Below are 56038 nucleotides of genomic sequence, written 5' to 3'. Positions count from 1 at the left end.
CGGCGTCGTCGTCCACCAGCAGCAGATGGGCGCCCTGGCCGGCGGCGGCGCTGCGCGGGGCGCCGTTGTCGCCGGCCCGGGTCAGCGCGCCCGATTCGCGCAGCGGTTTCAGGGCGTCGGCCGGCGCGCTCATTTGATCACCGCCTGCGGACCCGGCGCCGGACGGACCGGCAGGGTGCGCTCGATGGTCTTCAAGCCTTCCAGCATCTCGTTGAGCTGGTCGATGCGGCGCAGGCTGTCCTTTTGCTGCACGGCCAGCTTGTCGGCATGCTCGGCCAGCCGGCGCGTCTCCGCGCAATTGCTGGACAACAGCTGTGCCAGCGCCTTGAACGGCTGCGCCTCGGTCTCGGCCGAGGTGGCCACGCTGTCGAGCAGCGCCTGCGCGCGCGCCAGGTCGCCGGCGCCGCGCGTGAGCATCAGCACCATGCCCATCTGGATCGCCACGCGCGGGCTGCGCTGTTGCAGGCCCAGTCCGCTCAACTCCTTGAGCATGTCGCCCTGGCTCATCTTGCGCAGCTGCTGGTGGTAGCCGAGCAGCGGCCCGACTTCATCCGGCGGCGGTGGCGGCGGCAGTTCGACGATGGCCGGCGGCGGCGGCAGCGTCACTTCGGCCGGCGTCGGCAAGGTCGGCCGGGGCGAGCTCAGCGTGCAGGCGGCCAGCGACAGGCTGAGCACCAGCAACAGCAGGGGGGAAGCTACGTCATGTTTCATAAGCCAGTTCGATCCGGAAGTGCGCGCCCTGGTCGGAGGGCAGCAGTTGCAAGGCGCCGCCATGGGCGGCGATGTATTCGTGGACGATGGACAGGCCGATGCCATTGCCCCGGCGCGCGCCGGCCGGCTGGCGCGATCCCTGGTAAAACGGTTCGAAGATGCGCGCCGCGTCGGCCGGCGCCACGCCCGGCCCCTGGTCGATGCAGTCGAGCAGCAGCTTGCCGTCCGACTCGGCCAGGCGGAACACGATCTGTCCGCCGGGCGGGCTGAAACGCAGCGCGTTCGACAGCAGGTTGCTGGCGACCACCGCCAGCTTGTCGGCGTCGACGGCGATGGGCGCGGCCCGGCCTTCGATCGCCACGCTCAGCCCGGCCGCCTGCCATTGCAGGCGCTGGCCGTCGACCGACTGCGCCAGCAGCGCCGCCATGTCGGTCGGCTCGCGCTGCAAGTGATGGGCGTCGAAGGTGGCGGCGTTGTAGCGCAGCAGCGCCTCGATCTGCGATTGCAGCGCCGCCGTGTTCTGGTTGAGGATGCCGGCGATCTCGCGCTGGTTGGGCGACAGCGCGCCGGCCACGCCATCCTCCAGCAGCGCCACCCCTTCACGCAGCGCCGCCAGCGGGGTCTTCAGTTCATGCGAGATGTGGCGCAGGAAGCGCGCCTTGTCCGCCTCCAGGTCCGATAGCCGCTGGCGCAGCCAGTTCAGCTGCTGGCCCACGTGCTGCAGGTCGCTGGGGCCGCGCACCACGATCGGCTGGTCGTAGCGGTTCTCGCCCAGCCGGTCGATGGCCGATTCGATCTGCGCCAGCGGGCGCGACAGCCATAGGCCGAAGCCGCCCGCCAGCAGCGCCGCCAGTACGATGGACGCCATCACTTGCCCTTTCAGGACGCCGCGCCGCTGGTCCAGCTCGCTGAGCAGCGCGCTGTTGCGGCGTTCCACTTCCTGTTTGACTTCGTCAGCCAGTTCGGCGTTCACCGACGGCAGCGGCGCCAGCACTTTTTCCAGCGCCTGCTGGCGCGCGCTCGAACGCGGCCGCGCCGGCGCCTGCAGGATCTCCCACGCCTGCTCGCCGGCGTGGCGCCAGCGCTCGAAGGTGGCGGGCGGCGTGTAGGGCAGGGCGGTGGCCACCGCGTCCAGCGCGGTGCGCGCCTCGCGCCAGGCGTCGGCATAGCGCTTGCGGAAGGCGGGATCGTCCAGCACCAGGAACTGGCGCGCGCTGCGCGCCATCGCCACGCTGCGCTCGGCCAGTTGCTGGGTGTTTTCGGTCAGTGCCAGGGCGTGGCGTCCGCTGTCGCGGCTGTGGGCGGCGAGCCGGTCGAGGGTCCACAACGCGTGCAGCGAAGCGGCGCTCAGCAGCACGGCGATCAACAGGAAGACGCCCAGCAGCAGCTGGCGAAACGAAAGTTTCGTAAGCATCGTCGTTAAATAGTCTCTATATTGGCTGAATGATATGACCAAAGCGGCCCTACAGCCTGTTCGATTGGCTGCGTTGTTGTTCGGCACGGACTCGGAATTTTAGGTTGCGCATGGCAACACTATTCGATTACGCTGATTTGTAAATATGCTTGTGCCGATTTAACCTTTGGGGAGTGTCATGGCTAGTCTTCTGCGCCGTTTGTCTATTCAGCAAAAACTGATGCTCAGCATGGCGGCCTGCCTGTTGCTCTTTCTGGTGGTCTCGGCCACGCTCAGCGTGGTCATGACGGGCAACAGCATCCGCGAGCGCGTGGTGAACCAGGAGCTGCCGGCCGAGGTGGGCGAAATCCGCAACGACATCCTGCGCCAGATCGGCGAGCCGCTGGCGGCCACGCTGTCGGTCAGCGCCAACACCTTCCTGCTGGACTGGGAAAAAGCCGGCCTGCCCGACAGCGGCCTGCCGGCCTGGATCGCCTACGCGGCCAGCATCCGCAAGACGGCGAAGGCGGCGGCGGTGTCGTGGGTGTCCGGCAGCACCGGCAAGTATTTCGACGAAAAAGGCTACAGCCGCACGCTGGACAAGGGCGCCGCGGCCGACCAGTGGTTCTTCGGGTTCCTGGCCAGCGGCAAGCCGTATTCGCTGAACCTGGACAAGGAACCCGGCGCCACCACCTACAACGTGTTCATCAACACCCGCTTCGACACCGGCGACGGCAAGATCGGCGTGGCCAGCCTGGGGCTGTCGGTCAACAAGCTGGCGGAAAACATCCGCAGCTACAAGGTCGGCGCGTCCGGCTTCGTGTATCTGGTGCGGCCGAACGGCATGCTGATCGTGCACCGTGATACCGCGCTGGCGGACGGCCAGCATTTCATGAAGGACCTGCCGGGCTTTAACGCCGAGTTGACGACCAAGCTGCTCGGCGGCCAGAACTACGCCAGTGCCAGTTACTCGCCGCCGGGCGGCAAGCGCCTGGTGGCGTCGTCGTTTGTGCCGGAGCTGAATATGTACGTGATCGCCGAAGTGCCGGAGTCCGAAGTGCTGGGCGCGGTCACGCGTTCGGTGACGGTGTCGGCGCTCGTCGGCGGCCTGGTGGGCGGCGGCATCGGCATGTTCGTGGTGTTCCTGGTCAGCCGGGCGATCGCCGCGCCGGTGGCGCGCGCCGCGCACATGCTGGGCGAGATCGCCGACGGCAATGGCGACCTGAGCCGCCGCATGACGGTCGAGAGCGAGGATGAGGTCGGCGCGCTGGCCGATGGCTTCAACCGCTTCGTGTCGTCGCTCAATAGCACCATCCGCAAGGTGCGCGACAGTACCGCGACCATCGCCACCGCGTCCAGCGAGATCGCCAGCGGCAATCACGACCTGTCGGCGCGCACCGAGGCGCAGGCGTCCAGCCTGGAGGAGACGGCGTCGGCGATGGAGCAGTTGACCGCGACCGTGACCCAGAACGCCGACAGCGCCAAGCAGGCCAACCAGCTGGTGCAGTCGGCCTCCGGCTACGCGACCGAGGGCGGCGAGGTGGTGGGCCGCGTGGTGCAGACCATGGTGTCGATCAAGGACAGCTCGCGCAAGATCGTCGACATCATCGGCGTCATTGATGGGATCGCGTTCCAGACCAACATCCTGGCCTTGAACGCGGCGGTGGAGGCGGCGCGCGCCGGCGAGCAGGGGCGCGGCTTCGCGGTGGTGGCGTCCGAGGTGCGCAACCTGGCGCAGCGCTCGGCCAGCGCGGCCAAGGAGATCAAGGAACTGATCGGCGATTCGGTGACGAAGGTCGACGCCGGCAGCGTGCTGGTCGATGAGGCCGGCGTCACGATGAGCAAGATCGTGTCGTCGGTGGAGCAGGTGACCAGCATCATGGGCGAGATCGTCGCCGCCAGCCACGAGCAGAGCGAAGGCATCGCCCAGGTCAACCTGGCGGTGACGGAAATCGACAGCACCACGCAGCAGAATGCGGCGCTGGTGGAACAGGCCGCGGCCGCGGCCACCTCCTTGCAGGAGCAGGCCGCCCATCTGGCGGAAGTGGTCAGCGTGTTCAAGCTGGAGGAAGAGCCGCGCGCCGGCGCCAGGCACCTGGCGCTGCGCTAGGATGGGCTGTTGGCGCCACTAAATGTTTCGATTATGCACCAATGTACGGTAGACTTGTAATTTAACCAAGTTTGCAAACCACGTACAAGGAGTGGCGATTGAAACAGCTGTTTTCCGGAAAATTTGCCGCCGTGACGTTGATGTCCGCTTGCTTGCTGGCGCCTGGTGTGGCGGCCAGCCAGCAGGGCGTCAAGGTCGGCGCCTATCACGTTGACGCGGCCAGCGCGGGCAGCGGCCCCTACACCGTCATCTTCGAATCGGGCTTCGCCAGCGACCTGTCGGTGTGGCGCAAAGTGGCGCCGGAAATCGCCAAGACGGCCAAGGTGTTCGTCTATTCGCGCGCCGGGATCGGCAAATCCGATGCGCGCCCCGAAGCGCGCACGCCGCAACGCAGCAGCGCGGAGCTGGACCCGCTGATCGAGGCCGCCCACCTGTCGCCGCCGTACATCCTGGTCGGCCATTCCTACGGCGGCTATCTGATCCGCCTGTTCGCCCAGCGCCACCCGGAGCAGGTCGCCGGCATGGTGTTTGTCGATCCCAGCATGGAGCGCTTCGACACCGAGCTCAAAAAGCTCGACGCCGCCAAGGTCGCGCAAGACCAGAAGTACCTCGATACGCTGACGCCCGCGCCGCTGAAGGCGGAAAGCAAACTGGTGGACGAGGCTTTCGCCGCCGCCAGTCTGTTGCCGGCGCCGCGCCTGCCGGACGTGCCGGCCGTGGTCCTGACCTCGACCATGGTGCGCGAGCAGCCTGAGTTCTTCATGCATACGGTGCCGGCGGTGGGGGTATGGCGCTCGCTGCACGAGCAGCTGTTCCTTCAGTTTTCGTCCGGCAGCCATGTGGTCACGGCCAATAGCGGGCATAACATCCATCTGGAGGAACCGGCGCTGGTGGCAGGCGCCATTCAGCAGGTGATCGCCGGCGCCACCGCGCAGGAACAGCGCCGCGTTCGCAAGCTGGCGCAGGATAAACTGTTGCAAGCCCTGGACCGCGCGGACGCCTTGCTGAAGGCGCAGCGCGCCAGCGAGGCCGGGCAATTGGTCGACAGCGCGCTGAAGGAAAGCCGCTTCGGCGAGAACGACATCAACGGCGTGGGTTACATGGTGCTGGGCAAGCGCAAGCAGCCGCAGCTCGCGGCGCTGGTGATGAAGTTCAACGCCGACACCTTCCCGGCATCGGCCAATGCGCATGACAGCTACGGCGAGCTCCTGTTGGAAGTGAAGCAGCCCTTGCAGGCCAAGGCGCAGTTCCAGCAGGCGATCGCGCTGGGCACGGCCGGAGACAAGAGTCCGCAGGCGATGGAAGGCTACCGCAAAAACCTGGCGAGAGCCGAGCAGGCATTGGCGCGGTGATATATGATGCCCAGGTTTCCCTATGAGGTTGCCTGAGCATGTACATCGTGAATCTGACTTATCTGAAACCGCTGGCGGAAATTGAGGCGCACCTCGCCGCACATCGGGTCTTCCTCGACGAACAGTATGCGCGCGAGGTGTTTCTGGCCTCGGGCCCGAAGAGCCCGCGCGACGGCGGTGTGATTATCGTGAGTGGACGCCTGTCGCGCGCGGAGCTCGACGGCTTGCTGGCACAGGACCCGTTCGCGCAGAACGGGATCGCCAGCTATCAGGTGACGCAGTTCGAGGCCACCAAGCACCATCCGGCGCTGGCGGCCGTGCTGTAATCAGGCGACAGGACCGACGTCCATGCCGTCGTAGGATTCGAGCTGGTGCTCCTCGGCGAACTTGTAAAACTCCTGGTTGCGGACGTGCAGCGTGTCGGCGGTGTGGTGCTCGGCTTTTTCAACATGCAGCCACCACAGCGCAGGCACGCTGGCTTCCGGCTTGGAGTCGTAGATGCCGACAATTTGATAGCCCTTGGCCTTCAGCTGCTCGCCGGCGACTTCCAGTTTGCTCTTGACCGGGTCGGCGAAAAAATAGCCCCACAACAGCGGCTTGGAAATGTCCCACGGCGCGTTCTGCTTCATGTCGGCAAACAGCTCGACCATGTCTTCTTTGGTGATCATGTACTTGTTCCTTGGCGTGACCTTGATGCGATAGGCCGTATTTTACCGCAGCGGCGGCGGGCCGGGTCGGAGCGGGTCAGGTGCGGGGGAAGGCTACCGTGACTTTCAAGCCATGGCCCGCGTCGGCGTCGTCCAGCGTGATGCTGGCGCCGTGCAGGGTGGCGATGTCGCGCACGATGGCCAGGCCCAGGCCGGCGCCGCCGGGATTGCGCTCCAGCGTCGCGGCGGCGCGGTAGAAGGGCGCGAACACCCGTTCGCGCTCGGCGGCGGCGATGCCGTGGCCGCTGTCTTCCACCTCCAGCACCACGCCGCCCGTGCCGCTGCCCGTGCCTGGCCGCACCCGCAGCGTCACCGTGCCGCCCTGCGGCGTGTAGCGCAAGGCGTTGTCCACCAGGTTGGCGATCATCTCGTGCAGCAGCAAGGCCTGGCCCTGGACCACGCACTCGCTGTCCGCCTCCAGCGCCAGGTCGATCTGCTTGGCCACCGCCGCCATCGCCATCTCCAGCCCGACCTGGCGCGCGATGTCGCGCAGCGAGGCAGGCTCCGACTGGACCACCGCGCCATCGGCATCGCCGCCATGCTCGATGCGCGCCAACGTCAGCAGGCGGTTGGCCAGGTTGACGGTCGAATCGGTGGTGGCGGCGATGCTGTGGACGATCTCGCGCAACGCCGCCCGCGTGGCCTGCGGATCGACGCCTGGACGGTCGCATTCGCGCAGCGCCAGTTCGGCCTGGGTCTTCAATACCGTCAACGGCGTGCGCAACTGGTGCGAAGCGTCGGCGATGAAGCGGCGCTGGCTGCTGATCAGGATCTGCAGGCGCGAGCGCGAACTGTTCATCGCCGCCACCAGCGGCCGCACCTCCTTGTGCACCAGCGTCGGATCGACATCGGACGAATCATTGAGGCTGCGCGTCTCCACGGCGATCTTCAGCCGCATCAGCGGTTGCAGCACCAGCCGCACGGCGAACCACACCAGCAGCGCCACCGCCAGCAGCAGCAAGGCTTGCCACACCAGCGTGTCGAACAGGATCTGGTTGGACAGGCCGCGCCGCGCCTCCAGCGTTTCGCCAACCTGGATCAGGGCGATGCCGCGCATCGAATCGTCGTACACCGGTTGCAGCAGCGCGGCGATGCGCACCGGTTGGCCGTTGTAGTTGGCGTGGTAGAAGCGCACCAGCGCCGGATAGGCCTCCGAGCGCGGCACGTTGGCCGGCACCGGCGGCAGGTCGGCGTAGCCGGACACGGTCTCGCCGGTGATGCCGGTGACCTTGTAGTAGATGCGGCCCAGCGTATCGGTCTCGAAGCTGTCCAGCGCCACGTAGGGCACGTCGGCCACCACCTTGCCGTCGACGATGGAGACGCGTTCCGCCAGCGCGCGCGTGGAGGCCAGCAGCGAGCGGTCGTAGGCCACGTCGGCCGCGTCCAGCGCGTTGTGGTAGACCGACAGGGTGTTGAGCGCCACCAGCACCAGCAAGGGGCCCAGCAGCCAGCGCAACAACTGGCCGCGCAGGCTGCCCAGCGCCGGGGCGCCCGGACCGAAGCGGCGCGCCAGCTTGTCCAGCAGCGGCATGCGGCGGCCCGTTCCGGTCAAGGTCAGCCGCCCTTGGCGCCGCCGGCCGGAGCGGGGACGGGCGCGGTGGGGGGGCGGGGCTGCAGCAGGTAGCCGATGCCGCGCAGCGTGGTGATGACGGCGGCGTCCGGCGCGGCGATGTCGAGTTTCTTGCGCACGCGGTGGATATACAGCTCGATCGCATCGAGGTTGGCGTCGTCGGCCAGCGCGAACACTTCGTCGAACAGCTTCTCCTTGGAGACGGCGCGGCCGGAGCGGGTGATCAGCGTCTCCAGCACCGCGTGTTCGCGCGGCGTCAGCGCCAGCGGGGCGCCGGCGTAGCTGAACATGCGGGTGACAGTGTCGAAACTGAGCGCGCCGCAGCTGTGCACCAGCGCCTCGTTGCCGACGCTGCGGCGCAGCAGCGCCTTCACGCGCGCTTCCAGTTCGGCCAGTTCGAAGGGCTTGGCCAGGTAGTCGTCGGCGCCCAGGTTCAGGCCCTGCACGCGGTCTTCCAGGCCGCCGCGCGCGGTCAGTATCAACACCGGAGTCTGGCCGCGCGGTCCGCCGCGCGCGCGCAGGCGCTTAAGCACTTCCAGGCCGTCCATGCGCGGCAAGGTCAGGTCGAGGATCAGCAGCGCGTAGTCCTGGGTGTGCAGCAGGGCGTCGGCGTCGGCGCCGTTGTCGGCACATTCCACCGTCAGGTTGGCGTCACGCAGAGCCTTGGATAGCCAATGTGATAGCTCGGTGTGGTCTTCAACTAACAGAATACGCATAATTTCTTGCCAACCATATGAAATAAGTTCAGTGTAAGGCCAGAATCATGGTCTCCGCCGCCTCAAAAGGGAAGCCCTTACCTGATTTGTGGTGCATGGACGACAGGTATCTGTGCCAAAGCAGCAATGAAAGGCAATTGAAAGGAAGTGACTCCTATAGTGACAGCCTGATTGCAAGAATCAGGCGCCACAAATAACTATATCCTCTGGAGACCTACATGAAAAAAACCTCGTTGACCCTCGCTATCATGGCACTCGCGGCAGCCGCTGGCGGCGCCGCTCACGCCCAATCGAACGTGCAGGTCTACGGTTTGCTGGACGTTGGCGTTGAAACCGCCAATAACAAGTCGGCCACTGGCGGCAGCCAGACCAGCGTCATCTCGGGCGGCATGAACACTTCGCGTTGGGGCCTGCGTGGTACCGAAGACCTGGGCGGCGGACTGAAAGCCATCTTCAGCCTCGAAGGCGGCATCCTGATGGACACCGGCGCGCAGGACGGTGTTCTGTTCAAGCGCCAGGCCAACGTCGGCCTGGAAGGGGCTTTCGGCCGCGTGATTATCGGCCGCTCGTTCAGCACCGTGTACGACACCGTGATCGCCTACGATCCGATGGGCTTCGCTCCTTACTACTCGTGGGCGACCTCGGGTCCGGCCACCGGTCCTAGCAAATACGGCTTCACCACCGCCTACGATAACCTGATCAAGTACTCCGGCTCCACCGGCGACTTCAAGTTCGGCGCCAACTATGCCGCCGGCGAGCAGACCACCGGCGCGCAGGACAGCGCCAAATACGGCTTCACCGGCGCCTACAAGCTTGGCGGCGCGAACCTGATGGCCACCTGGGAGCGCAACAACGGCAACACCGTTCCAGCCACCGGCGCCCGCGACAAGAACACCGTCTGGCACCTGGGCGTGAACTACGAAACCGGTCCGGTCAAGTTGTGGGGCGTGATCCGTGACTACAAGCTGGTCGCCGGCAAGGCGCTCACCGCCGACGTCGACGCCACCACCACCTGGGCCGGCATCGCCTACAAGGCCGATGCCGTGACCACGCTGACCGGCGCGATCTATCACGTCAACGTCAAGAACGTCGCCGCCGGCAAGGACGCCGATCCAACCATGTACGTGGCGCGCTATCGCTACGCACTGTCCAAGCGCACCGACGTGCACGTGTCGGCCGCCTACGTCAAGTCCAAGAACGGCCAGCTGACCGGCCTGTCGCGCGACGACGCCGGCTTCGGCACCAGCCAGCACGGCCTGGTCGTCGGCATGCAGCACCGCTTCTAAGCCGATGAATGGACCGCGGTATTTTGTGAATAATGCCGCGGTCTGAAAGCGCTTTGAAAGCTTCACCGTTCTAAGATACCTACCAAGATGACTAAAGTTTTGCTGGCTTTGATTGCCGCGCTCTCACTGTGCGCGGCAGCGCAAGCTGCAAGCCTGGAGTGCATCGTGCCGTCCAAGCCGGGCGGCGCGATGGACCTCACTTGCAAGTTGGCGCAAAAGGGTTTGCAGGGCTTGAGCGGCGCACCGAAGCCGCCGCCGTCGGATATGCACATCAGCTATCTGCCGGGTGGGATCGGCGCTGTGGCCTGGCATTCGCTGGTGTCGCAGCGGCGCTCGGAACCGAACACGCTGGTGGCTTTTTCGGGCGGCTCGCTGCTCAATCTGGCGCAGGGCAAGTTCGGCAAGGCCAAGTCTTCCGATGTGCGCTGGGTGGCGGCGCTGGGCGCCGACTACGGCATGATCGCGGTGCGCGCCGATTCGCCCTACAAGACGCTGGGCCAGCTGGTGGCGGCGCTGAAGGATCATCCGCAGAAGGTGCTGATCGGCGTCTCCGGCACCATCGGCAGCCAGGACTGGCTGAAGATGGCGATGGTGGTCAAGAGCGCCGGCGTCGATCCGAAGGTGCTGCGTTTCGTGGCGCTGGAGGGCGGCGGCGAAGCCTTCGCCGCCATGCACGCCAACCTGGTGCAGGCGGTATCGGGCGACGCCAGTGAAGCGACGCTGTATGCGGCCGGCGGCAATACACGGGTGCTGGCGATTTTGGCCGAGCACCGGCTGCCGGGCGTGTTGGCCAATGTGCCGACGGCGCGCGAGCAGGGCATCGACGTGGTGTGGCCGATCATCCGGGGCGTCTGGATGGGGCCACAGGTGTCGGATGCGGACTATCAGCAATGGGTCGCCAATTTCGACCGCGTGCTGGCCAGTCCGCAGTTCGCGCAAATGCGCGCGGCGTCGGGTCTGTTCCCGTTTGGGTTGACCGGCGATGCGCTGGCAGCATACGTAAAAAAGGCCGTAGACGATTACGGCAGGCGCGCCGCCGAACTCGGTCTGGTGCGCTGATGACCACTACATATAAAACGACGGAGACAATCATGATGTTGAAAACTACCTTGGCCGCTGCCTGCGCCACCCTGTTCGCCACGCTGTGCGCCACCCCTGCTTCGGCGCAGGTGCCGGCCGGCTATCCGGCCGACTACCAGAAGATCATCGACGGCGCCAAGAAAGAGGGCAAGCTGGTGATCTACGGCGCCACCGACAGCAAGGCCACCCAGCCGCTGATCAAGGATTTCAACGCGCTGTACCCGGGCATCACCGTCGAATACAACGACATGAATTCCACCGAGGTGTATAACCGCTTCATCTCCGAAGTGGCGGCCGGCGGCAACACCGCCGACGCCATGTGGTCCTCCGCGATGGACCTGCAGATGCGCCTGGCCTCCGACGGCTACGCGCTCAAATACAAATCGGTCGAAGCGGCCAAGATCCCCGGCTGGGCGGTCTGGGACGACCAGGCCTACGGCACCACCTTCGAGCCGGCCGCCATCGTCTACAACAAGCGCCTGGTGGATGCCAAGGAAGTGCCGCAGACGCACGCCGAATTCGCCAAGCTGATCACGCAGCCCAAGTTCAAGGACAAGGTCACCACCTACGACATCGAGAAATCCGGCGTCGGCTTCATGTTCATGACCCAGGACGCGCGCGAGAATCCGAAGTTCCTGGAACTGGAGAACGCCTTCGGCGAAGCCAAGGTGCGGGTGCAGTCGTCCACCGGCACCATGATGGAGCGTATCTCGTCGGGCGAGAACCTGATCGGCTACAACGTGCTCGGTTCCTACGCGCTGGTGCGCGCCAAGGCCGATCCGTCGATCGGCGTGGTGCTGCCGAAGGATTACACGCTGATCCTGTCGCGCGTCCTGTTCATCAACAAGGCCGCCAAGAACGTCAACGCCGCCAAGCTGTGGCTGGACTACATGCTGTCGCACCGCGGCCAGGTCATCATCGCCAACGACTCCAAGCTGTTCGCGATCCGCGCCGACGTCACCGGCGAGACCACCTCGGCGGACCTGATCAAGATGATCGGCAAGGACAACGTCAAGCCGGTGCCGGTCCATCCCATCGTGCTGCAGTTCCTGGGGCCGGCCAAGCGCATGGCTTTCCTCAAGCAGTGGAAAGAAACCGCAGGCAAGAAGTAATCGTCTCACCCGCCCGCGCACCCCGAGCCGACGCGGGGTCTGACCCCGCGGGGTCAGACCCCTGCCGCGGATCTGCGGGTTGGGCGCCCGCACGCGTACGTAAAGAACGGAATTCCTATGCAAACTCTCACTCTCCCTGGCTCCGGCCGGCGCAGCATCAACTGGGCGCGCGGCGTCGTGGTGACGCTGGCGGCCATCGCCATCTTCCTGCCGCTGCTGCTGATCTTTTACCAGAGCTTTTTGAACGCGCCATTCTTCATGCCCGTCAAGGAGCTGGGGCTGGACGCCTACCGCTTCATCTTCGACGATCCCGATTTCACGGTGGCGTTCCGCAACGCCTTCCTGCTGGCCGCCGGCCTGACCGCCATCGCCGTGCCGCTGGGCGGCATGCTGGCCTTCCTGATGATACGCACCGACCTGCCGGGCCGCGGCTTCATCGCGCCGATGCTGCTGGTGCCGATCTTCGTGTCGCCGATGGTGATGGGCTTCGGCTATGTGGTGTCGATGGGACCGGTGGGCTTTTACTCGCTGTGGGCCAAGGACCTGCTGGGCTTCATCCCGTGGAATATCTACTCCTTCACCAGCATCGTGGTGATCGCCGGCCTGACCCACGTGCCGCACGTCTACCTGTACGCTTCGTCCGCGCTGAAAAGCCTGGGTTCCGACGTCGAGGAAGCGGCCCGCGTGGCCGGCGCCTCGCCGCTGCAGGTGATGTTCAACGTCTCGCTGCCGATGATCACGCCGGCGCTGGCCTATGCCGCCGTGCTGGTGTTCTTCCTCGGCTTCGAGGTGTTCGGCCTGGTGCTGGTGCTGGGCGATCCGGAGGGCCACCTGGTGCTGGCGACCTATCTGTACAAGCTGACCAACAAACTGGGCACGCCGTCCTACCACCTGATGGCCGCCGTCGCCGTCTGCCTGGTGATGGTGACGATGCCGCTGGTGATGATACAGCGCTGGCTGCTCAAGTCGGCCAACAAGTTCGTCTCGATCAAGGGCAAGGGCGCGCGCTCGAAGTCCATGCCGCTCGGTAAATGGAAATGGCTGGCCTTCGCGCTGATCTTCGCCTGGCTGATGTTCACCATCATCATGCCGATGTCGGGCATCGTGCTGCGCTCCTTCGTGCAGTACTGGGGCGAGGGAGTCAACCTGCGCGACGTGCTGACCCTGCAGCACTTCCGCGAGATCATGGAGCAGCCGGCGCTGATGCGCGGCATCCTCAACACCATCCTGATCGGCGTGATCGGCGGCGCCCTGGCGGTGATCTGCTACTGCGCCATCGCGCTGGCCATGCACCGCAAGCCGGACGGCATCACCCGCTTCCTCGACTACAGCGTGCTGGTGCCGCGCGCCGTGCCTGGCCTGCTGGCCGGCCTGTCCTTCCTGTGGGTGTTCCTGTTCGTGCCTAGCTGGCTCGATGGCATGTTGAAGGGCATGGACAATGGCGCGGCGTTGTGGCTGAGCGAGAACGCGATACCGCTGCTGCGATCGGTGCGCTCGACCATCTTCGCCCTGTGGCTGGCATATTCGGTGGTATGGCTGGCCTACGGCATGCGGCTGATTTCCACCGCGCTGCTGCAAGTGGGCCCGGAACTGGAAGAGGCGGCGCGCGCGGTCGGCGCATCGCGCGGCCAGGTGACGCGCGACGTCACCATCCCGCTGGTCAAATACGGCCTGCTGGGCGCGTGGCTGATGGTGTTCCTGATCTTCGAGCGCGAGTACTCGACCGGCGTCTACCTGCTGTCGCCGGGCACCGAGGTGATAGGCGCGATGCTGGTGTCGCTGTGGGCCACCGGCTCCACCGACCTGGTGGCGGCGCTATCGTTCATCAATATTTCGCTGGTGGCCATCGGCCTGGGCGTGGCCCTGCGCTTTGGCGTGAAGTTACATAATTAAGTCAAAATAAAATGAAACGAGACCTCATCATGAATGAACTGACCGTCAACGACCTGCACCTGGACTACGGCACCGGCGCCCACGCCAACCAGATTCTGAAGGGCGTGTCCATGCATCTGCAAAAGGGTGAAGTGGTGGCGCTGCTGGGCCCTTCTGGCAGCGGCAAGACCACCTTGCTGCGCGCGGTGGCCGGACTGGAAAGCCCGAAGCAGGGCACCATCGCCATCGGCGAGCGCAATGTGTTCGACGGCGCGAAGAACTTTGAAATGGCGGCCGAGCACCGCAACCTGGGCCTGGTGTTCCAGTCCTACGCGCTGTGGCCGCACAAGACGGTGTTCGACAACGTCGCCTACGGCCTCAAACTGCGCAAGATGGGCAGCAGCGAGATCAAGGACAAAGTCAGCGACGTGTTGAAGAACCTGGGCCTGGGCCACCTGGCCGAGCGCTTCCCGCACCAGCTGTCGGGCGGCCAGCAGCAGCGCGTGGCGATCGCGCGCGCGCTGGTGTACAACCCGCCGGTGATCCTGCTGGACGAACCGCTGTCCAACCTGGACGCCAAGCTGCGTGAAGAAGCGCGCGCCTTTCTGCGGGAGCTGATCGTGCGACTGGGCCTGTCGGCGCTGATGGTCACGCACGACCAGGCCGAGGCGATGGCGATCTCGGACCGCATCCTCTTGCTCAACAACGGCAAGATCGAGCAGCAAGGTTCGCCGCAAAGCATGTACGAAACGCCGGACACCCTGTTCACCGCCGAATTCATGGGCAGTAACAACCGCCTGCCGGCCAAGGTGGTACAGCGCGACGGCACCCGGGTGATGCTCGATATCGGCGGCACGCCATTGCAGGGCACCGCGCGCGGCGCCGGCGGCGGCGAGCCGTCGACCATCATCCGCGTGGAGGAAGTGAAGGTCAGCGCGACGCCGGTGGAAAACGCCATCGAGCTGCCGCTGCTGACCTGCATGTACCTGGGCGACCGCTTCGAGTGCCTGTTCAAGAGCGAGGGCGGACCGGAAATGAGCTTGCGCGCCTATTCCAAGTACAAGCTGGAAGCGGGCAAGTACTGGCTGCAGCTGCCGGCCGATAAACTCTGGGTGTTCTGATCCTGTTCATGTCCCGGACCGCCGTTCTGGCGCGTCCGGGGTATACTTCGCTTTCGCGTCCTCGCGCGAAACATGTCCGCTGCACTCCTGAAACAATCCGCCGTCTTGCCGCACCCGCTTTCTCTGTCCAAAAACGTGAACTTTGGCGAGGTGAGCCCCGTGAACTGCACAGTAGCCGGGATTAAATGATAAATTAGTTGCTATAAGGCCATTTTTTTGAATTGAGCGCAAGAACTGTCGCTTATAATTTGAAAAGTACGTCGGCTGGCATTTCTGCGGCATGTGGGCATGAGGTCGTACCTTTTTTTCCTCTCTAAGCTCGGGATAAGCAAATAACATGCGTACGAACGGTGTCAGTTTTTCTATTTCGCGCCACGCCGAATGGGCGCCGGGACTGGCCGCGCCCGAGGCTTGGGAGCAGTGGGCGCAGGCGCCGTTTGCGATCCAGGCCGGTGCGGAGCCGGGCGTCAAGGCGATGCCTGCGATGCTGCGCCGCCGCGCCGGGTTTCTCGGCAAGATGGCGCTGGAAGTCGCTTACCAATGCCTCGACGGCCGCAGCGATATTCCCACGGTCTTTTGCTCGCGTCACGGCGAGGTCGCGCGTGCCTTGGACTTGTTGAGCGACCTGGCGCGCGGCGAGCCGCTGTCGCCGACCGCGTTCAGCATGTCGGTGCATAACGCCATCGTCGGGCTGCTGAGCATAGCCCGCGGCGACCGCGCCAATCAACTGGCGCTGGCCGCCGGCGCGGCCACCATCGAACACGCCGTCATCGAGGCCTGCGGCCTGATGGCGGACGGCGCGCCGCAAGTGCTGCTGGTGGCCTGCGAAAGTCCTCTGCCGGAGTTGTTTGCGTCGTTCCAGGATTGCGACGAACAGCCGCATGCCTGGGCGTGGCTGCTGACGCCTGCGGCGGATGACGCGATTTCATTGAGCTGGAGCGCGAGCGCCGAGCCGGCGACGACCGGCATGCCGCCCGGCTTGGAGGTGGCGCGCTTCCAGCTGTGCGGGGCGCGGCGGCTGGATCGTTTCGATGGGCGCCTGCGCTGGCGCTGGAGCCGCGATGCGTGACCGCTTGCCGGCCATGCTGTCGCGGTACTGGCGCGTGTTCGCCACAGGCTTGAGTTTTCTGGTGTTCGGTATCAGCGGACTGCTGTTGCGGGTACTGGTATTCCCGGCGCTGAACCTGGTTGTGCGGCAGCCGGATAAACGCGTGAGCGCGGCCCGCACGCTGATACGCTGGGCGTTGCGCGGCTATGTGGATTTGATGCGCGGGCTGGGCGTGCTGCGCTACGAGATACGCGGCGTCGAGAAGCTGGACCGGGGCGGCCTGCTGATACTGGCCAACCATCCGACGCTGATCGATACGGTGTTCCTGATGGCTTTCGTGAAGAACGCCGATTGCATCGTCAAGGGCGCGTTGTGGAATAACCCGTTCATGCGCGGGCCGTTGCGCGCGGCTGCTTTCATCAGCAACGAGGGCGGGCCGGAGCTGGTGGGCGATTGCATCGCCTCTCTGCGCCGCGGCAATAACCTGATCGTGTTCCCGGAAGGGACGCGCACGCCGGGCAGTGGCGTGATCAGCATGAAGCGCGGCGCGGCCAACATCGCGGTGCGTGGCGCGCGCGACATCACGCCGGTGTTGATCCGCTGCGAGCCGGCCACGCTGGCCAAGGGCGACAAGTGGTGGCGCGTGCCGCCGCGCCGTGTGTTGATCAGCATCGACGTCCAGGATGACCTGGAGGTCGCAGCGTTTACAGAGGACGGCGCCAGCGACGTGATGGCGGCGCGCCATTTGACTGAATTTTTACAGAATTATTTTACCGGGAAGTGCCAAAGCCATGCTTGAACTGGAAGTCAAAGAATTGATCATCGATGTGCTGCAGTTGGAGGACATCACCCCCGCCGATATCGATAGTGCGGCGCCGCTGTTCGTCGAAGGCCTGGGCCTGGACTCGATCGACGCGCTGGAGCTGGGCGTGGCCCTGCAGAAGAAGTACGGCATTTCGCTGTCTGCCGATTCGGAGGACACCCGCCGCCATTTCGCCTCGGTGCAGGCGCTGGCTGCGATGATCGATAGCCATAGAAAGAAATAAGGGAGCGGGCCATGATAGCTTTGAACGACATGAGCAAAGACCAGTTGCAGATCCTGGTGGTCGATCTGCTGGCCGAGATGTTTGAACTCGACAAGGCCGACCTGAGCGCCGGCTCGAACCTCTACGCCGACCTGGATATCGACAGCATCGACGCGGTCGACCTGGCGGTCAAGCTCAAGCAGCTGACCGGCAAGCGCCTGCAGCCGGACGTGTTCAAGACCATCCGCACCATCGGTGACGTGGTCGACGCGCTGGCCGGCATGACGGAGCAGGCGGCGTAAGTACGATGCCGATGACAGTCTTGACGGTGGCGCTGACGCTGCTGTATCCCTTGGCGATCTGGTTCGGGCATGGACGGGTGGAGCCGCGCTGGCTGGCTGGCCTGCTGTTGCTGGCCGTGGCCACGCGCCTGCCCGCGTTGAAGCTGAGCGGCGTGGCGCGCTGGTCGGCGGCGGCGGCGCTGGTGCTGGTGGCCTGCGCGGTCTGGAGCAATCTGCTGTTGCCATTGAAGTTGTACCCGGTGCTGGTCAATGCGGCGCTGCTGGCGGGCTTCGGCTACAGCCTGGCGACGCCGATGTCGGCGGTCGAACGCATGGCGCGCCTGCGCGGCGAGGACTTCCCGCCGGTGGCGCAAGCCTATATGCGCAAGGTGACGCAGGTGTGGTGCGGCTTCTTCGTCATCAACGGCATGATCGCCTTCGCCGCTGCGCTGTGGATGTCGGAGGCCGCGTGGTCGCTGTATACCGGCGTGATCTCCTATGGGCTGATGGCATTGCTGTTCGGCGCGGAGTATCTGGTGCGCCTGCGTTTCAAGCGCTTGCACCATGTCTGACCGGATCGAAAACCTGTACGCCGCCATCGCGGCGCGGCCCGCCGACGGCGTGGCCGGCTGGCGCGCCGGCGCGGTTGTCAGCAATGCGCGTTTGCTGGCGCGCGCGCGCGCATGGCACGCGCTGCTGCGCGGCCAGCCGGGCAGCGACTTCGCTTTGTACCTGGACGATAGCCTGGAATTCGGCGCAGCCTTGCTGGGTGCCTGGCATGCCGGCAAGACCATCTGGCTGAGTGCCGATACGCTGGAAGCCAGTTGCGCCGCCTTGCGCGCTTCGGTGGACGGCTTCCTCGGCCAGTTCCCGGCGGCGCTGCTGCCGCTGCAGCCGGCGGAATCGGACGACGCATCCACCGCTGTACCGATGGGCGGCGCCCTGTCCACCGACTTGCCGGCGCTGGTGGTGTTCACGTCAGGCAGCACCGGCGCGGCACAAGCCATTCCTAAAAAACTGTCGCAGCTGGCGAGCGAAGTCGAAACGCTCGAAGTGCTGTTCGGCGCCGCCGCCGGCGACGCCGCGGTGCTGGCGACCGTCTCGCACCAGCACATCTACGGCCTGCTGTTCAAGGTCCTGTGGCCGCTCAGTGTCGGCCGCGCAATCCACGCGCTGAGCATCAGCTATCCGGAACAACTGGTGGCCGGCATCGCCGCCGGTCCGTGCGTGCTTGTGGCCAGCCCGGCCCACCTGAAGCGCTTGCCGGAGCATCTGGACTGGCCCGGCGCGGCGCGCATGGTGCGGGCGGTGTTCTCGTCCGGCGGTCCGCTGGCGGCGGAGACGGCGCTGGCCGCCGGCTGCATGCTGGGCAAGGTGCCGGTGGAAGTCTACGGCAGCTCGGAGACGGGCGGCGCCGCCTGGCGCCAGCGCAGCGGCGTCACCGACGACGCCTGGCAGCCTTTCCCGACCGTGGCATGGCGCCTTGGCGCGGCGGACGACACGCTGGAAGTGCGCTCGCCGCACCTGGCCGACGACAACTGGCTGGCGCTGGCCGATCGCGCGGCGCGCGTCGGCCAGCAGCGCTTCCTGCTGCTGGGCCGCAGCGACCGCATCGTCAAGATCGAAGAAAAACGCATCTCGCTGAGCGCGATGGAAGCGGCGCTGCTGGCCAGCGGCATGGCCGCCGAGGTGCGCGTCGTGCTGTGCGAACCGAGCGCCGGTGAACGCGAGCGGCTGGCGGCGTTCATCGTGCCGACGCCGGCGGGGCGTGCGCTGCTGGATGCCGAAGGCAAGCCCGCGCTCAATGCCCGCCTGCGCGCCGTGCTGGCGACGGTGGTGGACGCGGTCGCACTGCCGCGCCGCTGGCGCCACCTGGAACAGATGCCGCTCAACGCCCAAGGCAAGACCACGCAGGCCGCCTTGCTGGCGCTGCTGGACGGCGATGACGGCGCGGTCGGCCGTCGTCCGCGTTTGCCGCAATTGCGCGAGCTGGAACGCGAACTGGATCGCGAACCGCAGCGCATGCTGCTGGAAGTGAGCGCGCCCGCCAACCTGCTGTATTTCGACGGCCACTTCGATGCGGCCCCGGTGCTGCCGGGCGTGGTGCTGGTCGACTGGGCGATCCATTACGGCCGCCAGTATTTCACGCTGCCGCCGCGGTTCAAGGGCATCAACGCGCTCAAGTTCCAGCAGGTGATCCAGCCGGAGACCCCGGTGCAGCTGGAGCTGCTGCACGAGGTGGCCAAGGGCTGTCTGCAATTTCGCTATGTGTCCGAGGCGGGGCAGCACGCCAGCGGTCGCGTCATGCTGGGAGATACTGATGTCTGATTTCAAACCCTGCATCGTGGTGCCGGTCTATGACCACGAACACGCGATCGGCACGGTGGTGGCCGGGCTGTTGCGCCACGGCGCGCCGTGCATCCTGGTCGACGACGGCAGCGGCGCCGCCTGTGCCACCGTGCTCGATGGGCTGGTGCTGCAGCATGATGGCCAGGTTACGCTGGTGCGGCTGGCGCAGAACCAGGGCAAGGGCGTCGCAGTGCTGAGCGGCTTCCGCCGCGCGGCGGAGCTGGGCTACACCCATGTGCTGCAAATCGACGCCGACGGCCAGCACGAAACCGCCGACGTGCCGAAATTCCTGGCGCAGGCCGCCGCCCGCCCGGACGCCATCGTCGCCGGCCATCCGGTCTATGACGAGTCGGTGCCGAAGGTGCGCCTGTATGGCCGCTACGCCACCCACATCTGGGTCTGGATCAATACCCTGTCGTTCGACATCAAGGATTCGATGTGCGGCTTCCGCGTCTATCCGGTGGCGCCGGTCAATGCGCTGGCGGCGCGCTGCCCGATCGGCGCACGCATGAACTTCGACACCGACATCCTGGTGCGGCTGTTCTGGGATGGCCTGCAGGTGGTGAACCTGCCGACCCGTGTCTGCTATCCGGCGGACGGCGTGTCGCACTTCCGCATGTGGAGCGACAATGTGCGCATCACGTGGATGCACATCAAACTGTTCTTCGGCATGCTGCCGCGGATTCCCCGCCTGCTGGCGCGCAAAGGGCAGGTCCGATGAACGCGCGGGGTGTGCACTGGGCCTCCATCAACGAGATCAGTTTCGTGGCGGGCATGCAGCTGCTGTTCTGGATCTGCCGCGTGTTCGGCCGCTGGCCGTTCCGCGTGGTGCTGTACCCGGTGCTGGGCTGGTATGTTCTGACCAAGCCGCGGCCGCGCCGCGCTTCGCAGGCGTATTTGCGCCGCATGGCCGACTACACGTCCACCCCGGCGCCGGGCGTGCTGCGCCACTTCGCTGCCTTCGGTGAGAGCATCCTCGACAAGATGCTGTTGTGGGCCGGCCTGTTCAAGCTCGATACGGTCGACCTGCACGGCAGCGAACTGGTGGTCGAGGCATTGGCGGCGGGGCGGGGCGGCCTGCTGATCTGCTCCCACCTGGGCAACCTGGAGCTGTGCCGCGTGCTGTCGCGCCAGCGCCGCGACCTCAAGCTGACGGTGCTGGTGCACACCAAGCACGCGCAGGCCTTCAATGCCATGCTGGGCCGCCTCAATCCGGACAGCCAGCTCAATCTTTTGCAGGTGACCGAGATGTCGCCGGCCACCGCCATCCTGCTGTCCGAGCGCGTGGCGCGCGGCGAGTTCGTGGTCATCGCGGGCGACCGCGTGCCGGTGTCGCACAATCCGCGCGTGGCGCTGGCCGACTTCATGGGCGCGCCGGCGCCGTTCCCGGTCGGCCCGTATGTGCTGGCCAATATCCTGCAATGCCCGGTGTACCTGCTATTCTCGCTCCGCCACGGACGCCGCTCGGCGCTGTATTTCGAAGCCTTCCGCGACGTCGTGCGCATTCCGCGCCAGGGCCGGGACGCCGCCTTCCAAGAACTGGCCGGCGATTATGCGCGGCGGCTGGAGCATCACTGCCTGCGCGCACCCCTGCAGTGGTTTAACTTTTACGATTTCTGGCACCTCCCTCAATTGGAACGACCCGATGCACCTCGCTGACATAGCCGAACTCAATTCCACGCCGCGTACCGTGCGCTTCGACCAGAACCGCCTGACGATAGAGGACATCGTCGACATCGCGCAGGGCCGCGCCGTTGCCGCGCTGTCGGACGATCCGGCCTTCCGCGCCGCCATCGGGCGCGGCGCCGACTTCCTCGACCGCCTGCTGCGCGAGGACGGCACCGTCTACGGCGTCACCACCGGCTACGGCGATTCCTGCACCGTGGTGGTGCCGCCGGAACTGATCGCCGAGCTGCCGCACCACCTGTACACCTACCACGGCGTAGGCCTGGGCGAGTACTTTACGCCGGCGCAGACGCGGGCCATCCTGGCGTCGCGGCTGGCGTCGCTGAGCAAGGGCTATTCCGGCGTCAGCGTCGAGCTACTGCTGCAGATCACGCGCCTGCTCGACGCCGGCCTGTTGCCGCTGATTCCATCCGAAGGCTCGGTCGGCGCCAGCGGCGACCTGACGCCGCTGTCCTACCTGGCGGCGGTGCTGTGCGGCGAGCGCGAAGTATGGCGCGACGGCGTGCAGGTGCCGGCCGCGCAGGCCTTGCGGGAAGCCGGCATCACGCCGCTGCGCCTGCGTCCGAAGGAGGGGCTGGCGATCATGAACGGCACCGCCGTCATGACCGCGCTGGCCTGCATGGCCTACGACCGCGCCGCATACCTGGTCCAGCTGAGCACCCGCATCACGGCGATGGCATCGTTCGCGATGGACGGCAACGCCCACCACTTCGACGAGGTGCTGTTCTCGGTCAAGCCGCACGGCGGCATGCAGCAGGTGGCGGCGTGGCTGCGCAGCGACCTGCCGACCGACCAGTGGGAACGCAACGGCAAGCGCCTGCAGGACCGCTACTCGATCCGCTGCGCGCCGCACGTGATCGGCGTGCTGGCCGACGCCATGCCGTTCTTCCGTTCGTCGATCGAGAACGAACTCAATAGCGCCAACGACAATCCGCTGATCGACGCCGAGAACGAGCGCGTGCTGCACGGCGGCCATTTCTACGGCGGCCACATCGCCTTCGCGATGGACGGCATGAAGAACGCGGTCGCCAACCTGGCCGACCTGCTGGACCGCCAGATGGCGCTGCTGGTCGACAGCCGCTACAACCACGGCCTGCCGGCCAACCTGTCCGGCGCCACCGGCGCGCGCGCGCCGATCAACCACGGCCTGAAGGCCTTGCAGATCAGCGCCTCGGCGTGGACGGCGGAAGCGCTCAAGCTGACCATGCCCGCTTCGGTGTTCTCGCGTTCGACCGAGTGCCACAACCAGGACAAGGTCAGCATGGGCACCATCGCCGCGCGCGACTGCCTGCGCGTGCTGGAATTGACGGAGCAGGTCGTGGCCGCGCTGCTGATCACCGTGCGTCAGGGCGTATGGCTGCGCTGCCAGGTCAACCCGGAACTGCAACCGCAGGCCGCGCTGGCGGCGATGCAGGAGGCGCTGGGCGCCGACATCAAGCCGGTCGAGGAAGACCGCCGGCTGGAACCGGACCTGCGCCTGCTGCTGGAACGCATCCGCGCCAAGGCATGGGGTCTGTATGCGCCGCACTAACAAGGAAAGCCGCTGGTTCGCGGAAGTCGAGATGCAGGTGCAGTTCTTCGACCTCGATCCGATGGAGATTGTCTGGCACGGCCGCTACGTCAAGTACCTGGAAGTGGTGCGCTGCGCGCTGCTCGACAAGATAGGCTACAACTACCCGCAGATGAAGGCGTCCGGCTATTCGTGGCCGGTGATCGACATGCAGCTGCGCTACGTGGGCTCGGCCACCTTCGGCCAGACGCTCAAGCTGCGCGCCGACATCGTCGAATGGGAAAACCGCCTGAAGATCGACTACCTGATCACCGACGCCGCCACCGGCAAGCGCTTGAACCGCGCCAGCACCACCATGGTCGCCGTCGATCTCGCCACGAAGGAGATGTGCTTCGTGTCGCCTCCCGTGCTGTTTGAAAAATTGGGGATAGAACCTTTATGAAGCTGTTGAAATCGATATTGCTGGCGACCGCGCTGGCCGCCCTGAGCCCGGCCCACGCCGCCGCGCCGGTCGCGAAGATCCAGGCCATGCTGGCCAAGCCGCCGGCCATGTGCGGCCGTTTCGACCAGAGCAAGCAGCTGGCCGGCATGAAGAAACCGCTGGCCTCCAACGGCCGCTTTTGCGTGGTCGCCGGCAAGGGCGTGTTGTGGCGCACCTTGCAGCCTTTTCCCAGCACGCTGCGGCTGACGCGCGACGAAATCGTCAACTACCAGGGCGACCGCGTGGCGATGCGCCTGGACGCCAAGACCGAGCCGACCGTCCGCATGATCAACAACGTGCTGTTCTCGCTGCTGTCCGGCGACCTGGGACAACTGGAGACGCTGTTTGAGGTGGATGGCACGGTTGACGCCAGCAACTGGAACGTCGTGCTCAAGCCGCGCCAGGCGGGGCTGGAGAAGGCGATCGGCATTGTCAAGCTCGAAGGCGGCGCCTACGTGAAGACCATCGTCATGGGCGACGCCGCCGGCGACCGCACCACCATTGTGTTCTCGGCGATCCAGGCCGGCGACGCCGCGATGACCAAGGAAGAGGCGGCGCTGTTTTGAACCGTACGCGCCAACTCGCGCTGCTGTGGGCCTTTGCGGTCTGCCTGCTGCTGGGGCATAACGCCTATCTGTGGCTGGTGCAGCGCATCGTGCCGGACACCGACATCATGGCGCTGTTGCCGGTGCAGGAGCGCGATCCCTTGTTGCAGCAGTCGTTCAGCCATATGGTGGATGCGGCGCAGCAGCGGGTGGTGGTGTTGGTCGGCGCGGCCGACTGGGACGACGCCAGGCGCGCCGCCGACGCCTACAGCGCCGTGCTGGCCGCCCACAAGGACATCTTCGCAGCGACGCCGATCAACGAGCAGACCCAGAACGACTGGCTGTCGCTGTTCCAGCGCCATCGCCTGACGTTGATGACGGCGCAGCAGGAAGCGCAGCTGCGCACGCAGCCGCCGCAGTTCTGGCTCGAGGCGGCGCTGGGCAAACTGTATAGTCCATTCGGCGGCCCGAACCTGGGTTCGTGGCAGGACGATCCGTTCGGCCTGTTCGCCGGCTGGCTGCAGGAGCGCGTACAGGAAACCCCGGTGCGTCCGCGCGACGGTCACCTGTTCGTCGCCGACGCGCAGCGCCAGTACGTGCTGCTGCCGTTGACATTGAAGGTGCCGGCGTTGTCGATGACGGCGCAGGAAACCGTGCTGCCCTTGCTGAAGCAGGCCGGCGACGCCGCCCGCAAGGCGGCGCCGCAAGTGGAGTTGATACAGGCCGGCGTGATCCTGCACGCGGCCAACGCCAGCGCGCAGGCCAGCGGCGAGGTGTCTACCATCGGCATAGGCTCGCTGCTGGGCATCGTGTTGCTGATGTGGTTTGCCTTCCATTCATTCAAGCCGATTTCGCTGATCCTGCTGTCGATCGGCATCGGCTGCCTCGGTGCGCTGTCGGTGTGCTGGCTGCTGTTCGGCCGCGTACACCTGATGACATTGGTGTTCGGCGCAAGCCTGATCGGCGTGGCGCAGGACTACGGCATCTACTTCCTGTGCAACCGCCTCGCGGCCGGCGAACAACTGACATCGCCGGCGTTGTTGAAACGCCTGCTGCCGGGCCTGGGCCTGACCTTGCTGGCGGCGGTGATCGGCTACATGGGACTGGCGCTGACGCCGTTCCCCGGCCTGCGCCAGATGGCGGTGTTCTCCGCGCTAGGCCTGGTGTTCGCCTGGCTGACGGTGGTGTGCTGGTTCCCGGCGCTGATCGGCAGCCGTACGCTGAAGAGCGGGGCGCTGGTGCGCGTCTATGGCGCGGCCTTGCAGCGCTGGCCGCTGCTGCGCATGAACCGCGCCACCTTGCTGGCCGCCGTGGCGTTCGCGCTGGCGGCGGGCTATGGCGTCAGCCGGCTGGGCGCCAACGACGACATCCGCCTGCTGCAAAATCCGCCCAAGCACCTGATCGCCGACCAGCTCAAGTTGAGCAAGCTGCTGGACGCGCCCACGCCGGTGCAGTACTTCCTGGTGCGCGGCGACTCCGTCGAGACGGTGCTGCAACGCGAGGAGGCGCTGAAGGCGCGGCTGGACGTGATGGTGGCGGCGCGGCGCATCTCCGGCTACCAGGCGATGTCGAACTGGGTGCCATCCGCGCGCACGCAGGCCGCGCGCCGCCAACTCATTGAAGAAAAGCTGCTGGCGGCGGATGGCCCGCTGCACGCGATCGCCGCACAGACCGGTGAGGACGCGCAATGGGTCGCCGCCACCGCCGCCGGCTTGCGCCGCGCCGCCGCGCCGCTGACGCTGGACGATTTCCTGAAGACCCCCGCCAGCGAACCGTGGCGCCACCTGTGGCTGGGCGACGTCAAAGGCGCATACGCCAGCATCGTCGCCCTGCGCGGCCTGTCCGGCGCCGCCGTGCCGCAGGTGCAGCTGGCCGCCGATGGCTTGCAGGGCGTGCAGTGGGTCGACAAGGTGGCCGAGATTTCATCGGTGCTGGGCCGTTATCGCCAGTATATGAGCTGGGTGGTGCTGGGCGCCTACGTGGTGGTGTTTGCGCTGCTGTACCCGCGCTACCGGCGCCGCACCTGGCGCGTGCTGGCGCCGACCGCGCTGGCCAGCATCGCCACGCTGGCCTTGCTCGGCTTGGCGTCGCAGAATCTCCAGCTGTTCCACGTGCTGGCGCTGATGCTGCTGCTGGGCGTCGGCGTCGACTACGGCATCTTCATGCAGGAGCATCCCGACCGGCGCGACCGCACACCGTGGCTGGCGGTCGGCATGTCGGCCGCGAATACGATTTTGTCCTTCGGTTTGCTGGGGCTTAGCTCCACTCCGGCGTTGCAGGCGTTCGGCCTGACGATGCTGCTGGGGACCGCGCTGGTCTGGTTGATCGTCCCTTGTTTTGGCTTGACTAGTGAAAGCAAACATGACTGACGCGATGAACATCGAAGCCGTCGAAATCCTGATCGTCGGTGCCGGACCCGCAGGTTCCGTGGCCGCCGCGCTGCTGCGCCAGCAGGGGCGCCAGGTGCTGGTCATCGAACGCGAACAGTTCCCGCGCTTTTCCATCGGCGAGAGCCTGCTGCCGCAAAGTATGGCCTACCTGGAGCAGGCGGGCATGCTGCAGGCCGTGGTCGAAGCGGGCTTCCAGTTCAAGAACGGCGCGGCGTTCATGCGCAACGGCCGCTATACCGATTTCGATTTCCGCGACAAGCATTCGGCCGGATGGGGCACCACCTACCAGGTGCAGCGCGCCGACTTCGATCATATTCTGGCCAGGGAAGCGGAGCGTTTCGGCGCCGAGGTGCGCTATCGCCATGAAGTGTTGAATATCGAACTGGGCACTGGCGGCGCGCCCGCGCTGATCACGGTCAAGGGGGCGGACGGCGTACAGTATCAGGTGAACGCCGGTTTCATCCTGGATGCCAGCGGTTTCGGCCGCGTCCTGCCACGCTTGCTGGATCTGGAAACGCCGTCCAATTTCCCGGTGCGCGGCGCGATCTTCACGCACGTCGAAGACGGCATCCACGGTGGCGGTTTTGACCGCACCAAGATCCGCGTGACGGTGCATCCCGAGCATTGCGATGTCTGGTTCTGGACCATTCCGTTCGCCGGCGGCCGCTGCTCGTTGGGTGTAGTGGCGGAGACCAGTTTCCTCGACCGCTACCAGGGTAGCGCCACCGAGCGCCTGCGGGCGATCATCGCGGAGGAAGCGTCGCTGTCGGCATTGCTGGAGAACGCCAACTGGGATACGCCGGCGCGCCAGATCGTCGGCTATTCGGCCAACGTCGACAAGCTGTGGGGCGAGGGCTACGCCTTGCTGGGCAATGCCGGCGAGTTCCTCGATCCGGTGTTCTCGTCGGGCGTGACCATCGCCTTCAAGTCGGCCAGCCTGGCCGCCGCGGTGCTGGAGCGCCAGTTCGCCGGCGAACAGGTGGACTGGCAGGCCGACTTCGGCGCGCCGCTGCGCAAGGGCGTGGATACATTCCGCGCCTTTGTCGAATCCTGGTATGCGGGCGGCTTCCAGACCATCATCTTCCATGAGAAGCAGCAGCCGGAAGTGAAACGCATGATTTCAGCCATCCTGGCCGGCTACGCCTGGGACCTGAGCAATCCGTTCGTCAAGGAGACGTCGCGCCGTCTGGCGGCGCTGGAGGCGGTATGCGCGCAGGGCTGATGCGCCGCTGCGCGCCGTTGCTGGCGGGGCTGCTGCTGGCCGCCTGCGCCACCACGCCGCCGCCACAGGCCCGCCTGGGTTTGAAGTTGGCGCCGGCGGCGCTGGGCGCTTCGATCAGCGTGCAGCAGCACTTGCAGGTGGAGCGCAACGGCCGCACCGATGATCTCGACGTCGCGCTACAGGTGGAGCCGGACGCGATCGACGTCGTCGGCCTGGCGTTCAGCCAGCGCGTGCTGACCATGCACTACGACGGCAAGGAACTGACCTCGTGGCGGCACATGATGCTGCCGTCGCAGGTGCGCGCCGAGGACGTGCTGGAGGATATGCAGCTGACCCTGTGGCCGGCCGAGGCGATCGCCGCCGCGCTGCCGCCGGGCTGGCGCGTCGCCGAGCAGGGCGCCCACCGCACGCTGTTCCTGGACGACCAGCCGATCATGCAGATTTCCTACAGCGGCACGCCGCGCTGGAGCGGCACCGTGGTGCTGGACAATTTACGATATCGCTATAAGCTGACGATACAGTTTGCGGCGCCAACCGACTGAGAACGACGTATGTTGAAATTTTATTTGAATGCTTGCGGCATAGTCTGCGCGATGGGCGACGGCCCGGCGCAGGTCAAGGCGCGCCTGTACGCGGGCGAGACCGGCGTGGCGGCGACCGATAGCTGCTCTCCCGGCCGCGAGCTGCCGCTGGGCCGCGTGCGCGGGGAACTGCCGTCCGTGGCCCACCTGCCGCCGTCGCAGCGCAGCCGCAACAACGCGCTGGCGCTGGCGGCGCTGGCGCAGATCCGCCCCCAGGTCGATGCCGCCATCGCGCGCTACGGCGCCGACCGCGTTGGCGTGGTGCTCGGCACCAGCACCTCCGGCATCGGCGAGACCGAGCTGGCCATCGCCCGCCATGTGGCCGAGGGCGCGCTGCCGCCGGACTTCTGCTACGGCCACCAGACCATGGGATCGCTGGCCGAGATGCTGGCGCGGGAACTGAACCTGGCTGGTCCGGCCTATGTACATTCCAGCGCATGCTCGTCGAGCGCCAAGGCGATGGCCGGCGCCGCGCGCCTGATCAAGATGGGCTTGTGCGATGTCGTGCTGACCGGCGGCGTCGATTCGCTGTGCGCCTTCACGGTGGCCGGCTTCGCCGCGCTGGACTCGGTCAGCGCGGCGCAGTGCAATCCGATGAGCGCCAACCGCGACGGCATCAACATCGGCGAGGGCGCGGCGCTGTTCCTGATGAGTGGCGAGGCCGCGACGCCGACCACGGTTGCCTTGCTGGGCTGGGGCGAGTCGTCGGACGGCCACCACATGTCGGCCCCCGACCCGGCCGGCGTGGGCGCGCGGCTGGCGATGACGCAGGCGCTGGAACGCGCCGGGGTGACGGCGGCGCAGATCGACTACATCAACATGCACGGCACGGCGACGCGGCAGAACGACGCGATGGAATCGGGCGCGATTGCGGCGCTGTTCGACCTCGAAGTGCCGGTCAGTTCCACCAAGCCCTTCACCGGCCACACCCTGGGCGCGGCGGCCGCGATCGAAGCGGCGTTGTGCTGGCTCGCCATGCAGGACGATAACCCGCAGGGCCGTTTGCCGCCGCACCTGTGGGACGGCGCGGCCGATCCTGCGCTGCCGGCGCTGAACCTGGCGGCGCCTGGCGCTGCGCTGGGCCGTCCGTTGCGTCATGTGCTGAGCAGCTCATTCGCGTTCGGCGGCTCGAATGCGGCGCTGCTGCTGGGGAGGACCGCATGACGATGCCCGATGTGCGCGAACTGGTGCCGCATACGGGCCAGATGATGCTGCTCGACCGCGTGCTGAGCGCGGACGCCGACGACCTGTGCGCCGAAGTGCGCATCCACGCCGGCAGCGTGCTGGGTGGGGAAGAGGGCGTCGGCGCCTGGGTCGGCATCGAATACATGGCGCAGGCGATCGCCGCGCATGCCGGCTGGCTGGCCAGGCAACGCGGCGCGGCGGTCAAGGTGGGCTTCCTGCTCGGATCGCGCAAGTATGCCTGCGGCGTGCCGTTGTTCGCCAACGGCAGCGTGCTGCTGGTGCATATACATCGGGTGCTGCAAGGCGAGAACGGCCTGGGCGCGTTCGACTGCCGCATCGATGTCGCCGGCGGCGCCAGCGCGGTGGCGACGGCCACGGTGACGGTGTTCCAGCCGGATAATGTCAATCAATTTCTCAACGATGGAAACGCAGTATGAATCAGAATAAGTCCATGAGCGTGCTGGTGACGGGGTCGTCGCGCGGCATCGGCAAGGCGATTGCGCTGCGCCTCGCGCGCGACGGCTACGACGTGGTGCTGCATTGCCGCAGCCAGCGCGCCGAGGCCGACGCGGTCGCGCTGCAGATCGCCGGGATGGGCCGCGCGGTGCGCGTGCTGCAGTTCGATATCGGCGACCGCGCCGCCACCGCCGCCGCGCTGGAAGCGGACATCGCGCAGCATGGCTGCTACTACGGCGTGGTCTGCAACGCCGGCGTCGCGCGCGACAACGCCTTCCCGGCGATGTCCGGCGAGGACTGGGACATCGTGCTGAAAACGAACCTGGACGGCTTCTACAACGTGCTCAATCCGCTGGTGATGCCGCTGGTCCAGCGCCGCAAGCCGGGTCGCATCGTCACGCTGGCTTCGGTGTCGGGATTGATCGGCAACCGCGGCCAGGTCAATTACAGCGCGGCCAAGGCCGGCATCATCGGCGCCACCAAGGCGCTGGCGCTGGAGCTGGCCAAGCGCGCCATCACCGTCAACTGCGTGGCGCCGGGACTGATCGAAACCGACATGACCAGCGAGGTGCCGATGGAAGAAGCGCTGAAGATGATACCGGCGCGCCGCGTCGGCAAACCGGAGGAGGTGGCCGCCGCCGTCAGCTTCCTGATCGGCGAAGAGTCGGGCTACATCACGCGCCAGGTCATCTCTGTCAACGGTGGCCTGGCATGAGCCGCCGCGTCGCCGTCACCGGCATGGCCGGCATCAGCCCGATCGGCAACGACTGGGCCACGATACGCGAGCGCCTCGGCCAGTACCGCAACGCCGTGGTGCGCATGGCGGACTGGGAGGACTACGAAGGGCTGAACACGCGCCTGGGTGCGCCGGCCGCGCCGTTCTCGCTGACCGAACGTTATAACCGCAAGGCGACCCGCAGCATGGGTCGCGTCGCCCTGATGGCCACGCGCGCCAGCGAACTGGCGCTGGCCGATTCCGGACTGCTGGAGCACCCGCTGCTCAAGGGCGGGGACATGGGCGTGTCCTTCGGTTCGTCGGCGGGCACGCCAAGCGCCATCGGTGACTTCGGCCGCATGATGGAGGAACGCAGCACCAAGGGCATCAACGCCACCACCTACATCAAGATGATGGCGCATACGGCGCCGGTGAATATCGGCGTCTTCTTCGGCATCACCGGCCGCGTGATCACCACCTCCAGCGCCTGTACTTCCGGCAGCCAGGGCATAGGCTACGCTTACGAGGCTATCCGCGGCGGCAAGCAGCTGGCGATGGTGGCCGGCGGCGCCGAGGAGCTCTGCGCCACCGAGGCGGCGGTGTTCGATACCCTGTTCGCCACCAGCACCCGCAACGACGCCGGCCACACCACGCCCCGGCCGTTCGACGGCGGCCGCGACGGCCTGGTGATCGGCGAGGGCGCCGGCTGCCTGATCCTGGAAGACCTGGCGCACGCGCAGGCGCGCGGCGCCGCGATCCACGCGGAGCTGGTCGGCTTCGGCACCAACAGCGACGGCTGCCACGTCACCCAGCCGAATGCGGCCACCATGCAGACGGCGATGCAGCTGGCCTTGCGGGACGCCGGTTTGCAGCCGTCGGATATCGGCTATATCAATGCGCACGGCACCGGCACCCAGCAGGGCGACATCGCCGAGTCGCAGGCGACGCTGGCGGTGTTCGGCGGCCGCACGCCGATCAGTTCCCTCAAGAGCTACACGGGCCACACGCTGGGCGCCTGTGGCGCGCTGGAGGCCTGGATCAGCATCGAGATGATGCGCGAGGGCTGGTTCGCGCCGACCATCAATCTGGATGCGGTCGATCCGGCATGCGCGGCGCTGGACTACATCGTCGGCGAAGGCCGGCACCTGCAATGCGAGTATGTGATGTCGAATAACTTCGCTTTCGGCGGCATCAACACCTCGCTGATTTTCAAGCGCCACGTCGAATAAGATGAGCGCCGCCGCCTCGCTCTGGATGGCCGATGTCGATGGTGTAACGGACGAGGATCTGCTGCGCCTGCGCGAGTGGCTGTCGGCGAGCGAGGAGGCGCGCTGCCGGCGGTTTGTCCGCGCCCAGCGGCAGCGCCAGTTCGTGGCCGGCCGCGTGCTGTTGCGCATGGCGCTGGGCTCCTTGCTGGGCGTGGCGCCGCGCGACATCGAACTGGAAGACCGGCCCGGAGCCGCGCCGTTGCTGAAGGCGCCCGTGCCGCGGGGACGGCTGCCGGGCTTCAGCATCGCGCACAGCGGCCGCTGGGTGGCGGGCGCGGTGAGCGCGCAGACGGCGCTGGGACTGGATATCGAAGTGCGCGATGCGCAGCGCGATCTGGCGGCGCTGGCGGCCCAGGCCTTCGACGCGGACGAGCTGGCGCAGTGGGCGGCCTTGGACGAGGCTCAGCGTGTCGCCGGCTTTTACAGTTTGTGGAGCGGGAAGGAAGCGCGCTTCAAGCTGGGCGAGACGGCGCGGGCGCACCGGCTCGATTTGCCGCATGAGGAATTGTCGGTGGTCTTGTGCAGCGCGTTGCCGTTGAAGGCGCCGCCACGGATAGAGCTGATTACGCTGCCGTGATCAGCGCCACAGCCAGTTCCATATGCCCGGCAAGGGTGGTTTGACGCTGGCGTCGTCGACGGTGCTGGCCAGCGCGGCGCGTTCCAGTTCCTCGCGGTCGTCGTAGAACGGCTTGGCGGCCAGCGGCACCTCGAGTTCGCGCGCGACGTCGAGCAGGATCTCCATGTATTCCTGGATGTGGCGCGAGGTGTAGGTGTTCACGTCGTGGAAGGTGACGACCACCGGCGTGCTGCCGTCGACCGCGGGCATGGCGCCGGCGGCCCAGCGTTTGCGGGTCTCGGCCAGGTGGGTGAGCATGTTGGAGCGCTTGTGCCAGCTGAAGTTGACGCCGTAGATCTTGCCGTCGTTGGCACTGAGGTCGGTCAGCAGCATGCGCATGCCGTGCTGGTGGTAGGAGGCCAGCGTATCGGCGTCGTAGGCCCAGAACGGCGGCCGCACCAGCTTGGGGGCGACGCCGGTGACGGTGGTCAGGTCGTCGACGCCGCGCTGCATCGATTCGTCCAGCTCCGCGCGGCTCATGAGGCGGTGGTTCGAATGGAAGGTGGTGGCGCTGTGCAGCGCGACCACGTGGCCTTCGTCGTATTCGCGCCGTATCAAGGCCCGGCCGACCGCCGTGCCGCCGCCATGCCAGGCGCGGGTCTGGGTGAAGAAGACCGCCTTGATGTGGTCCTGCAGCGGATTCTTGGCCAGCGTTTCAAGGATATGCACGGTCGGATTGTCGCTGTCGGCCGCCGCCGGGCCGTCGTCGAAGGTCAGCAGGAAGCGTATCGGAGCGAGCGCCGCATCCTGGGACGCGGCGCAAGGGCTCAACAACATAGCGCAGAGTACAAGCAGCAGGCGGGGAAAATGGTTGGACACGGACGGTCGGCATGGCGCGAGGAACGGGAACGATATTGTACGTGGAATTGCCGGCGCAGCCGCGTTCTCGCGGATTACCGGGATGAACGTTACCCGCGCCATTGGCATGCGCAGGGCGGGTCCTGTTTTTTCGGCTTTTACTAAAACGCTATAACCACTACTACCCAACGCTAACCACCGATATTTCGTGCGAGTTTGCGATATTTTCGGAACTAAACGCTGCTAAGTGGCTCTAACGAATATAGATGAGAGAAATTGGTACCGCTTAGCGTTCGGCGAGGAAATTTTAGTAAGTGTTAGCGCGCTGTAGTAGAGGTCAGTAGTGGTTAGCGGCGTTTAGTAAAAACCGATTTTAGGGAACCCCCACCATGTCCAAGTACAGCCTCCATTTCCCGATCCGCGTACCCGACGATGTGCTCGTCGAGTTGGGCGAATTCACAGGTACTTTCTGCAGTGGTGGGGGCGGAAATCAAGTACGACGGGCACGCGGTATCGCCGTCCAGCTTTGCGAACCTCTACGGCAGCGGCAACCGCAATGCCTGGAATTCCGTCTGGCTGCGCCTTCCCGGTAGCGATGAATGGTTGCTTGCCGAGGTCTGCCGGTCGGCGCGGAAAGCGGCGATAGCGCGGTTGCACGGGGACGGCGCGCAGGCAGACAGCCAGCGCTCACGGGCGCCAGAGCTTAAACTGGCTTAGTCGTCCAGGCTCCACACATACTGCATCCTGGTCCAGGATTGCTGCGGCACGCCGTCCACGGTGCCGGGCTTGAATTTGCACAGGCCCAGGCCGGTCTGGGCCGCGCGGTCCAGTTCACGGAAGCCGCTGGATTTCTCCACCTTCGAATCGGCCACCCGGCCGTCGGTACCGATCAGCAGTGCCAGCGTGACGACGCCGGTATCGCCGTTGCGCAGCGCGGACTTGGGATAGTCCGGCTTGGCGCAGGCCTTGGCGTCCACCACCGCCGCCACCAGCAGCGGCGCCGCTTTCACCACTGTCTTGGCGCCCGGTTCGGCGATTCCCGGCCGGGATGGCTGGGATGGCGGCTGCTCCGTCAGCGGCCGCGCCGTCACTGGCGGCGGGTTGGATGGCAGCACCGGCGTTTCCACCTGCGGCACGAAGATGTCCGGCGGGGCCAGCTTGGGCAGCGGCACGTCGGGCGGCAGCACTTTCGGTGGTGGCGGCACGGGTGCGGTCGGCGTCAGGTCGATCACCGATTCCCTGGTTTTGAACACCGTCAGTTTGGAGCCGTGCAGGAAGGCCGCCAGCAGCGCTACGTGCAGCAGGGTCACGACGGTGAGACCGGTGAGATTCTTTTTCTGATGCATATGTGCTCCTTGGTGGTGGTGGGGATTGCTATGTGTTGGAGGTATACTATTCCATGTAATAGCAAAATAAAAGGATATTTCTGGAATATTTTGCGCCGGGATGGTGTGGTATGCTTCCACCATCGGGTAGCAAATATTCCAGGAGGTAGCAGTGAAGAAGATACGGGTCATGCTGGCGGACGATCATCCGATCGTGATGACGGGCTTCGCGATGTCGCTCGAAGGGCAGGGGTTGCACGTGGTGGGACAGGCGCGCACGCCGGAAGAAGCGCTGGAACAGTTCCGGCAGCTCAAGCCGGACGTGACGGTGCTGGACATCCGCTTCGGCGAGCAGTTGACCGGCCTGGACGTGGCCAAGCAGATCCTGGCGCAGGCGCCGGACGCCGCCATCGTCTTCCTCAGCCAGTTCGACCAGGACAGCCTGATCAAGGAAACCTACCGTCTCGGCGGCCGCGCCTTCATGACCAAGGATTGCGACCCGGCCGACCTGGCGGCGGCGGTGCGGCGCGCGCATGACGGCGAACTGTACTTCCTGCCGCAGATCGCCGAGCGGCTGGCCAACCTGTCGGTGCGCGGCGACGCGTCGCCGCAGTCGCAGCTGGACGAACGCGCGCTGGAGATCTTCACGCTGATGGCCGAGGGCCTGACCAACGCGGAGATCGCCGAGAAGCTTGACGTCTCCACCAAAACCATCAGCAACATCAGCCAGGCGGTGAAGGAGAAGCTGGGCGTGCACCGGCCGGCCTACATCACGCGGCTGGCCGTCAAGCACGGCCTGATCGAGCCGTAGGGGTATGCGTTTTGATTTCTGGCGCCACTGGAGCGTGCGCGCGCGGCTGCTGTGCGTCACCGTCATCCCGCTGGCCTATATGTTCAGCACCTTCGTCTGGTACGCCTACCATTCGCGGCTGTCCGAGGTGCGCGAGGAGATGGCCGAGCGCGGCCCGCTGGTGGCCAAGGTGCTGGCCGAAAGCAGCGAATTCAGCCTGCTGTCGCGCCGCTACGATGACCTGCGGCTGACCATCAACGGCCTGCTGCGCTCGGACGCCAGCATCTACCGCATCGAGGTGCTGGACGCGCAGCGGCATGCGCTGGTGCAGGCCGCCGCGCATGCGCCGGGCCAGCCGGACGCCCGCTACTACGAGGCGCCGGTGCTCAAGCGCCTGATGTTCGTGACCATGCTGGCCGCCGACGGCAAACCCTACCTGAAGGACAAGCCGCCCGGCGCCAGCGGCATCGCGGTCGAGACGATGGGCTATGTGCGGGTGACGATGTCGCCGTCGGCGCTGCTGCTCAAGCAGACGCGCCGTTTCTACGTCGAGCTGCTGGTGGCCAGCCTGGGCCTGATGGCCTGCGCGCTGCTGGCGTGGCAGCTGTCGACCGGCTTGAACGCATCGCTGCAGGCGTCGATGCAGGCGCTGCGCGCGGCCGATGCGGAAAAGCGCCGCCTGATCCGCAAGGTCAACACCGCCGTCGAGGATGAGCGCAAGAGCATCGCGCTGGAGATCCACGATGAACTCAACGCCACGCTGATCGCCGCGCGGCTGGAGGCGCAGCGCATCGTCGACGTCAGCCAACCGGGCGAGGTGCGCGAGCGCGCGCAGTCCATCATCAAGCTGGCGCTGGGGCTCTACAACAGCGGCCGCACGCTGGTGCGGCGCCTGCGTCCCGAGGTGCTGGACATGCTGGGCCTGGACGGCGCGGTGGAAGAGATGGTGCGCCATTACGATCGCGCGCACGCCGGCTGCCGCTACAGCTTCCGCGCCGACGGCCAGTTCGCGCAACTGGAAAGCGGCATCGGCATCTCGGCCTACCGCATCATGCAGGAGGCCCTGTCCAACATCGCCAAGCACGCGCGCGCCACGCAGGTGACGGTGAGCCTGTCGCTCGATGGGGCCGGGCTGCGCATGGAGATCGCCGACAACGGCAACGGCTACGACGCGGCGCTGGCCTCGCCCGGCATCGGCATCGTCGGCATGCGCGAGCGGGTGGCGGCCTTCGACGGCCGCATCGACATCAGCACCGCCATCGGCGCCGGCACGCGCATCGCCATCTTCATTCCGCAGGCATGAGGCCATTCGGTGTATAGTCAAACCGTGACTTCAACGCGAGATTCATCATGGAAACCGCAGTCGTTGCTGATACTGGCCGTCCGCAACTAGAGCAGTTGCTGGCGGCCTATTCGGAGGGCCGAATCAGCCGCCGCGAACTGGAGCAGTCCAGCGGGCTTTGGTTCGGCGAGATATTGAATGAGCTGGCCCGCCGTGGCTTGCCTTTGCCGCGCGTCGACAGCCGTTTGCATTTCAACGAGGCGCAGCGCAATGTGTTCGAACGGGTGTTCGGATGAACATCGCCTTGATCGTGACGAACGCCGGGCCGCTCATTACGCTGGCGGTAGCCGACGCGCTCGACACGCTGACCTTGCTGGGTGTACGTGTCGTCATTCCGGACATGGTGCGGTTCGAGATCACGCGCCACGCCGGCAAACCGGGCGCGCAGGAGCTGCTTGCGTGGCTGGATCTCAATCGCGACGCCGTGGAAATCGGCGACACCGAGGAGTATGTTGAGTTTTCAGCCTTGCTGGCGTTGAACCCGGCGCTGCGCACGCGCAATCGCGGCGAGATGGCGGCGGCCGAAATTTTGGCCCGCGAACTGGCGGATGGCATCGATGCCGGTCTGCTGCTGTTTGAAGACTCCGATGTTCGCAAGACCAATTTCCTGGTCCGTATTCCCGACAACGTCCTGATCCTGTCGACATCGACCTTCCTGCACGGCCTTCAGCGGCGGCAGCTGATTCCCGACGCCGAGCTGATCCTCGACCGCGCCACCACGATACGCGGCCCGACCGCGCGTGCTGCCGGCGCGCTTGCCAGCAGCGGAGCCGAGGATATCCTGAGTGCGTGGCTGGATTGATCTGGCGCTAGCTTGTTGCTTGTCGGCATGTTTGGATCGCGCGGCATGGGGTTATAATCCGTTCAACCTTTCCGTAACACCCATCAGAACGGATGCCGCAGACATGAGCCAGCCCAATCAGTTTTCCCTGTTGTCGCAACGCCGCTTCGCGCCGTTTTTCTGGACCCAGTTCCTCGGCGCGTTCAACGACAACCTGTTCAAGACCGCGCTGGTGGTGATGCTGACCTTCGACGCGATGAGCTGGACCACGCTGTCGCCGTCGCTGATCACCAACCTGATCCCCGGCCTGTTCATCCTGCCCTACGTGCTGTTCTCGGCCACCGCCGGACAGCTGGCCGACAAGTTCGAAAAGTCCGGCCTGACCCGCTTCGTCAAATGGCTGGAGGTGGCCATCATGTGCATCGCCGGCCTGGGCTGGATGACGCACACCCTGTGGCTGCTGGTCACCGCCGTGGTCGGCATGGGCATCCACTCGACCCTGTTCGGCCCCGTCAAATACGCCTACCTGCCGCAGCAGCTCAAGCCCGAGGAACTGATCGGCGGCAACGGCGTGACCGAGATGGGCACCTTCGTCGGCATCCTGCTGGGCGAGATCCTGGGCGCGGTGCTGGTGGTGCAAAAGCCCAACGGCATCGCCTTCGAAGCCGTCGCCACCATCGCCGTTGCGCTGCTCGGCCTGGTCGCCAGCTACCGCATCCCGCTGGCGCCGGCGCCTGCGCCGGAGCTGAAGGTCAGCTGGAACTTCATCGGCGAATCGTTCCGCAACATCAACTTCTCGCGCAAGAACCGCGTGGTGTTCCTGTCCATGCTGGGCAACTCGTGGTTCTGGTTCTACGGCGCACTGGTGCTGGCGCAGTTCCCGGTGTACGCCAAGGACTACCTGCACGGCGACCACAGCGTGTTCGTGCTGCTGCTGACGGTGTTCTCGCTGGGCGTGGGCAGCGGCTCGCTGCTGTGCGAACGGCTGTCCGGCCGCAAGGTGGAGATCGGCCTGGTGCCGTTCGGCTCGATCGGCCTGTCCGTCTTCGGCGCCGACCTGTATTTCTCCAGCCAGGGTTTCAGTGCCGGGGCCGCCGCGCTGGCCGCCGGCCCGCACCTGGACGCCTTCGCCTTGATGGTGCAGCACGGCATGTGGCGCATCCTGGCCGACGTGCTGTTGATCGGCATGTTCGGCGGCTTCTTCATCGTGCCGCTGTTCGCGCTGATCCAGACCCGCTGCGATCCCGCCCACATGTCGCGCACCATCGCCGGCATGAACATCCTCAACGCGCTGTTCATGGTGGCGGCGGCCGGCCTGGCCATCGTGCTGCTGGGGCAGGGCTTCACGATCCCGCAGCTGTTCCTGGTGACGGCTGCGCTGAACGCGGTGGTGGCGGTCTACATCTTCTCGCTGGTGCCGGAATTCCTGATGCGCTTCCTGGCCTGGATGCTGATCCACACCGTGCACCGCGTGCGCCTGATCGACGCCGAGCGCATTCCGGCCGAAGGCGCGGCGGTGCTGGTGTGTAACCACGTCAGCTACGTCGACGCCATCGTCATCGGCGCGGCCAGCCCGCGGCCGATCCGCTTCGTGATGGACCACCGCATCTTCAAGCTGCCGCTGCTGGGCTGGATCTTCCGCACCGCGCGCGCGATCCCGATCGCGCCGGCCAAGGAAGACCCGTGGCTGATGGAGAAGGCCTATGTCGACATCGCCCAGGCGCTGCACGAGGGCGACCTGGTGTGCATCTTCCCGGAAGGCCGCCTGACCAGCACCGGCGAGATCAATGCATTCAAGGGCGGCGTGTCCAAGATCGTCGAGCGCACCAAGGTGCCGGTGATCCCGATGGCGCTGCGCGGTTTGTGGGGCCATCTGCTCAGCCGCAGCGGCGCCAATGTGTTCGAGCGCGCCTTCCGCACCGGCCTGCGTTCGCGGCTGGCGCTGGCGGTCGGCGTGCCGGTGCCGCCGCAGGACGTGACGCCGGAAGGCTTGCAGGAGCGCGTGCTGGAACTGCGCGGCGATTGGAAGTAGGCTTTGCTTACGGGTGGTTACAAAGTGGTTGTAAAAAGATACAAGTTTTCTTTAGAATAAGTCGCTGCCTTACCAAGGCCTTGCACACTCTAGGGGAAACCATGCACGCACAAAAAAAACTGTTCGCCGCACTGGCTGTCGCCGGCGCCTTCACACTGGCCGGCTGCGGCGGTGGAGACTTCATTCCCACCCCGGTCTTCTTCCCGGACTACGGGACGCCGACGGCATCGACGGTGACGATCGACTTCAACCAAGGTATCGACGGCTGGACCTCCGACGTCGCCGACTACTACGACAAGGACCGGCCGACCGAAGTGGCGTCGGGCTGGAAGGACTTGCCGGCGCCCCTGACCGGCAAGGGCTACTACCTGGCTTCGCATAACAACAGCGACGACCTGCTGACCTACGCCAGGCGCCAGCTGGACGGCTTCGTGAAGCACGCGAAGTACCTCGTCACCTTCGAGATGCGCTACGCGACCGATGCGGCCACCGGCTGCATGGGCGTCGGCGGCTCGCGCGGCGAGAGCGTGTGGATGGTGGCGGCGGCCAGCTACGACTACATCAAGACCCTGCCGCAGCCGAACGGCAGCTATCGCGTGAACCTGGATCGCGGCAACCAGGCCGTCTCCGGCCCTCAGGGCAAGGTGCTGGGCACGCAGGGCGTCGAAGGGTTGAGCTGCTCCGGCGGCAAGTGGGCCAGCACCACGCGCAAGTCGAGCGACGCGATCGAGGTAACTGCCGACAAGGATGGCCGCATCTGGATCATGCTGGGCGCCGATTCCGGCTTTGAAGGCAGCAACGCCTTCTACCTGCAAGGCGCGACCATCAACATCAAGCCGCTGTAAGTCAGCGCGCGGCCTGCACCTGCTCGCGGTTCTGGCGCGCGCCGGCCAGGCGCACGATCTGGTCCAGCTCCACCGGCTTGACCAGGTGGTGATCGAAGCCCGCCTCGCCCGAGCGGCGGCGGGCGTCGCCCTGGCCCCAGCCGGTCAGCGCGATCATCAGGATGCCGTCGGCGCCGGGGCGCTGGCGGATCGCCCGCGCGGTCTCGTAGCCGTCCATGCCGGGCATGCCGAGGTCGAGGTCGAGGATGATCAGGTCCGGCGGATGCTCGGCGCTGGCGGCGATGGCGCTGGCGCCGTCGTACACCGCGTGCGCGTCGAAGCCGTCGATCTCCAGCAGCGCCGCCAGCGAATCGGCGGCGTCCTGGTTGTCGTCCACCACCAGCACCTGCAACTTGCGGCCGTCGACGTCGCCGGCCGCCGCCGGCAGCGCGGGGTCGTGCGCGGCGCCGCCCAGCACCGGCAGGCGGATCGCGAATTCGCTGCCCTGGCCGGGACCGGCGCTGCTGGCCTCGACCGAGCCGCCGTGCATCTCGGCGAAGCGGCGCGCCAGGCTCAGGCCGATGCCCAGGCCGCTGGAGAACTGGCCGGCCACGGTCTTGCTTTGCTCGAACATGCGGAAGATGCGCGCGATCGCTTCGGCGTCGAGGCCGATGCCGTTGTCGCGCACCGTCACCAGCAGTTCGTCGCCATGGCAGCTGGCGGCCACCGCCACCCGGCCGCCCTGCGGCGTGAACTTGACCGCGTTCGACACGATGTTGGCGACGATCTGCACCACCCGCGCATAGTCGGCGTCGAGCAGGACGTCCTCGGCCGGCAGCTGCCAGGCGATGTCGATGCGCTTGGCGTCCGCCGCTTGCAGGCACAGCTCGCCGACGTGGTTCATCACCGCCGCCAGGCTCACCTGCTGGCGTTGCAGGTTGATCTTGCCGCTGGTGATGCGGGCCACGTCGAGCAGGTCGTCGACCAGCCGCGTCAGCAGCCGCACCTGGCGCTCCACCATGTCGCGGATGCGCGCCACCGGCGGCGCGTCCGGATACATATGCGTGAGCAGCGAGACCGAGGTGCGGATCGGCGCCAGCGGATTGCGCAGCTCGTGCCCCAGGCTGGCGAGGAACTCGTCCTTGCGGCGCGCCGCCTCGCGCACCTGGTACTGCTTGTGGCGCGCGCGCAGCGTGGCGTGCACGGCCGTGATCAGGGTCAGCGTGCGCACCGGCCGCTCCATCAGGTTCAGGTTGCCCAGGCCGGCCACGGCCTGGCGCACCGTCGGCGTATCGGCGCCGCGATGGGTCAGCAGGATGATCGGCAGGTCGGACCAGTCGGGCTGGCGCGCCACGTGCTCCTGCAGCAGCTTGTAGCCGCCCGGCGCCAGCGCTTCCTCCACCGTCAGCACCGCGCCGGCGCCGCGCTCCAACTGCGCCGCCAGCTCCGCCAGCGAGCGGCAGACGTGGCTGTTGATGGCCGCCATCGCCAGCACCTTGGCCGCCAGGGTGGCGTCCTGGCCGGTCGGCGCGTAGATCAGGATGCGCGTTTCCATCGGCGTCAGCCGGCCGGAAGATCGCCGGCCACGGCCAGCGTTCCGTTGTAGGTGGGCACGCCGGTGAGGATGCCGTGGAAGTCGTTCAGCACCGGCCCGACGTGGATGCCATCCTTGCAGATCCGGAAGCGGCGGATGGTGCGCTCGTGCGCGCTGCCGCGCTTCTTGAACACGGAGATCGCCTGCCGCACCTCGCCCTCGGCCTCGAAGTAGCGCAGCATGATGACGTTGTCGGCGATGTAGCTGGCGTCGATCGCGGTGGTCATGCCGCTGCCCAGCATGCCCTGCTGGACGCCGACCACGATGCTGACCACGCCGCGCTGGCCCAGGTAGGTGAGCAGCTCGTGCAGGTAGATGGTGAGGAAGCGCTCGTCCGGCACCGCGTTCAGGTAGCCGTTCAGGCTGTCGATGACGACCACCCGCACGCCGCGCTCGAGCGCCTGCATCACCGCGTGCGAGAACTGGCCGGGCGCCAGCTCGGCCGGGTCGATCTGCTGGATCGTCAGCAAGTTGCGGTCGATGGCGTCGGCCAGCCGCATGCCGACCCCGGCCGCGCGGTTGAGCATATTGTTGCGCGCCTCTTCGAACAGGAACATCGCGCATGGCTCGCCGCGCTGGGTGGCGGCGTGCACGAACTGCGCCGCCAGCGTGGACTTGCCGGTGCCCGGCGGCCCGGAGATCAGCGTGCTCATGCCTTCTTCCAGGCCGCCGCCGATCAGCTGGTCCAGCGCCGGCAGGCCGCTCGACAGCTGGCGCCGTTCGCTGACCACGCGGCTGGCCGCCGCCTCCAGCCGCGGGAACACCTGCAGGCCGCCGCGGATGATCTTGTAGTCGTGGGCACCGCCGCGGAAGGCGATGCCACGGTACTTGACCACGCGCAGCCGGCGCCGCTCGGCGCCGTAGGCCTGGTCGGCCAGTTCCAGGGTCAGCACCGCGTGCGCCACGCTGCGCACCTGCAGGTCGGTGCTGAGGGCGGTGCGGTCGTCGAGGAAGATGGTGGTGCAGCTGCGGCTGCCCAGGTACTGCTTGAGCGCGAGCACCTGGCGCCGGTAGCGCAGCGGGCTTTCCGCCAGCAGCTGCAACTCCGACAGCGAATCGAGCACCACGCGGCGCGGCTGGTGCCGTTCGATGGCGGCGGCGATGCGCTGGATGGTGGTGCCCAGCTCGATTTCGGACGGATGGAAAATGGTGTACTGCTGCTCGGGGTCGAGCACGTCCTCGCTGGGCAGGATCTCCTCGATGTGGATGCCGTCCATGGTCCAGCCGTGCGACTGCGCCACGCTCAGCAGTTCGACGGCGGTTTCGGCCAGCGTGATGTAGAGCACCGGCTCGCCGTGGCGCATGCCCTCGTTGAGGAACTGCAGCGCCAGCGTGGTCTTGCCCGTGCCCGGTGCGCCTTCGACCAGGTAGAGCCGGTCGCGCGTCAGGCCGCCGGCCAGCACCTCGTCCAGGCCGGGCACGCCGGTCGAGAGAAACAGATGCGTAACGCTGTTCTGTGCTTGCATGGGCGCGGTCCGAAAAATGGGCGCCGCAGTCGCCAGGGCGCGGCGGATATTCGGCTGATACTACCTGAAATGGAGGAAGCGGGATTTTCGATAGCAAACGTGCGAGGCCAACGCGGCCTTAGCCTAGCAGGCGCTGCTGCGCGCCATTCTGCTTGTCGAGATACATCGCGCGGTCCGCGCGGTTGAGCAGCATCTCGATATCCTGCGGGTCGTCCGGATGGTGGATGGCGATGCCGATGCTGGCGCTGAGCGAGACGGTGGCGGTCTTCAGGCGGAACGGCTGTTGCAGCGCCGGCCGCAGCTTGTCGGCCGTTTCCTGCGCCGCGTTGTCGCTGTGCAGGTTTTCCAGGATGACGATGAACTCGTCGCCCGCCAGGCGGCCCACGGTGTCGGTCTTGCGCACGATGTGCTGCACCCGCGCGGCGAACTGGCGCAGCAGTTCGTCGCCTTCCTCGTGGCCGTAGCGGTCGTTGATCTGCTTGAAGCGGTCGAGGTCGAGGAAGAACACGGCGCAGCTGTGGCGCAGGCGGCTGGCGCGCTGGATCGCCTCGGTCAGCGCGGCCATCAGCGCGCGCCGGTTGGGCAGGCCGGTGAGCGTGTCGCGCAGCGCCATCGCCTCCATCGATTCGAACAGTGTCTTGCGCTCGCTGATGTCGTGCAGGAAGGCGATGAACAGGTGGCCGCTGCTGCGCGGCACATAGGCCAGCGACACTTCCACCGGCAGCTCCTGGCCGGCGCGGTTGCACAGGGTCAGTTCGATGCGGCGGTTGAGCACCGTGTCGGCGCCGCAGTCGGCCAGCTGGCGCATGTCGCGCTCATAGGCGCGGCGCAGCAGCGGCGGCAGCACCATCGCCGCCAGCGGCTGGCCGATCACCTCGGCGCGGCTCCAGCCGAACAGCTTCTCGGCCTGGCGGTTCCAGTCCAGCACCACGCCGCCCGGATCGAGGGCGATGAAGGCGTCGTGGGCGTTGTCGAGGATGGCGCGCAGTTCGGCCGCGCGCTCCTGCAGCAGCCGCTGCGTACTTTGTTCCTGCGCCAGCGCGCGCTCCAGCAGCAGCGCCTTGCGGGCGATCTCGCGGGTGCGCTCGGCCACGGTCGATTCCAGTTTCTCGTTCAAGCCGCGCAAGTTGCCCAGGTGGTCCTGCTCGTTGCGCACCAGCCCGGCCAACGCCTGCGACAGCACCTGCGCCTCGTGGAAGCTGTCGACCAGCGGGATAGGCGGCAGCGCGTCCGGCGGCGTGTCGGCCGGCGCCCCCGAGCGCTGTTCGATGTTCCTGCTGAGCGCGTTGAGCGGCCGCGTCAGCCGGCGCGCCGCCGCCGACGCCGCCAGCGCCATGGCCACGCCGAGGATGGCGCCCAGCAGCAGGATCTGACGTTCCAGCGCGCGGGCGCCGGCCAGCGCCACGTCCTCCGGCTGGCGCACCAGCACCGACCAGGTCAGCGTGGCCGGGTTGTTCAGGTCGCCGGTGCGGGAGAAACCGGTCAGATAGCTGCGGCCGTCGGGCCAGGTTTCCTTCAGCGAGCCCGGCGCGCCCGTTTGCGACAGCGCCAGGCTGGTGCTGCCGATGGTCTTTTCTTCGGTGCCCTTGGGGCCGAGCATGACGGTGCCGTCGCCGCGCACCACGAAGATGTCGGCCGAATACTGCTGGTCGGCCGGCGTCAGGATGGTCTGCACCAGGCGCCGCGCCCAGTTCCAGCTCATGTGCACGCACAGCACGCCGCGGTAGCTGCCGTCGGTGCGCCGCACCGGGCCGGCCGCGTCGACGAAGCGCCACGGGTCGGCGCTGTACGGCAGTTTTTTGCCGAGCAGGCTGGCGGGGTGGAAATCGCCGGCGTAGAGCTTGTCGCGGCCGCCCTTGAACCAGGCCCGGCCGCTGACATCCTGGCCTTCGAGCAAGCCCTGAGTGGCGGCGTAGACGCTGCCGTCGGGATTGGCCAGGCCGATCCAGGCGTAGTCGGGGAAGGTTTTTTGCAGGCTTTCGAGCACCTGGCGGATCTCGGTGGGGGATTTGGCGTCGCGGATCTGCGGCAGCTCGGTCAGCAGCTGGACGTCGCCGGTGGCCTTCTGCACCACGCGGTTGAGCGAATCGCGCATCTGCCACGACAGCTGCTGCAAACGCAGGCCCGCTTCGCGCTCGGCGTAGTCGATGGCGAAGTGATCGACCAGCACCAGCAGCGACAGCACCGACATCAACACCGTCGCGGCCACACCCACTGTCACCAGCGTGGTGAGGCGCGGCCGGGCCGTGCGTGGAGGGGGCTGCGATGTCATGGCGCGGGCCAAAAAAGATGTCTGAAAGAAATTAAATTCATTGTAGCACCGGGCGCGGCGCCTACCTCCATCCCCCGGAGAAATTCACCGCCGCGCGCCACGCTTTGTCGTGCCATGGACAAAAACACGCTTGACTTAATTAGAATGATCGTTCATTCTACTAACTTATGCACATTTTTTATACAGAAAGTCCCATCATGGAAGCTCTTTTCTGCAGGACCGCAGCCCTGATCACCGCAGCCGTGTTCGTTGCCGGCTGCTCCAAAACCACGACCGAAGCACCTCATATGCAGGTGGCGGAAGTGGGCGTTTTTAAAGTGGCGCCGGAAGCGCTGCATATCACGACCGAACTGCCGGGCCGCACCGCCGCCTTCCAGGTGGCCGAAGTGCGCCCGCAGGTCAGCGGACTGATACAAAAACGCCTGTTTGTCGAAGGCGCCGACGTCAAGGCCGGCGTGGCGCTGTACCAGATCGACGCGGCCAGCTACCAGGCCTCCTACAACTCGGCCAAGGCGGCGCTGGCCAAGGCCAGGGCCAACCTGATGACCAGCGGCCCGAAAGTGGCGCGCTACAAGGACCTGGTGGCGATCGAAGGCGTGAGCCGCCAGGACTACGACGACGCCGTCGCCGCCAACGAGCAGGCCAAGGCCGACGTGGAATCGGCCGCCGCGGCGCTGGAGCAGGCCGCCATCAACCTCCAATACACCCACGTCGACGCGCCGATCAGCGGCCGTATCGGCCGCTCGGCCATCACGCCGGGCGCGCTGGTGACTGCCAACCAGAGCGCCGCGCTGACCACCGTGCAGCAGCTGGACCCGATCTATGTCGATGTCACGCAATCGAGCGAGGACCTGCTGCGCCTGAAGCGCGAGCTGGAAAGCGGCGGCTTGAAGCAGGCCGGCGGCCAGGCCAGGGTCACGCTGCTGCTGTCGGATGGCAGCAAGTACGCCGAAAGCGGCAAGCTGCAGTTCTCCGATGTGACGGTCGATCCTGGCACCGGCAACGTCACCCTGCGCGCGCTGTTCCCCAACCCGAAGCACGATCTGCTGCCTGGCATGTTCGTGCGCGCGGTGCTGGAATCGGGCGTCAACGAGCAGGCCATCGCCGTGCCGCAGCAGGGTGTGACCCGCAACGCCAAGGGTGAGGCGACCGCGCTGGTGCTGAACAAGGAAGGCAAGGTCGAACAGCGCGTGCTGGTCACCGGCGGCACCATGGGTGACAAGTGGCTGGTCAAGTCCGGCCTGAATGCGGGCGACCTGCTGATCGTCGAAGGCGTGCAAAAGGTCAAACCGGGTGCGGCGGCCAATGCCGCCAAGCCTGCCGCCGCCGTGGCAGCTGGCGGCGCCATGCCGTCCAACGCCAAGAGCGCCCAATAAAGGAGCATCACCATGTCACGTTTCTTTATTGACCGCCCGATCTTCGCGTGGGTCGTCGCCATCGTCATCATGCTTTCGGGCGTGATCGCGATTCTCGGCCTGCCGATCGCGCAGTATCCAAGCATCGCACCGCCGTCGATTTCGATCAGCGGTTCCTATCCCGGCGCCTCCGCCAAGACGGTGGAAGACGCGGTCACCCAGGTCATCGAACAGAAGATGAAGGGCATCGACGGCTTGCGCTACATGTCCTCGTCGAGTGACGGCACCGGCGGCATCGGCATCACGCTGACCTTCAAGAGCGGCACCAACCCGGACATCGCCCAGGTGCAGGTGCAGAACAAGCTGCAACTGGCGACGCCGCTGCTGCCAGCCATCGTCACCCAGCAAGGCCTGGTGGTGGCCAAGGCCACCAAGAACTTCATGATGGTGCTGGGCTTCGTCTCCGAAGACGGCAGCATGAAGCAGGCCGACCTGGGCGACTACGTGGCCGCCAACGTCATCGATCCGCTCAGCCGCGTGGAAGGCGTGGGCGACGTGACGCTGTTCGGCGCCCAGTACGCGATGCGCATCTGGCTCGATCCGGCCAAGCTGCAAAGCTATCAATTGACGCCGGCCGACGTGACAGCAGCCATCACCGCGCAGAACACCGAGGTTTCGGCCGGTGAACTGGGCGGCACGCCCGCCATGCCGGGCCAGCAGCTCAACGCCACCGTCTCGGCGCAGAGCCGCTTGCAGACCGCCGAGCAGTTCGGCGCCATCCTGCTCAAGACCGCCGCCAGCGGCGCCACCGTGCACCTGCGCGACGTGGCCCGCATGGAGCTGGGCAGCGAGAACTACAACGTGCTGGCCCGCTACAACGGCAAGGCCGCCACCGGCGTCGCCATCAAGCTGGCCACCGGCGCCAACGCGCTCGATACCGCCAACGCCGTCAAGGCGCGGATCGCAGCGCTGGAGAAGCAGTTCCCGGCCGGGATGAAGGCGGTGATCGCCTTCGACACCACGCCGTTTGTCAAGCTGTCGATCGAGGAAGTGGTCAAGACGCTGGTGGAAGCGGTGATCCTGGTGTTCCTGGTGATGTACCTGTTCCTGCAAAACTTCCGCGCCACGCTGATCCCGACGATGGCGGTGCCGGTGGTGCTGCTGGGGACTTTCGCGATCCTGTCGGCGCTGGGCTATTCGATCAACACGCTGACCATGTTCGCGGTGGTGCTGGCGATCGGCCTGCTGGTCGATGACGCCATCGTGGTGGTGGAAAACGTCGAGCGCGTGATGACGGAGGAGGGCTTGTCGCCGGTCGAAGCGACACGCAAATCGATGGGCCAGATCAGCGGCGCGCTGGTGGGCATCGCGATGGTGCTGTCGGCGGTGTTCGTGCCGATGGCCTTCTTCAGCGGCTCCACCGGCGTGATCTACCGCCAGTTCTCGGTGACGATCGTTTCGGCCATGGTGCTGTCGGTGCTGGTGGCGATGATCTTCACGCCGGCGCTGTGCGCGACCTTGCTCAAGCCTGTGGCCAAGGGCCATACGGCGATCGACACCGGCTTCTTCGGCTGGTTCAACCGCAGCTTCGACCGCAGCAGCTTGAAGTACCAGGGCTGGGTGGGCGCGCTGCTGAACCGCAGCGGACGTTCGCTGATCATGTACGCGCTGCTGCTGGCGGTGCTGGCCTTCGTGTTCGTGCGCCTGCCGACTTCCTTCCTGCCGGAAGAAGACCAGGGCGTGCTGTTCTCGCAAATCCAGCTGCCGACCGGCGCGACCCAGCAGCGCACGCTGAAGGTGATCGAAAAAGTCGAGCAGCACTTCCTGAACGAAGAGAAGGATTCGGTGGCGTCGGTGTTCGCGGTGGCTGGCTTCAGCTTCAGCGGCAACGGCCAGAACACCGGTATCGCCTTCGTGCGCATGAAGGACTGGTCGGAGCGCAAGGGCGCCGGCCAGCGCGTGACCGCCATCGTCGGCCGCGCCATGGGCAGCTTCTCGCAGATCAAGGATGCGATGGTGTTCGCCTTCGCCCCGCCTGCGGTGCTGGAGCTGGGTAACGCCAGCGGTTTCGATCTGCAGCTGCAGGACCAGGGCGGCGTCGGCCACGAAGCACTGATGGCGGCGCGTAACCAGATGCTGGGCATGGCGTCCAAGAATCCGGTGCTGATGGGGGTGCGTCCGAACGGACAGGAAGACACGCCGCAGTACAAGATCACCGTCGACCAGCAGAAGGCGACGGCGCTGGGCTTGTCCATCGCCGATGTGAACAAGGTGCTGAGCACCGCCTGGGGTAGCGCCTACGTCAACGACTTCGTCGACCGTGGCCGCGTGAAGAAGGTGTACATGCAGGGCCAGCCCGATTCGCGCATGTCGCCGGAAGACCTGGGCAAATGGTTTGTCCGTAATGCCGACGGCGAGATGGTGCCTTTCTCGGCCTTCTCGACCGGCAAGTGGATCTATGCGTCGCCACGCCTGGAGCGCTACAACGGCCTGCCGTCGACCGAGATCCTCGGCATGCCGGCGCCGGGCCAGAGTTCGGGCGTCGCGATGGCGGCAATTGAAGAGATGGCGACCAAGCTGCCGCCGGGTATCGGTTTCGAGTGGACCGGCCTGTCGACGGAAGAACGCGACTCCGGCTCGCAGACCACGCAGCTGTATGCGATCTCGATTCTGATCGTGTTCCTGTGCCTGGCCGCGCTGTATGAAAGCTGGTCGATTCCGTTCTCGGTGCTGCTGGTGGTGCCGCTGGGTGTGATCGGCACGGTGCTGGCGACGTATGTGTTCAAGCTGTCGAACGACGTCTACTTCCAGGTTGGCTTGTTGACCGTGGTGGGCCTGGCGGCGAAGAACGCGATCCTGATCGTGGAGTTCGCGAAGGAGCTGCAAGAGCAGGGCGTGGAATTGAAACAGGCGACCTTGCAGGCCGTGCGTCTGCGACTGCGTCCGATCCTGATGACGTCCATCGCCTTCGGTCTTGGCGTGCTGCCGCTGGCGATCAGCAGCGGCGCCGGTTCCGGCAGCCAGAACGCCATCGGCGTCGGCGTGTTGGGCGGGATGCTGTCTGCCACCTTCCTGGGCATCTTCTTTGTGCCGGTGTTCTTTGTACTGGTGCGCGGTTTCTTCAGCAAGAAGGCCGCCGCCCCTGTTGCTGCTGTCGAGGTACATTAATCATGAAAAAATCTTTACTCACTATGGCTGCGCTGGCGATGTTGGCTGGTTGCAGCCTGGCGCCGGTGTACGAACGTCCGGCGCAACCGGTGGCGCAAGCCTGGCCGGCCGGCGACGCTTACAAAGGCGTGCCGGCAGCGGCGGCTGATGCCAAGCCGGTATCCGAAATCCAGTGGCGCGAATACTTCGCCGACGAGCGTCTGCGTCAGGTGATCGCGCTGGCGCTGGCCAACAACCGCGACCTGCGCGTATCGGTGCTCAACATCGAGAAGGCCAAGGCGCAGTACAACATCGACAGCGCGGCCTTGTTGCCCAAGCTGTCGGCCAACGTCAGTCAGAGCGCGTCGCGCACGCCTTCGACCATGACCGGCACCGGCGAAGCGGCCATCAGCCGCCAGTACAGCGGCGGTTTGGCGATGGCCTCGTATGAGCTGGACTTCTTCGGCAAGGTGCGCAATCTGTCGGATGCCGGCTTGCAGACCTACCTCGGCACCGAGGAGGCGCGCCGCGCGCAGCAGATCACGCTGGTGGCCGAAGTGGCCAACGCCTACCTGACGCTGATCGCCGACCAGCAGCGCCTGAAGCTGGCGGCGGAAACGCTGCGCAGCCAGCAGACTTCCTATGACCTGAGCAAGAAGCGCTTCGATTCCGGCGTCACCTCCGGCGTCGATATGTACGAAGCGCAGACCAGCGTCGAATCGGCGCGCAGCGACATGGCGGTCTACACCGCGCAAGTGGCGCTGGACCAGAACGCGCTGACGCTGTTGGTCGGCAGCGGCGTGCCCGCGGACTTGCTGCCTGCCGGCGAGCTGGATGCGGTAACGCAGCTGGCCGCGATTCCTGCAGGCCTGCCGTCGGACCTGCTGCAAGCCCGTCCCGATGTGCAGGAAGCCGAACGCGCGCTGCGCGCCGCCAACGCCAACATCGGCGTGGCGCGCGCCGCCTTCTTCCCCAGCATATCGCTGACGGCGTCGGGCGGCAGCGCGAGCAGCAACTTGTCCGGCCTGTTCAAGGCGGGATCGTCGACGTGGAGCTTCGTCCCGCAGATCAATTTGCCGATCTTCGACGGCGGCGTCAATCGCGCCAACCTGAATATCGCCAAGGCCAATCGCGACATCTCGGTGGCGCAGTATGAGAAGGCGATCCAGGTGGCGTTCCGCGAAGTGGCGGACGCGCTGGCCCAGCGCGGCACGCTGGACGAGCGCATCGCCTCGCAGCAGGCGCTGGTCGATGCGGCCGACAAGAGCTTCCGCATCCACGAGGCACGCTACCGCAAGGGGGCGGACTCGTACCTGAACGCGCTGGTGTCGCAGCGTGCACTGTACGCGGCGCAGCAGGGCCTGATCTCGGCGCGGCTGGGCAAATCCAGCAACGCCGTCACCCTGTACAAGGTGCTGGGCGGCGGCTGGCAGCCGGAGGTCGCGCAGCAGCGCGGCTAAGGTGGCCGGGGCGGCGGGCGCAAAGTGTTGCGCGTCCGCCGCCTTCGACTGCTGATAAATTGACAAAAATCGTCAGCTTCGCCACAGTACCGCCTCAGGCAAGTTCGTTACCCAAGGAAGACCCCATGACCGCACCCATCGTAAAACGACGCACCGACCCGGAACGCGCGCAGAACCGGCGCAACCAGGTGCTGGAAGCGGCCGCCATCTGCTTTGCGCGCAGCGGCTTCCATGGTGCGAGCATGTCCGAAATATCCAAGCAGGCCGGCATGAGCGCGGGCCATATCTACAACTACTTCGACGGCAAGGACGCCATCATCCTGGCCTTTGTCGCCCGCGAGGCCGAGCATGTATCGGGCCTGTTGCGCGACCTGGCGTCGCGCGAAGATCCGTTGGAAGCGATACTGGAAGATGCCCACATCCACATCGACGAGTCGCTCGACCCGCAGCCATGGAGCGTGCCGCTGGAGATGTTTGCCGAAGCGTCGCGCAATCCGGTCATCGCCGCCAAGATGCGCGAAAACGAAGAAGTCTCGCGCGCGCAATTGCGCGACTTGGTCAAGCGCGGCCGCGAACAGCGCAACCTGCCGGTGGACGACGTGCTGCTGGACGGCCGTCTCGACACGCTGATCTCCTACTTCCACGGACTGACGATACGTGCGCTGTATCGACCGAACATGAACCGCGCCAGCCTGGTGGATGCCTTCCGCATCGCCATGCGGGCGTTGTTGATGACCTGATTTGTCTCGTATTGTTTCCGTCCGCAGCAAGCGGGCGGAGGCTGTTGTACCATGATCGCTCTCCCATTCCAGCCTATCGGAGCATCATGACATCCTACGTAATTCCCGCCCATGACATCGTCGGCCTGCCGGTCGCCGGTACCGCCGATTTGTTCCCTGTACGCCGCGTCTACTGCGTCGGCCGCAATTACGCCGCGCACGCGCGCGAGATGGGCTTTGACCCGGATCGCGAACCGCCATTCTTCTTCTGCAAACCCAACGACGCGCAAGCCGTTGTCCCTGTGGCGCCGGGCGCAGTGCTGGACCTGCCGTATCCGCAGGTGACCAGCAACCTGCACTACGAGTGCGAACTGGTGGTCGCCATCGGCAAGGGCGGCAGCAATATCGCGGTGGAAGACGCGGCCGGACATATCTTCGGCTACGCGGTGGGGCTGGACATGACGCGCCGCGACCTGCAATTCAAAATGCGCGACGCCGGCCGTCCCTGGGAGATCGGCAAGGCCTTCGACTATTCGGCGCCGGTGGGCTTGATCCACCGCGCGGCCGAAGCGGGCGATATCAACCGCGCCGCTATCGAGCTGGCGGTGGAAGGCGTGACCAGGCAGTCGGCCACCATCGATCACCTGATCTGGTCGATCAACGAGACCATCGCCAATTTGTCCACGCTGTTCGCGCTGGCGCCGGGCGACCTGATTTTCAGCGGAACACCCGAAGGTGTGGGCGCCGTGGTGCGCGGGCAAACGCTGGTGGGCAAGGTGGACGGTCTGTCCAGCATCGCCGTCAAATTGGTGTAAATCGTTTATAACAGTGCGTCGATCGCCGTCAAGGCGGCGAGGGCGCCCATCGCCAGGCCCACATCGAGCGGGTTGCCGACATCCGGCTCGCGCGGATTAATCCGTATCATGCGGCCGTTGTGATTCTTGAGCACACGCTGGCTGAAGTGGCGCACCGAGGGGACCACCGCGCCCGCGCCCAACTCGATCACCAGCGGGCGCTGCGCCGCTTGCAGCAAGGATTGCAGGCGCGCCTCCTGCATCACCGTGCGGCGTTCGTTCCATCCCCAGTCGCCGAACATCAGGATATTCGGCCGCGCCATGCCGCCGCAGTGCGGGCATAGCGGCGCGGCGTTCAGCAGGTGGCAAGCTTCGAGATCGACTTCCGGCACGAAGCTGTCGGCGCTCCAGATATCCGGGCCGCAGGGTTCCATGCATTGCAGATGATGGATGGAGCCATGGTATTCGTGGATGGGGTGTGGGTCGTAGCCGGCGCGTTGGAAGTGGCCGTCCACATTGCTGGTGAAGACGCCGTAGCCGGCCGCCATGCCTTCGCCCCACGCCTTGAGCAGGGCGAAGCCGGCATGCGGCGTGGTGTTGCGGTAGAGCTGGAGGCGATGGCCGTAGAAGCCCCATGCCAGTGTTGGATCGGAGCGGAAGGTGTAGGGCGTGGCGATGCTGGAAAACTCCATGCGCGCGCGGCCGAGGGCGGGGTAGACCTGCCAGAAGCCTTCGTTGCCGCGAAAATCGGGCAGGCCGGAGTCGACGCCCATGCCGGCGCCGGCGGCGATGACCAGGGCGTCGGCCTGTTTGACGAGGTCGGCGGCTTGGCTGAGGGCGGCGAGTTCGGCGGGGGAAGACATGCAGGCTTTCGATGGCGAGCAGAAGCTTACATCTTACTCCTGCGCGTGGCGGCGCAATGTTGCAATGCAGCGAAAAGCAAACATGACAAATACTTAAAGGCACTGCTATAATTCCAAATTCGTCGGGGCGTAGCGCAGCCTGGTAGCGTACTTGCATGGGGTGCAAGGGGTCGGAAGTTCGAATCTTCTCGCCCCGACCAATAGAATCAACAGCTTAGGCCAGTCTTCGGACTGGCCTTTGTTGTTTTTACAAGTCTGTACCCCAATAAATACCCCAACAAACTTCTTTTAGCGGTCAAACCCCAGTCTCACGATTTTCTGCCGGTGTTGGGGTACAACTGCGACTGGCGTGGATACGGCTTACTACCCAGGCCAGCACCTCTTCCCGAACCCATGCCGAAGCATGCCTGGTTATCTTAACCCGCGCCGGGAATTCGCCGCGCTTGGTGTAGGCGTAGACGGTGCTGCGCGACAGCCCGCAGATCGCCATCACTTCCGGCAGGCGGATCATTCGTGTGGTGCGGGGCAGCGGTGATCGTTTCATGTCTTCCTCCATTGTCTAGGTGCTGCCAGCACTGTCCTCCGATTGCCGCGCAAGTGCGACCCGAAATGGGCCCCGTTTTTGGCCTCGATTCTTCGCCAGCTTCGTCGACAAATAAATCGATGAGAATTTTAAGTCGGTGATGCCGGCGCGATGTCAGGTGGAGGACAATATGCTTTTCGAAGCGAAGGAATCGTCCTTTGCGCAACTTGGCATCACGCCAGGCGTAGCGCTCGTCACGCGCCCTTAGTCTCCACATTTGTTTTTAGATTGGCTTCGCCTTTGAGCGAGCCCGCGATCAGCCTGGATAGGCTGCATCCATATTGCGCATCCTTCCCCTGAGGAAGATGCGCGTCAAATCGTGCGCATTCACGCACCGTCCCCACCTCACGCGGCGTTCTGCCGCCGCGTGCATGTCGATACGCCGCCCTGGTCTGCGGCGCAAACCGCGCGTCGTTACTGGCGGCCTGCTGCCAGTGACGACGCGCTAGCAACCAAGCGCTATATGGGCTCCGCCGCTGTTTTCTCAGTGACGCTGGCCAGTGACAGCGGATCTACCGCTATCAGCGCAGCAGAGCGCTGCTTGCCAACCTTGCCCCTCGTGGGCCGACAACGTGTGCGAGGCACACCCCATGGACCCTGGGTAACTGGTCCCACCGCGATCAAGCTTCTACAAGGGGCGGATCGCGGCGCCATACGCGCATGCGGCGCGGGCAAGCAGTGAACATACCGCATACACGGGAGTGGTGTCCCGGGGCCTTTACAAACCGTCCTTGCTGCGGCAAGCACGGTGGCCAGAAACACTGACCTGACTCGATCACACCAAGTTTGATTTTAGGAGCATGCGATGCGCGACTTGAACTATCAACTCAAGCAGCTGTGCGACCGCAATCGCGATGGCAGCTATGCCACGCAGTCCGACCGCGCGCGGATACTCTCGCACGTCGCCAACCAGTTGCACGATCTCGGATATCGCCATATGAATGCTGACAGTCTGCGTCCCAAGCATGTGGATGCGCTGGTGCAGCAGTGGAAGGCCGATGGCGTCTGCGCCGGCACGATGAAGAACCGTATGAGCGCCATGCGATGGTGGGCGCAGAAGATCGGTAAGGACAACATCATCGCGCGCGACAACGGCAGCTACGACATCGACAAGCGCACCTTTGTCACCAATATCTCCAAGGCCAAGGTGCTTGACGAGGCGCGCCTGGCGAAGATTACGGATGCGTACACGGCGATGTCGCTGCGTTTGCAGTCCGCGTTTGGTTTGCGGCGGGAGGAGAGCATCAAGATCGTTCCCGCGTGGGCCGATGGCGGCGATCGACTGAAGCTCAAGGACACGTGGACCAAGGGCGGAAAGTATCGCGAAATCGCCATTCGCACGCCGGAACAACGCACCGTGCTCAATGAGGCCAAGCGGTGCTGTGGTCTAATTTGCCCGGACACCTCAATAGGTGGAAAATCCACCATCTGAGGAGTTAAAGCATGACAACAAGAAAACGTAAGACATTCGAGCCCAGCCTGAAGCTGGAAGTGGTGCGGATGAT

At 65.9% G+C, this 56038-nt stretch carries 52 protein-coding genes and 1 tRNA gene (1 of these 53 cut by a window edge); 40 read left to right on the top strand and 13 right to left on the bottom strand.

Going from position 1 to position 56038, the window contains the following annotated elements; translation table 11 throughout:
* The 3 genes in view from KVP70_RS08775 to KVP70_RS08765 are tightly spaced (each overlapping or abutting the next) and all read right to left on the bottom strand, a layout consistent with a single transcriptional unit that may run on beyond the window.
* On the bottom strand, positions 1–133 hold the start of the coding sequence (locus KVP70_RS08775; protein WP_255575804.1) for a sigma 54-interacting transcriptional regulator. It extends 1337 nt beyond the left edge of the window; the window shows 133 of its 1470 coding nt (coding positions 1–133); it begins with the start codon at positions 131–133; the stop codon falls past the left edge of the window.
* Positions 130–711, bottom strand: coding sequence for a hypothetical protein (locus KVP70_RS08770; RefSeq protein ID WP_217941778.1), 582 nt, complete (start codon positions 709–711; stop codon positions 130–132). Before KVP70_RS08770 ends, KVP70_RS08775 begins: the two co-directional genes overlap by 4 nt.
* A complete protein-coding gene (locus KVP70_RS08765; protein WP_217941777.1) occupies positions 701–2125 on the bottom strand; it encodes a sensor histidine kinase in 1425 nt (474 codons plus the stop codon). Before KVP70_RS08765 ends, KVP70_RS08770 begins: the two co-directional genes overlap by 11 nt.
* Positions 2126–2303: 178 nt before the next feature.
* Here KVP70_RS08765 and KVP70_RS08760 point away from each other — a divergent pair, with 178 nt between their 5' ends.
* The 3 genes from KVP70_RS08760 to KVP70_RS08750 all read left to right on the top strand — a co-directional run bounded on the left by KVP70_RS08760 (position 2304) and on the right by KVP70_RS08750 (position 5892).
* Positions 2304–4214, top strand: coding sequence for a methyl-accepting chemotaxis protein (locus KVP70_RS08760; RefSeq protein ID WP_217941774.1), 1911 nt, complete (start codon positions 2304–2306; stop codon positions 4212–4214).
* A 98-nt stretch (positions 4215–4312) separates the two neighbouring features.
* Positions 4313–5566 carry an alpha/beta fold hydrolase gene (locus KVP70_RS08755; RefSeq protein WP_217941772.1) on the top strand — a complete coding sequence of 418 codons (1254 nt, stop codon included), beginning with the start codon at positions 4313–4315 and terminating at the stop codon, positions 5564–5566.
* Between the two features lie 38 nt (positions 5567–5604).
* Positions 5605–5892, top strand: coding sequence for a YciI family protein (locus tag KVP70_RS08750; protein WP_217941770.1), 288 nt, complete (start codon positions 5605–5607; stop codon positions 5890–5892).
* Here KVP70_RS08750 and KVP70_RS08745 read toward each other — a convergent pair whose 3' ends face one another.
* From KVP70_RS08745 to KVP70_RS08735, 3 genes are all read right to left on the bottom strand, one after another.
* Entirely contained in the window at positions 5893–6234 is a 342-nt protein-coding gene (locus tag KVP70_RS08745) for a ribonuclease E inhibitor RraB (RefSeq protein WP_217941769.1), read from the bottom strand.
* A 76-nt stretch (positions 6235–6310) separates the two neighbouring features.
* Complete coding sequence (locus KVP70_RS08740) at positions 6311–7804, bottom strand: sensor histidine kinase (RefSeq protein WP_217942156.1); 1494 nt, start codon at positions 7802–7804, stop codon at positions 6311–6313.
* A 23-nt stretch (positions 7805–7827) separates the two neighbouring features.
* A complete protein-coding gene (locus KVP70_RS08735; protein WP_217941767.1) occupies positions 7828–8559 on the bottom strand; it encodes a response regulator in 732 nt (243 codons plus the stop codon).
* 218 nt (positions 8560–8777) lie between these two features.
* Here KVP70_RS08735 and KVP70_RS08730 point away from each other — a divergent pair, with 218 nt between their 5' ends.
* The 24 genes from KVP70_RS08730 (at position 8778) to KVP70_RS08615 (ending at position 32349) form a co-directional block, all read left to right on the top strand.
* Positions 8778–9845, top strand: a complete 1068-nt coding sequence (locus KVP70_RS08730; RefSeq protein WP_217941765.1) for a porin — start codon at positions 8778–8780, stop codon at positions 9843–9845.
* 87 nt (positions 9846–9932) lie between these two features.
* Complete coding sequence (locus tag KVP70_RS08725; protein WP_217941764.1) at positions 9933–10904, top strand: tripartite tricarboxylate transporter substrate binding protein; 972 nt, start codon at positions 9933–9935, stop codon at positions 10902–10904.
* 32 nt (positions 10905–10936) lie between these two features.
* On the top strand, positions 10937–12037 hold the full coding sequence (locus tag KVP70_RS08720; RefSeq protein ID WP_217941762.1) for an ABC transporter substrate-binding protein: 1101 nt from the start codon (positions 10937–10939) through the stop codon (positions 12035–12037).
* Between the two features lie 117 nt (positions 12038–12154).
* Entirely contained in the window at positions 12155–13930 is a 1776-nt protein-coding gene (locus tag KVP70_RS08715) for an ABC transporter permease (RefSeq protein WP_217941760.1), read from the top strand.
* A 29-nt stretch (positions 13931–13959) separates the two neighbouring features.
* Complete coding sequence (locus KVP70_RS08710) at positions 13960–15030, top strand: ABC transporter ATP-binding protein (RefSeq protein ID WP_217941757.1); 1071 nt, start codon at positions 13960–13962, stop codon at positions 15028–15030.
* 337 nt (positions 15031–15367) lie between these two features.
* A complete protein-coding gene (locus KVP70_RS08705; RefSeq protein WP_217941756.1) occupies positions 15368–16099 on the top strand; it encodes a beta-ketoacyl synthase chain length factor in 732 nt (243 codons plus the stop codon).
* Positions 16092–16877, top strand: coding sequence for a lysophospholipid acyltransferase family protein (locus KVP70_RS08700; RefSeq protein ID WP_217941755.1), 786 nt, complete (start codon positions 16092–16094; stop codon positions 16875–16877). Before KVP70_RS08705 ends, KVP70_RS08700 begins: the two co-directional genes overlap by 8 nt.
* Positions 16870–17124, top strand: a complete 255-nt coding sequence (locus tag KVP70_RS08695; RefSeq protein ID WP_043481206.1) for a phosphopantetheine-binding protein — start codon at positions 16870–16872, stop codon at positions 17122–17124. Before KVP70_RS08700 ends, KVP70_RS08695 begins: the two co-directional genes overlap by 8 nt.
* Positions 17125–17135: 11 nt before the next feature.
* Positions 17136–17405, top strand: coding sequence for an acyl carrier protein (locus KVP70_RS08690; protein ID WP_229224705.1), 270 nt, complete (start codon positions 17136–17138; stop codon positions 17403–17405).
* A gap of 5 nt (positions 17406–17410) precedes the next feature.
* Positions 17411–17956 (top strand): COG4648 family protein, encoded by a 546-nt coding sequence (locus KVP70_RS08685; protein ID WP_217941753.1) that lies wholly within the window; start codon positions 17411–17413, stop codon positions 17954–17956.
* Positions 17949–19712, top strand: a complete 1764-nt coding sequence (locus tag KVP70_RS08680; protein WP_217941750.1) for an ApeI family dehydratase — start codon at positions 17949–17951, stop codon at positions 19710–19712. The genes KVP70_RS08685 and KVP70_RS08680 overlap by 8 nt, the downstream gene beginning before the upstream one ends.
* Positions 19705–20454 carry a glycosyltransferase family 2 protein gene (locus tag KVP70_RS08675; RefSeq protein WP_217941749.1) on the top strand — a complete coding sequence of 250 codons (750 nt, stop codon included), beginning with the start codon at positions 19705–19707 and terminating at the stop codon, positions 20452–20454. The genes KVP70_RS08680 and KVP70_RS08675 overlap by 8 nt, the downstream gene beginning before the upstream one ends.
* On the top strand, positions 20451–21392 hold the full coding sequence (locus KVP70_RS08670) for a lysophospholipid acyltransferase family protein (RefSeq protein ID WP_217941748.1): 942 nt from the start codon (positions 20451–20453) through the stop codon (positions 21390–21392). Before KVP70_RS08675 ends, KVP70_RS08670 begins: the two co-directional genes overlap by 4 nt.
* The gene (locus KVP70_RS08665) at positions 21379–22950 is read left to right on the top strand and encodes an HAL/PAL/TAL family ammonia-lyase (protein WP_217941746.1); all 1572 of its coding nucleotides are present in this window, start codon (positions 21379–21381) and stop codon (positions 22948–22950) included. The genes KVP70_RS08670 and KVP70_RS08665 overlap by 14 nt, the downstream gene beginning before the upstream one ends.
* Complete coding sequence (locus tag KVP70_RS08660; protein ID WP_217941744.1) at positions 22937–23371, top strand: acyl-CoA thioesterase; 435 nt, start codon at positions 22937–22939, stop codon at positions 23369–23371. The genes KVP70_RS08665 and KVP70_RS08660 overlap by 14 nt, the downstream gene beginning before the upstream one ends.
* Positions 23368–23976 (top strand): outer membrane lipoprotein carrier protein LolA, encoded by a 609-nt coding sequence (locus KVP70_RS08655; protein WP_217941742.1) that lies wholly within the window; start codon positions 23368–23370, stop codon positions 23974–23976. The genes KVP70_RS08660 and KVP70_RS08655 overlap by 4 nt, the downstream gene beginning before the upstream one ends.
* Entirely contained in the window at positions 23973–26324 is a 2352-nt protein-coding gene (locus KVP70_RS08650) for an MMPL family transporter (RefSeq protein WP_217941741.1), read from the top strand. Before KVP70_RS08655 ends, KVP70_RS08650 begins: the two co-directional genes overlap by 4 nt.
* Before the next feature lie 4 nt (positions 26325–26328).
* Positions 26329–27567: an NAD(P)/FAD-dependent oxidoreductase gene (locus tag KVP70_RS08645; RefSeq protein WP_217942154.1), complete on the top strand. Its 1239-nt coding sequence runs from the start codon at positions 26329–26331 to the stop codon at positions 27565–27567.
* Positions 27552–28109, top strand: coding sequence for a DUF3261 domain-containing protein (locus KVP70_RS08640; RefSeq protein ID WP_217941740.1), 558 nt, complete (start codon positions 27552–27554; stop codon positions 28107–28109). Before KVP70_RS08645 ends, KVP70_RS08640 begins: the two co-directional genes overlap by 16 nt.
* A gap of 9 nt (positions 28110–28118) precedes the next feature.
* Complete coding sequence (locus KVP70_RS08635) at positions 28119–29312, top strand: beta-ketoacyl-ACP synthase (protein ID WP_217941738.1); 1194 nt, start codon at positions 28119–28121, stop codon at positions 29310–29312.
* Positions 29309–29770, top strand: a complete 462-nt coding sequence (locus KVP70_RS08630) for a hotdog family protein (protein ID WP_217941737.1) — start codon at positions 29309–29311, stop codon at positions 29768–29770. Before KVP70_RS08635 ends, KVP70_RS08630 begins: the two co-directional genes overlap by 4 nt.
* Positions 29767–30504, top strand: coding sequence for a 3-oxoacyl-ACP reductase FabG (gene fabG / locus KVP70_RS08625; protein WP_217941736.1), 738 nt, complete (start codon positions 29767–29769; stop codon positions 30502–30504). The genes KVP70_RS08630 and fabG overlap by 4 nt, the downstream gene beginning before the upstream one ends.
* Positions 30501–31733, top strand: coding sequence for a beta-ketoacyl-ACP synthase (locus KVP70_RS08620; RefSeq protein WP_217941735.1), 1233 nt, complete (start codon positions 30501–30503; stop codon positions 31731–31733). Before fabG ends, KVP70_RS08620 begins: the two co-directional genes overlap by 4 nt.
* 1 nt (position 31734) lies before the next feature.
* Positions 31735–32349, top strand: coding sequence for a 4'-phosphopantetheinyl transferase family protein (locus KVP70_RS08615; RefSeq protein WP_217941734.1), 615 nt, complete (start codon positions 31735–31737; stop codon positions 32347–32349).
* Here KVP70_RS08615 and KVP70_RS08610 read toward each other — a convergent pair whose 3' ends face one another.
* Together KVP70_RS08610 and KVP70_RS08605 are read right to left on the bottom strand one after the other, a co-directional pair.
* Positions 32350–33165 carry a polysaccharide deacetylase family protein gene (locus KVP70_RS08610; RefSeq protein ID WP_217941733.1) on the bottom strand — a complete coding sequence of 272 codons (816 nt, stop codon included), beginning with the start codon at positions 33163–33165 and terminating at the stop codon, positions 32350–32352. It lies immediately after the preceding gene.
* A 734-nt stretch (positions 33166–33899) separates the two neighbouring features.
* Positions 33900–34532 (bottom strand): energy transducer TonB, encoded by a 633-nt coding sequence (locus KVP70_RS08605; RefSeq protein ID WP_217941732.1) that lies wholly within the window; start codon positions 34530–34532, stop codon positions 33900–33902.
* Between the two features lie 151 nt (positions 34533–34683).
* Between KVP70_RS08605 and KVP70_RS08600 the strand changes: the two genes are divergently transcribed.
* The 6 genes from KVP70_RS08600 to KVP70_RS08575 all read left to right on the top strand — a co-directional run bounded on the left by KVP70_RS08600 (position 34684) and on the right by KVP70_RS08575 (position 40301).
* Complete coding sequence (locus KVP70_RS08600) at positions 34684–35322, top strand: response regulator (protein ID WP_262311746.1); 639 nt, start codon at positions 34684–34686, stop codon at positions 35320–35322.
* 4 nt (positions 35323–35326) lie between these two features.
* Positions 35327–36604 carry a sensor histidine kinase gene (locus KVP70_RS08595; RefSeq protein WP_217941731.1) on the top strand — a complete coding sequence of 426 codons (1278 nt, stop codon included), beginning with the start codon at positions 35327–35329 and terminating at the stop codon, positions 36602–36604.
* A 47-nt stretch (positions 36605–36651) separates the two neighbouring features.
* Positions 36652–36879 carry a hypothetical protein gene (locus KVP70_RS08590; RefSeq protein ID WP_217941730.1) on the top strand — a complete coding sequence of 76 codons (228 nt, stop codon included), beginning with the start codon at positions 36652–36654 and terminating at the stop codon, positions 36877–36879.
* Positions 36876–37445, top strand: coding sequence for a PIN domain-containing protein (locus KVP70_RS08585; protein ID WP_217941729.1), 570 nt, complete (start codon positions 36876–36878; stop codon positions 37443–37445). Before KVP70_RS08590 ends, KVP70_RS08585 begins: the two co-directional genes overlap by 4 nt.
* 103 nt (positions 37446–37548) lie before the next feature.
* Positions 37549–39456 (top strand): MFS transporter, encoded by a 1908-nt coding sequence (locus tag KVP70_RS08580; protein WP_217941728.1) that lies wholly within the window; start codon positions 37549–37551, stop codon positions 39454–39456.
* 101 nt (positions 39457–39557) lie between these two features.
* A complete protein-coding gene (locus KVP70_RS08575) occupies positions 39558–40301 on the top strand; it encodes a hypothetical protein (RefSeq protein ID WP_217941727.1) in 744 nt (247 codons plus the stop codon).
* Between the two features lies 1 nt (position 40302).
* On the opposite strand, the gene KVP70_RS08570 is transcribed toward KVP70_RS08575, so the two are convergent.
* From KVP70_RS08570 to KVP70_RS08560, 3 genes are all read right to left on the bottom strand, one after another.
* On the bottom strand, positions 40303–41835 hold the full coding sequence (locus KVP70_RS08570; protein ID WP_217941726.1) for an ATP-binding protein: 1533 nt from the start codon (positions 41833–41835) through the stop codon (positions 40303–40305).
* Between the two features lie 5 nt (positions 41836–41840).
* Complete coding sequence (locus KVP70_RS08565; RefSeq protein WP_217941725.1) at positions 41841–43340, bottom strand: ATPase domain-containing protein; 1500 nt, start codon at positions 43338–43340, stop codon at positions 41841–41843.
* 118 nt (positions 43341–43458) lie between these two features.
* Entirely contained in the window at positions 43459–45612 is a 2154-nt protein-coding gene (locus tag KVP70_RS08560; RefSeq protein WP_229224703.1) for a diguanylate cyclase domain-containing protein, read from the bottom strand.
* Positions 45613–45809: 197 nt separating this feature from the next.
* Here KVP70_RS08560 and KVP70_RS08555 point away from each other — a divergent pair, with 197 nt between their 5' ends.
* From KVP70_RS08555 to KVP70_RS08535, 5 genes are all read left to right on the top strand, one after another.
* Positions 45810–46988 carry an efflux RND transporter periplasmic adaptor subunit gene (locus tag KVP70_RS08555; RefSeq protein ID WP_217941724.1) on the top strand — a complete coding sequence of 393 codons (1179 nt, stop codon included), beginning with the start codon at positions 45810–45812 and terminating at the stop codon, positions 46986–46988.
* 12 nt (positions 46989–47000) lie between these two features.
* Positions 47001–50135: an efflux RND transporter permease subunit gene (locus KVP70_RS08550; protein WP_217941723.1), complete on the top strand. Its 3135-nt coding sequence runs from the start codon at positions 47001–47003 to the stop codon at positions 50133–50135.
* Positions 50136–50137: 2 nt separating this feature from the next.
* Positions 50138–51574, top strand: coding sequence for an AdeC/AdeK/OprM family multidrug efflux complex outer membrane factor (adeC, locus tag KVP70_RS08545; protein WP_217941722.1), 1437 nt, complete (start codon positions 50138–50140; stop codon positions 51572–51574).
* 125 nt (positions 51575–51699) lie between these two features.
* The gene (locus KVP70_RS08540; RefSeq protein WP_217941721.1) at positions 51700–52314 is read left to right on the top strand and encodes a TetR/AcrR family transcriptional regulator; all 615 of its coding nucleotides are present in this window, start codon (positions 51700–51702) and stop codon (positions 52312–52314) included.
* 86 nt (positions 52315–52400) lie between these two features.
* Entirely contained in the window at positions 52401–53108 is a 708-nt protein-coding gene (locus tag KVP70_RS08535) for a fumarylacetoacetate hydrolase family protein (RefSeq protein ID WP_217941720.1), read from the top strand.
* A 5-nt stretch (positions 53109–53113) separates the two neighbouring features.
* On the opposite strand, the gene KVP70_RS08530 is transcribed toward KVP70_RS08535, so the two are convergent.
* Complete coding sequence (locus KVP70_RS08530) at positions 53114–53950, bottom strand: SIR2 family NAD-dependent protein deacylase (RefSeq protein WP_217941719.1); 837 nt, start codon at positions 53948–53950, stop codon at positions 53114–53116.
* A gap of 123 nt (positions 53951–54073) precedes the next feature.
* On the opposite strand from KVP70_RS08530, the gene KVP70_RS08525 reads away from it, so the two are divergent.
* A tRNA-Pro gene (locus KVP70_RS08525) sits at positions 54074–54150 on the top strand.
* A 95-nt stretch (positions 54151–54245) separates the two neighbouring features.
* On the opposite strand, the gene KVP70_RS08520 is transcribed toward KVP70_RS08525, so the two are convergent.
* Complete coding sequence (locus tag KVP70_RS08520) at positions 54246–54494, bottom strand: helix-turn-helix transcriptional regulator (RefSeq protein ID WP_229224702.1); 249 nt, start codon at positions 54492–54494, stop codon at positions 54246–54248.
* Positions 54495–55338: 844 nt separating this feature from the next.
* Between KVP70_RS08520 and KVP70_RS08515 the strand changes: the two genes are divergently transcribed.
* The gene (locus KVP70_RS08515; protein WP_229224701.1) at positions 55339–55965 is read left to right on the top strand and encodes a phage integrase N-terminal domain-containing protein; all 627 of its coding nucleotides are present in this window, start codon (positions 55339–55341) and stop codon (positions 55963–55965) included.
* Positions 55966–56038: the final 73 nt, after the last annotated feature.

Source organism: Duganella violaceipulchra, from assembly GCF_019166075.1.
GTDB lineage: Bacteria > Pseudomonadota > Gammaproteobacteria > Burkholderiales > Burkholderiaceae_D > Rugamonas > Rugamonas violaceipulchra.
Note: the sequence above shows the minus strand (reverse complement) of the source record. Positions and strands in the feature narration are given on the sequence as shown.

What these genes read in the sequence shown, in the direction of transcription:
- KVP70_RS08770 (WP_217941778.1), bottom strand. Translation starts at nt 711, where the DNA reads ATGAAACATGACGTAGCTTCCCCCCTGCTGTTGCTGGTGCTCAGCCTG.
- KVP70_RS08765 (WP_217941777.1), bottom strand. Translation starts at nt 2,125, where the DNA reads ATGCTTACGAAACTTTCGTTTCGCCAGCTGCTGCTGGGCGTCTTCCTG.
- KVP70_RS08760 (WP_217941774.1), top strand. Translation starts at nt 2,304, where the DNA reads ATGGCTAGTCTTCTGCGCCGTTTGTCTATTCAGCAAAAACTGATGCTC.
- KVP70_RS08750 (WP_217941770.1), top strand. Translation starts at nt 5,605, where the DNA reads ATGTACATCGTGAATCTGACTTATCTGAAACCGCTGGCGGAAATTGAG.
- KVP70_RS08745 (WP_217941769.1), bottom strand. Translation starts at nt 6,234, where the DNA reads ATGATCACCAAAGAAGACATGGTCGAGCTGTTTGCCGACATGAAGCAG.
- KVP70_RS08740 (WP_217942156.1), bottom strand. Translation starts at nt 7,804, where the DNA reads ATGCCGCTGCTGGACAAGCTGGCGCGCCGCTTCGGTCCGGGCGCCCCG.
- KVP70_RS08735 (WP_217941767.1), bottom strand. Translation starts at nt 8,559, where the DNA reads ATGCGTATTCTGTTAGTTGAAGACCACACCGAGCTATCACATTGGCTA.
- KVP70_RS08730 (WP_217941765.1), top strand. Translation starts at nt 8,778, where the DNA reads ATGAAAAAAACCTCGTTGACCCTCGCTATCATGGCACTCGCGGCAGCC.
- KVP70_RS08725 (WP_217941764.1), top strand. Translation starts at nt 9,933, where the DNA reads ATGACTAAAGTTTTGCTGGCTTTGATTGCCGCGCTCTCACTGTGCGCG.
- KVP70_RS08720 (WP_217941762.1), top strand. Translation starts at nt 10,937, where the DNA reads ATGATGTTGAAAACTACCTTGGCCGCTGCCTGCGCCACCCTGTTCGCC.
- KVP70_RS08715 (WP_217941760.1), top strand. Translation starts at nt 12,155, where the DNA reads ATGCAAACTCTCACTCTCCCTGGCTCCGGCCGGCGCAGCATCAACTGG.
- KVP70_RS08710 (WP_217941757.1), top strand. Translation starts at nt 13,960, where the DNA reads ATGAATGAACTGACCGTCAACGACCTGCACCTGGACTACGGCACCGGC.
- KVP70_RS08705 (WP_217941756.1), top strand. Translation starts at nt 15,368, where the DNA reads ATGCGTACGAACGGTGTCAGTTTTTCTATTTCGCGCCACGCCGAATGG.
- KVP70_RS08700 (WP_217941755.1), top strand. Translation starts at nt 16,092, where the DNA reads ATGCGTGACCGCTTGCCGGCCATGCTGTCGCGGTACTGGCGCGTGTTC.
- KVP70_RS08695 (WP_043481206.1), top strand. Translation starts at nt 16,870, where the DNA reads ATGCTTGAACTGGAAGTCAAAGAATTGATCATCGATGTGCTGCAGTTG.
- KVP70_RS08690 (WP_229224705.1), top strand. Translation starts at nt 17,136, where the DNA reads ATGATAGCTTTGAACGACATGAGCAAAGACCAGTTGCAGATCCTGGTG.
- KVP70_RS08685 (WP_217941753.1), top strand. Translation starts at nt 17,411, where the DNA reads ATGCCGATGACAGTCTTGACGGTGGCGCTGACGCTGCTGTATCCCTTG.
- KVP70_RS08680 (WP_217941750.1), top strand. Translation starts at nt 17,949, where the DNA reads ATGTCTGACCGGATCGAAAACCTGTACGCCGCCATCGCGGCGCGGCCC.
- KVP70_RS08675 (WP_217941749.1), top strand. Translation starts at nt 19,705, where the DNA reads ATGTCTGATTTCAAACCCTGCATCGTGGTGCCGGTCTATGACCACGAA.
- KVP70_RS08670 (WP_217941748.1), top strand. Translation starts at nt 20,451, where the DNA reads ATGAACGCGCGGGGTGTGCACTGGGCCTCCATCAACGAGATCAGTTTC.
- KVP70_RS08665 (WP_217941746.1), top strand. Translation starts at nt 21,379, where the DNA reads ATGCACCTCGCTGACATAGCCGAACTCAATTCCACGCCGCGTACCGTG.
- KVP70_RS08660 (WP_217941744.1), top strand. Translation starts at nt 22,937, where the DNA reads ATGCGCCGCACTAACAAGGAAAGCCGCTGGTTCGCGGAAGTCGAGATG.
- KVP70_RS08655 (WP_217941742.1), top strand. Translation starts at nt 23,368, where the DNA reads ATGAAGCTGTTGAAATCGATATTGCTGGCGACCGCGCTGGCCGCCCTG.
- KVP70_RS08645 (WP_217942154.1), top strand. Translation starts at nt 26,329, where the DNA reads ATGAACATCGAAGCCGTCGAAATCCTGATCGTCGGTGCCGGACCCGCA.
- KVP70_RS08640 (WP_217941740.1), top strand. Translation starts at nt 27,552, where the DNA reads ATGCGCGCAGGGCTGATGCGCCGCTGCGCGCCGTTGCTGGCGGGGCTG.
- KVP70_RS08635 (WP_217941738.1), top strand. Translation starts at nt 28,119, where the DNA reads ATGTTGAAATTTTATTTGAATGCTTGCGGCATAGTCTGCGCGATGGGC.
- KVP70_RS08630 (WP_217941737.1), top strand. Translation starts at nt 29,309, where the DNA reads ATGACGATGCCCGATGTGCGCGAACTGGTGCCGCATACGGGCCAGATG.
- fabG (WP_217941736.1), top strand. Translation starts at nt 29,767, where the DNA reads ATGAATCAGAATAAGTCCATGAGCGTGCTGGTGACGGGGTCGTCGCGC.
- KVP70_RS08620 (WP_217941735.1), top strand. Translation starts at nt 30,501, where the DNA reads ATGAGCCGCCGCGTCGCCGTCACCGGCATGGCCGGCATCAGCCCGATC.
- KVP70_RS08615 (WP_217941734.1), top strand. Translation starts at nt 31,735, where the DNA reads ATGAGCGCCGCCGCCTCGCTCTGGATGGCCGATGTCGATGGTGTAACG.
- KVP70_RS08610 (WP_217941733.1), bottom strand. Translation starts at nt 33,165, where the DNA reads ATGTTGTTGAGCCCTTGCGCCGCGTCCCAGGATGCGGCGCTCGCTCCG.
- KVP70_RS08605 (WP_217941732.1), bottom strand. Translation starts at nt 34,532, where the DNA reads ATGCATCAGAAAAAGAATCTCACCGGTCTCACCGTCGTGACCCTGCTG.
- KVP70_RS08595 (WP_217941731.1), top strand. Translation starts at nt 35,327, where the DNA reads ATGCGTTTTGATTTCTGGCGCCACTGGAGCGTGCGCGCGCGGCTGCTG.
- KVP70_RS08590 (WP_217941730.1), top strand. Translation starts at nt 36,652, where the DNA reads ATGGAAACCGCAGTCGTTGCTGATACTGGCCGTCCGCAACTAGAGCAG.
- KVP70_RS08585 (WP_217941729.1), top strand. Translation starts at nt 36,876, where the DNA reads ATGAACATCGCCTTGATCGTGACGAACGCCGGGCCGCTCATTACGCTG.
- KVP70_RS08580 (WP_217941728.1), top strand. Translation starts at nt 37,549, where the DNA reads ATGAGCCAGCCCAATCAGTTTTCCCTGTTGTCGCAACGCCGCTTCGCG.
- KVP70_RS08575 (WP_217941727.1), top strand. Translation starts at nt 39,558, where the DNA reads ATGCACGCACAAAAAAAACTGTTCGCCGCACTGGCTGTCGCCGGCGCC.
- KVP70_RS08570 (WP_217941726.1), bottom strand. Translation starts at nt 41,835, where the DNA reads ATGGAAACGCGCATCCTGATCTACGCGCCGACCGGCCAGGACGCCACC.
- KVP70_RS08565 (WP_217941725.1), bottom strand. Translation starts at nt 43,340, where the DNA reads ATGCAAGCACAGAACAGCGTTACGCATCTGTTTCTCTCGACCGGCGTG.
- KVP70_RS08560 (WP_229224703.1), bottom strand. Translation starts at nt 45,612, where the DNA reads ATGACATCGCAGCCCCCTCCACGCACGGCCCGGCCGCGCCTCACCACG.
- KVP70_RS08555 (WP_217941724.1), top strand. Translation starts at nt 45,810, where the DNA reads ATGGAAGCTCTTTTCTGCAGGACCGCAGCCCTGATCACCGCAGCCGTG.
- KVP70_RS08550 (WP_217941723.1), top strand. Translation starts at nt 47,001, where the DNA reads ATGTCACGTTTCTTTATTGACCGCCCGATCTTCGCGTGGGTCGTCGCC.
- adeC (WP_217941722.1), top strand. Translation starts at nt 50,138, where the DNA reads ATGAAAAAATCTTTACTCACTATGGCTGCGCTGGCGATGTTGGCTGGT.
- KVP70_RS08540 (WP_217941721.1), top strand. Translation starts at nt 51,700, where the DNA reads ATGACCGCACCCATCGTAAAACGACGCACCGACCCGGAACGCGCGCAG.
- KVP70_RS08535 (WP_217941720.1), top strand. Translation starts at nt 52,401, where the DNA reads ATGACATCCTACGTAATTCCCGCCCATGACATCGTCGGCCTGCCGGTC.
- KVP70_RS08530 (WP_217941719.1), bottom strand. Translation starts at nt 53,950, where the DNA reads ATGTCTTCCCCCGCCGAACTCGCCGCCCTCAGCCAAGCCGCCGACCTC.
- KVP70_RS08520 (WP_229224702.1), bottom strand. Translation starts at nt 54,494, where the DNA reads ATGAAACGATCACCGCTGCCCCGCACCACACGAATGATCCGCCTGCCG.
- KVP70_RS08515 (WP_229224701.1), top strand. Translation starts at nt 55,339, where the DNA reads ATGCGCGACTTGAACTATCAACTCAAGCAGCTGTGCGACCGCAATCGC.